This is a genomic window from Paenirhizobium daejeonense, assembly GCF_014280875.1.
GTDB classification, from domain to species: domain Bacteria; phylum Pseudomonadota; class Alphaproteobacteria; order Rhizobiales; family Rhizobiaceae; genus Allorhizobium; species Allorhizobium daejeonense.
In genome coordinates this window covers 1-42,138 of sequence record NZ_JACLAL010000008.1, presented here as the reverse complement: position 1 = coordinate 42,138, position 42,138 = coordinate 1, and the positions used below count along the sequence as shown (strand labels likewise).

34 protein-coding genes are annotated in these 42,138 nt (G+C 58.7%); 23 read left to right on the top strand and 11 right to left on the bottom strand.

What is annotated here, in order from left to right:
* The 4 genes from H4I99_RS24365 to H4I99_RS18810 all read left to right on the top strand — a co-directional run.
* Positions 1 to 203 (top strand): hypothetical protein (locus H4I99_RS24365; RefSeq protein WP_206683980.1); only part of this gene is annotated, 203 nt, incomplete at its 5' end.
* Between the two features lie 134 nt (positions 204 to 337).
* The gene (locus tag H4I99_RS18820) at positions 338 to 1,006 is read left to right on the top strand and encodes a phosphoribosyltransferase (RefSeq protein ID WP_163898198.1); all 669 of its coding nucleotides are present in this window, start codon (positions 338 to 340) and stop codon (positions 1,004 to 1,006) included.
* Positions 993 to 1,811, top strand: coding sequence for a bifunctional DNA primase/polymerase (locus tag H4I99_RS18815; RefSeq protein ID WP_163898201.1), 819 nt, complete (start codon positions 993 to 995; stop codon positions 1,809 to 1,811). Before H4I99_RS18820 ends, H4I99_RS18815 begins: the two co-directional genes overlap by 14 nt.
* Before the next feature lie 15 nt (positions 1,812 to 1,826).
* Positions 1,827 to 2,300, top strand: coding sequence for a YbhB/YbcL family Raf kinase inhibitor-like protein (locus tag H4I99_RS18810; RefSeq protein WP_163898203.1), 474 nt, complete (start codon positions 1,827 to 1,829; stop codon positions 2,298 to 2,300).
* An 82-nt stretch (positions 2,301 to 2,382) separates the two neighbouring features.
* Here H4I99_RS18810 and groL read toward each other — a convergent pair whose 3' ends face one another.
* Entirely contained in the window at positions 2,383 to 4,005 is a 1,623-nt protein-coding gene (groL, locus tag H4I99_RS18805; protein WP_163898206.1) for a chaperonin GroEL, read from the bottom strand.
* Between the two features lie 72 nt (positions 4,006 to 4,077).
* Between groL and H4I99_RS18800 the strand changes: the two genes are divergently transcribed.
* Positions 4,078 to 4,623, top strand: a complete 546-nt coding sequence (locus tag H4I99_RS18800; protein ID WP_244625190.1) for an Hsp20/alpha crystallin family protein — start codon at positions 4,078 to 4,080, stop codon at positions 4,621 to 4,623.
* A gap of 218 nt (positions 4,624 to 4,841) precedes the next feature.
* On the opposite strand, the gene H4I99_RS18795 is transcribed toward H4I99_RS18800, so the two are convergent.
* Both H4I99_RS18795 and H4I99_RS18790 read right to left on the bottom strand, forming a co-directional pair.
* Positions 4,842 to 5,681 carry a Crp/Fnr family transcriptional regulator gene (locus H4I99_RS18795; RefSeq protein ID WP_163898209.1) on the bottom strand — a complete coding sequence of 280 codons (840 nt, stop codon included), beginning with the start codon at positions 5,679 to 5,681 and terminating at the stop codon, positions 4,842 to 4,844.
* Positions 5,682 to 5,884: 203 nt separating this feature from the next.
* Positions 5,885 to 7,354: a ribose-phosphate diphosphokinase gene (locus H4I99_RS18790; protein WP_206110923.1), complete on the bottom strand. Its 1,470-nt coding sequence runs from the start codon at positions 7,352 to 7,354 to the stop codon at positions 5,885 to 5,887.
* Between the two features lie 131 nt (positions 7,355 to 7,485).
* Between H4I99_RS18790 and H4I99_RS18785 the strand changes: the two genes are divergently transcribed.
* A complete protein-coding gene (locus tag H4I99_RS18785; RefSeq protein WP_244625179.1) occupies positions 7,486 to 8,529 on the top strand; it encodes a hypothetical protein in 1,044 nt (347 codons plus the stop codon).
* 146 nt (positions 8,530 to 8,675) lie between these two features.
* Here the strand turns inward: H4I99_RS18785 and H4I99_RS18780 are convergent, their stop codons facing one another.
* Genes H4I99_RS18780 through H4I99_RS18770 form a run of 3 tightly spaced genes read right to left on the bottom strand, consistent with a single transcriptional unit; the run spans position 8,676 to position 12,622 of the window.
* Positions 8,676 to 9,986, bottom strand: coding sequence for an HlyD family type I secretion periplasmic adaptor subunit (locus H4I99_RS18780; protein WP_163898212.1), 1,311 nt, complete (start codon positions 9,984 to 9,986; stop codon positions 8,676 to 8,678).
* A complete protein-coding gene (locus H4I99_RS18775; RefSeq protein WP_163898215.1) occupies positions 9,983 to 11,695 on the bottom strand; it encodes a type I secretion system permease/ATPase in 1,713 nt (570 codons plus the stop codon). The genes H4I99_RS18780 and H4I99_RS18775 overlap by 4 nt, the downstream gene beginning before the upstream one ends.
* A gap of 45 nt (positions 11,696 to 11,740) precedes the next feature.
* Positions 11,741 to 12,622, bottom strand: a complete 882-nt coding sequence (locus H4I99_RS18770; RefSeq protein WP_163898218.1) for a LysR family transcriptional regulator — start codon at positions 12,620 to 12,622, stop codon at positions 11,741 to 11,743.
* A gap of 286 nt (positions 12,623 to 12,908) precedes the next feature.
* Between H4I99_RS18770 and H4I99_RS24725 the strand changes: the two genes are divergently transcribed.
* A complete protein-coding gene (locus tag H4I99_RS24725; protein ID WP_163898220.1) occupies positions 12,909 to 19,001 on the top strand; it encodes a cadherin-like domain-containing protein in 6,093 nt (2,030 codons plus the stop codon).
* 353 nt (positions 19,002 to 19,354) lie between these two features.
* On the opposite strand, the gene H4I99_RS18760 is transcribed toward H4I99_RS24725, so the two are convergent.
* Positions 19,355 to 20,332, bottom strand: a complete 978-nt coding sequence (locus H4I99_RS18760) for a GlxA family transcriptional regulator (protein WP_163898223.1) — start codon at positions 20,330 to 20,332, stop codon at positions 19,355 to 19,357.
* Between the two features lie 133 nt (positions 20,333 to 20,465).
* On the opposite strand from H4I99_RS18760, the gene H4I99_RS18755 reads away from it, so the two are divergent.
* The 9 genes from H4I99_RS18755 (at position 20,466) to repC (ending at position 30,494) form a co-directional block, all read left to right on the top strand.
* The gene (locus tag H4I99_RS18755; RefSeq protein WP_163898226.1) at positions 20,466 to 21,293 is read left to right on the top strand and encodes an alpha/beta fold hydrolase; all 828 of its coding nucleotides are present in this window, start codon (positions 20,466 to 20,468) and stop codon (positions 21,291 to 21,293) included.
* A gap of 72 nt (positions 21,294 to 21,365) precedes the next feature.
* Entirely contained in the window at positions 21,366 to 22,157 is a 792-nt protein-coding gene (locus H4I99_RS18750; protein WP_163898229.1) for an SDR family NAD(P)-dependent oxidoreductase, read from the top strand.
* An 11-nt stretch (positions 22,158 to 22,168) separates the two neighbouring features.
* The gene (locus tag H4I99_RS18745) at positions 22,169 to 22,651 is read left to right on the top strand and encodes a hypothetical protein (protein ID WP_163898232.1); all 483 of its coding nucleotides are present in this window, start codon (positions 22,169 to 22,171) and stop codon (positions 22,649 to 22,651) included.
* A 355-nt stretch (positions 22,652 to 23,006) separates the two neighbouring features.
* On the top strand, positions 23,007 to 24,095 hold the full coding sequence (locus tag H4I99_RS18740) for a PspA/IM30 family protein (RefSeq protein ID WP_163898235.1): 1,089 nt from the start codon (positions 23,007 to 23,009) through the stop codon (positions 24,093 to 24,095).
* The gene (locus tag H4I99_RS18735) at positions 24,095 to 24,751 is read left to right on the top strand and encodes an OB-fold-containig protein (RefSeq protein WP_163898238.1); all 657 of its coding nucleotides are present in this window, start codon (positions 24,095 to 24,097) and stop codon (positions 24,749 to 24,751) included. Before H4I99_RS18740 ends, H4I99_RS18735 begins: the two co-directional genes overlap by 1 nt.
* Positions 24,752 to 24,757: 6 nt before the next feature.
* Complete coding sequence (locus H4I99_RS18730; protein ID WP_163898241.1) at positions 24,758 to 26,482, top strand: flotillin family protein; 1,725 nt, start codon at positions 24,758 to 24,760, stop codon at positions 26,480 to 26,482.
* 389 nt (positions 26,483 to 26,871) lie between these two features.
* A complete protein-coding gene (repA, locus tag H4I99_RS18725; RefSeq protein ID WP_163898244.1) occupies positions 26,872 to 28,086 on the top strand; it encodes a plasmid partitioning protein RepA in 1,215 nt (404 codons plus the stop codon).
* On the top strand, positions 28,083 to 29,084 hold the full coding sequence (repB, locus tag H4I99_RS18720; RefSeq protein ID WP_163898247.1) for a plasmid partitioning protein RepB: 1,002 nt from the start codon (positions 28,083 to 28,085) through the stop codon (positions 29,082 to 29,084). Before repA ends, repB begins: the two co-directional genes overlap by 4 nt.
* A 195-nt stretch (positions 29,085 to 29,279) precedes the next feature.
* Positions 29,280 to 30,494 carry a plasmid replication protein RepC gene (gene repC, locus H4I99_RS18715; protein ID WP_164490842.1) on the top strand — a complete coding sequence of 405 codons (1,215 nt, stop codon included), beginning with the start codon at positions 29,280 to 29,282 and terminating at the stop codon, positions 30,492 to 30,494.
* Positions 30,495 to 30,659: 165 nt separating this feature from the next.
* Here repC and H4I99_RS24770 read toward each other — a convergent pair whose 3' ends face one another.
* Entirely contained in the window at positions 30,660 to 30,914 is a 255-nt protein-coding gene (locus tag H4I99_RS24770) for a hypothetical protein (RefSeq protein ID WP_342345168.1), read from the bottom strand.
* A 276-nt stretch (positions 30,915 to 31,190) separates the two neighbouring features.
* On the opposite strand from H4I99_RS24770, the gene H4I99_RS24765 reads away from it, so the two are divergent.
* Entirely contained in the window at positions 31,191 to 31,346 is a 156-nt protein-coding gene (locus H4I99_RS24765) for a hypothetical protein (RefSeq protein ID WP_342345167.1), read from the top strand.
* 225 nt (positions 31,347 to 31,571) lie between these two features.
* Here the strand turns inward: H4I99_RS24765 and H4I99_RS18705 are convergent, their stop codons facing one another.
* From H4I99_RS18705 to H4I99_RS18695, 3 genes are read right to left on the bottom strand one after another with little or no spacing between them, the layout of a single operon-like run.
* A complete protein-coding gene (locus H4I99_RS18705; RefSeq protein ID WP_163897536.1) occupies positions 31,572 to 32,492 on the bottom strand; it encodes an N-carbamoyl-D-amino-acid hydrolase in 921 nt (306 codons plus the stop codon).
* Positions 32,492 to 33,742, bottom strand: coding sequence for a Zn-dependent hydrolase (locus H4I99_RS18700; RefSeq protein WP_163897539.1), 1,251 nt, complete (start codon positions 33,740 to 33,742; stop codon positions 32,492 to 32,494). The genes H4I99_RS18705 and H4I99_RS18700 overlap by 1 nt, the downstream gene beginning before the upstream one ends.
* Positions 33,739 to 34,959, bottom strand: coding sequence for a diaminopropionate ammonia-lyase (locus tag H4I99_RS18695; RefSeq protein WP_163897542.1), 1,221 nt, complete (start codon positions 34,957 to 34,959; stop codon positions 33,739 to 33,741). Before H4I99_RS18695 ends, H4I99_RS18700 begins: the two co-directional genes overlap by 4 nt.
* Before the next feature lie 118 nt (positions 34,960 to 35,077).
* Here H4I99_RS18695 and H4I99_RS18690 point away from each other — a divergent pair, with 118 nt between their 5' ends.
* The 6 genes from H4I99_RS18690 (at position 35,078) to hydA (ending at position 41,388) form a co-directional block, all read left to right on the top strand.
* Complete coding sequence (locus H4I99_RS18690) at positions 35,078 to 35,971, top strand: MurR/RpiR family transcriptional regulator (protein WP_163897544.1); 894 nt, start codon at positions 35,078 to 35,080, stop codon at positions 35,969 to 35,971.
* 136 nt (positions 35,972 to 36,107) lie between these two features.
* The gene (locus H4I99_RS18685) at positions 36,108 to 37,187 is read left to right on the top strand and encodes an extracellular solute-binding protein (RefSeq protein WP_194362162.1); all 1,080 of its coding nucleotides are present in this window, start codon (positions 36,108 to 36,110) and stop codon (positions 37,185 to 37,187) included.
* 2 nt (positions 37,188 to 37,189) lie between these two features.
* Complete coding sequence (locus H4I99_RS18680) at positions 37,190 to 38,293, top strand: ABC transporter ATP-binding protein (RefSeq protein WP_163897546.1); 1,104 nt, start codon at positions 37,190 to 37,192, stop codon at positions 38,291 to 38,293.
* Between the two features lie 4 nt (positions 38,294 to 38,297).
* Positions 38,298 to 39,167, top strand: coding sequence for an ABC transporter permease (locus H4I99_RS18675; protein WP_163897549.1), 870 nt, complete (start codon positions 38,298 to 38,300; stop codon positions 39,165 to 39,167).
* A complete protein-coding gene (locus H4I99_RS18670; protein ID WP_163897552.1) occupies positions 39,164 to 39,943 on the top strand; it encodes an ABC transporter permease in 780 nt (259 codons plus the stop codon). The genes H4I99_RS18675 and H4I99_RS18670 overlap by 4 nt, the downstream gene beginning before the upstream one ends.
* An 11-nt stretch (positions 39,944 to 39,954) precedes the next feature.
* On the top strand, positions 39,955 to 41,388 hold the full coding sequence (gene hydA, locus H4I99_RS18665) for a dihydropyrimidinase (RefSeq protein ID WP_163897555.1): 1,434 nt from the start codon (positions 39,955 to 39,957) through the stop codon (positions 41,386 to 41,388).
* The last annotated feature ends 750 nt before the right edge of the window (positions 41,389 to 42,138 follow it).

The following is a 42,138-nucleotide window of genomic DNA, read 5'->3' as shown; positions in this document are numbered from 1 at the left end:
GAACGCCTTCTGGGCGTCCGAAAACTTCGATGCCTTCATCGCTTCCGCTCCTGTTCCCAGCCGGGAATTTAACGCGGAAAACTCCAGTTATGAACGATCCAGTTTTTGGGGATCAGAGCACAAAACCGCCGGAGCAAACTCAAAACTGGATAAAACTCGGGGGCAAGGTCAAAAACGTCGAGGCGCTAATCGCAGCCGGATGAAACTTCAGTTGCAGGGTCACGATCTCGCCCGACGCGATGCGCGCCTGGTTGGCAATGTATTGAGCGCCATCAATGCAACGGACAGGTATGAAGTATCTTCTGGGGAACGTCGGAGAAAACGCCGGAGGTATTCCATGCCGTTTCTCAATCGTAGCGAGGCGGGAAGAAGGCTCGCGGAGGCATTGCGGGACTATGCCGGTCTTCCCGTGGTCGTCTTTGCCCTGCCCCGTGGCGGATTGCCGGTTGCCCTGGAGGTCGCCAAGGTTCTCAGGGTGCCGCTGGAACTGGCGCTGGTGCGCAAGGTCGGGCTTCCCTTTTACCCTGAACTGGCAATGGGAGCCGTCATCGACGGAAAGACGCCTGCTGTCATCCGCAACGAGGGCGTGATTGCCACCAACGGGATCTCGGAGGACGATTTCCTGGCCTGCTGCGAGCGGGAACTGGAGGAGATCAAACGGCGGCGTCACCTTTATCTCGGCGACCGGCCGGACAAAGACATCAAGGGCAATATAGCGATTATCATAGACGATGGCCTTGCAACCGGCGCCACCATGCGCGCGGCGATCAAGGGTCTGCGACTGCGTCATCCGGACAGAATCGTGGTTGCCGTTCCCGTTTCCGCTGTCGACGTTCTCGACGTCGTGCGTCGGGAGGTTGATGACATCGTCTGCCTTGAAACACCCGCCGGCTTTCAGGCGGTCGGGCTTCACTACCGCGACTTCCCTCAACTTACAGACCAGGACGTGCTCGATGCCCTGACTGAGGCGAAGGCAATAGCGGGAGGCGATCATGGCGAGCGATAGTCCGAATCGGCCTGCGGCGCTGACCGCTGCGCTGGAATACATGGAGCTTGGCTGGGTTCCTCTGCCGGTCGCGCCGCGCGCCAAGCAACCGCTGATATCCTGGGCCGATCTGCAGCAACGCCAGCCGGAAAAGGATGAGGTGCGAGGTTGGTACGAGAAGTGGCCGCATGCCGGCGTCGCCGTCGTGACCGGCATTGTATCGGGGCTGGTGGTTCTCGACGTCGATCCCGCGCATGGCGGAAACGAGGCGCTTGCTGAGCTTGAACGGCTGCACGGCAAGCTGGCCGAGACGGTCGAATCCGTGACCGGTGGAGGCGGGCGCCATCTCTATTTCGCCCATCCCGGCGGCAATATCCGCAACCGGACGGGACTTGCGCCCGGCATCGACCTGCGCGCCGACGGCGGGATGATCGTCGCTCCCCCGTCCATCCACCCGAGCGGCAACCCCTATCGCTGGCGGGAAGGGCATTCGCCGCAGGAGATCGCCCTTGCCCGCCTGCCCGTCTGGCTTCGCGACCGCCAGGAGCCGCAGGCGCATGGGCTCGGACACCCTATGTCTTACTGGCGGGGACTGGCGCGGGAGGGCGTGGAGGCGGGCCGCAGGAATACGACGATTGCATCCTTCAGCGGTCATCTCCTGTGGCACGGCATCGATCCGGAGGTCGTCACGGAGCTGGTGCTTGCCTGGAATCGTTTCCGTTGCCGCCCTCCTCTTTCCGACGACGAGGTCGTCCGCACGATCCGCTCGATCGAGGAAACGCAACGCCGCCACAGAGGGGATGCGAATGTCGCCGACGACACATGATAAAGGGAGCACAAGATGGTATTAACACTGACATCGCCCGTATTTGCCGACAATGGAGAGATCCCGATCCTTTATACCTGCGAGGGAGAGGATATCCCGCCGCCGCTCCGCTGGACGGGCGTGCCCCCGGAAGCGAAGAGCCTGGTCCTGATTGTCGACGACCCGGACGCGCCGGACCCTGCCCATCCGAAAATGACCTGGCTCCACTGGGTTCTCTACAATCTGCCGGCCGAGCTCACCGGCCTTGCCGAAGGCATTTCGCGATTGCCCGGGACAAGCGTGACCGGCGTCAACAGCTGGAACCGCCACAACTACGGCGGACCCTGCCCGCCGATCGGCAGACATCGCTATTTCTTCAAGCTCTATGCCCTTGACCGTCTTCTCGACCGTCTCGTGCCCGGCTCCGGGGAACAGGTCGAGGCGGCGATGCGTGGTCACGTCCTTTCCAGCACACAGATCATGGGCACCTACCAGAAGACAAGGAAATAACGGCGAAAAACGAACGCTGCTCTGGTGAGCGCCCCTGAGACGGAACGTCTCGCCCCCCGCGGTCACTCATCATTTGCCGGCTTCAGGCGGACAAGCCTTCTCCGCCTCGCTCAATTTTCTCCTCTTCGGGAAGCTCGGTCATCGTCGCTTCCGTGAGCAGCAGGATGCTCGCTACGGAAACAGCATTTTCGAGCGCGACCCTGACAACTTTCGTTGGATCGATGATCCCGGCTTCGAAAAGGTCCACATAACGGTTCTGCGCTGCGTCAAAACCTGTATTGCCGGTTCCCTCAAGCATCTTGGCGACCACGACACCGCCGTCAACGGCGGAGTTTTCCGCGATCTGCCGCGCCGGAGCACTTAAGGCACGGCGAAGGATTTCAAGCCCGGTCTTTTCGTCGCCGTGATTGGCGGCTTCCTCTTTTTCGATCGCAACGGTACAGCGCAGCAGTGCCAGCCCGCCGCCAGGAACGATCCCTTCAGCCACGGCAGCCTTGGTCGCGTTGATCGCGTCGTCCAGAGCCTCCTTCCTGCTCTTGAGCTCCGCTTCGGAGGGCGCCCCGACGCGAATGACGGCGACCCCACCGGAAAGTTTTGCAGCTCGTTCCTCCAGTTTCTCCCGGTCATAGTCGCTTTTTGTTTTTTCGATCTGCGAGCGAATCTGCCGGATGCGTGCCTCGATTGCATCCCTTTGTCCGCCGCCGCCGATGATCGTGGTCGTCTCCCGGTCGCTGACAACGCGCTTGGCATGGCCGAGATGGTCAATCTCAACCAATTCCAGCTTGGTGCCGAGGTCTTCCGAAACCAGTTGTCCGCCAGTTAGCGTGGCGACGTCTTCCAGCATCGCACGGCGCCTGTCGCCGAACCCTGGGGCCTTCACTGCGACGGCATGGAAGACGCCGCGAAGCCGGTTGACGACGAGCGTTGCCAGAGCCTCTCCATCGACATCCTCCGCAATGACGAGAAGCGGCCTTCCGAGCTTGGCAATCTGCTCCAACAGCGGAACGATATCCTTGATGTTGCTGATCTTCCGGTCACATACGAGAACAAGGGCATCCTCGACGACAGCCTCCATCTTATCGGGATTGGTGATGAAATAAGGAGAGATGAAACCTCGGTCGAACTGCATCCCCTCGACGATTTCGAGCACGGTATCCGTGGAATTGGATTCCTCCACCGTAATCACGCCCTGATCGCCGACCTTTTCCATCGCGTCGGCAACCAGATCGCCGATGGTAGGATCGTTGTGCGCGGAGATCGAAGCGACCTGCGACTTCTCCTTCCGCGTATGGACCGGTCTGGACATCGAACGCAGCGTCTCGACACAAATCTTCAGGCCGCGGTCGATCCCGCGCTTGAGGTCTATGCCGCTCGCGCCGGCCGTGACATTGCGCGTACCTTCGGAGAAGATCGCATGGGCGAGAATGGTCGCCGTGCTCGTGCCATCGCCGACGGCGTCTCCCGTCTTCTCGGCGGCCTGTCGTAGCATCTGCGCGCCGAGATTTTCCTCGGGGTCCGCCAGATCGACTTCCTTTGCTATAGTGATGCCGTCATTGCAGACGATGGGCGTACCCCATTTTTTCTGGATCAGGACGGATTTCGATTTGGGCCCAAGCGTGATGCGGACCGCATCCGCGAGGGCGCCGGTCCCGCGCAGGATTTTCTCCCGCGCCGCGGAGTGAAAGAGAATGTTCTTGTGCGCCATGATGGTTCACTTCTTCGGTTCGACAGCGACTGACTGTGGGATTTTTACCCCTTTCTCCGGCGGCCCCGCTTGATGGCCGTCAATGCGCCGCGCAGGCCGGGCTGGAAACCTGCCCTTTGCCACGAAATCAATGGAGATAGGACCATGGCATATCGTAGCTGGCTGCCCTCCCTGTGGGGCGAAAAAGAAAGTGTAGAAAGCTCGTTCGGTGATCTTCGCAAGCGCATCGACAGCCTCTTTGACGACTTTGACCGAGGTTTTCCGGCGCTTGCGGGGAGTTTCGCCGTTCGATCAAATGTCAGCGAGACCGACAAGGAAATCTGCATCACCGCCGAATTGCCCGGCGTGGAACAGAAAGACATCGATGTTTCGATCAGCGGCAACCGCATCTTCATCAAGGGTGAGAAGATGTCGGAAAAAGATGAAAAGAAGGAGGACAAAGGTCGGGAGTTTCATCGGATCGAGCGCTCGTCCGGCTCCTTCCAACGGGCTATGACCCTGCCCTTCGAGATCGATGCCGGAAGCGTCAAGGCCGACTTCAAGAACGGTGTACTGACCGTCACGATCCCGAAACCGGCCGAGGCTGTAAAAGAAACGCGGAAGATAGAGGTGAAATGAAACCCACGGTGGGTGGCGTCACGGGTGTTTCGGTACCTTGCAATAATGTGCCGGATCCGAGGGCTACCTCCATGTTCACCTCGAGCTCAGACAACAGGCACGAGGGGATCATCACACCTTTCCCAATCCAGTTGGACCGTAACGATTAATACCGTCCAACTGGCATGCCGTCTGGTCGCCCTGCCCCGGATACTTAAAACAGTACCTCACTCACGGGGTCAGTTGGCAATGACTTCGCCAATGTGCTGGAGACCTGTCGACAAAATGAACTCGGGTGCCACGGGCTGGTGGTGGACCCGTCCGCCAGCCTTCGACACGCGTGCGTCTTTTCTGAGTGACTCTTTCCAGTGTAATTTGGATAGTGTCTGAAGACGTACAAGATTGAGAATCTCGAAATGCGAATTGTCGACGATGCTAATTATCCCCTGGCGAGCAAGCATTTGTATATGCCTGCTTATCGTTTCCACCGTCGTGCCAAGATAGCCGGCAATGTCGCGACGCCCTATGGGGAATTCGATGATACGTTCATCACTGGCCAGCCCCGCCATTTTCATTCGCTTGCGGATATGCAGCATGAAGCTGACGACGCGTTCAAGTGTGTTCTGGCAACCGAGAACCATCATCCATTCCCGGCTCACCTCAAGGTCGCGCAGCAGCTCCATCATGATCATGTGCTCAACTTCATGATTTCTCGCCATCGTCGCCTCAACGGCGCTCTGGGCGTACACGCGAGCTGTTAGGTCGGTCGCGGCCTCGTAAAGAAAAGCGTTGTAGTTCTGAAACAAACACCCGAAGAATTCACCCTTCAGGGCAAGGCCGACCACTTGTTGCCGGCCATCATCGAGCGCTTGGGTTATGCGCACCACCCCTGAAATTACCTGTCCGACAATCATGGAGCCATCGCCATCGGCGATCAGGACTTTCCCGGCCTTGTAATTTCTCGTGCTGCCCGTGCGACCTATGCTCCGCGGCAAGCCATCTCGGTAGTTAAGATCTGTTATGCTTCCTATTTCTATGGGCGTTGCAAGCGCACTCGTTCTAACTGAACTGCCCGGCATGCTTCCCTCCTCAAAGAAGTGCCCAATTTAGCGTACGTTATTTCTGAATGAATGTGTTCAATCTTGAGGCGCAGCATTCACTCATGTCAACCACGCTATGTGCTCGAGTCATAACACTATATAGGATTAATCATATCGGATGATAGGCAACCTGCCCGGCTTCGGCCCCGGAGAGAGTTGAGGCCCTCGCAGACTGGCCCGGGTCAGAATTTCAGAGGCGCGCATGTGTGAATTGCACGGGCAAAGGCCGCGGACACATCGACAATCTCCAGGCGGGAGATCTGTTTTTCGCTCGCGGCAGTATTTGCCACGCAGACAGCGCATATAAAGGGATCGGACAGTGTGTCCGCAGCGCCGGCATTGAACAACCCATGTGTTGCTACCAGATGAGCATCGATGGCACCGCGCCACCGACAGGCTTCTGCTGCGCGCATCATGGTCGTTCCCGAACTGATCATATCATCAAAGACGACGACCCTGCGACCGGCAACGTTACCTGCAAACAGATCTCCGGTGACCACGCCCATGGAGCGTTGTTTTTCCATGAAGGCTTTCTCAACCGGTCTACCCAGTTGGCTTTCAAGGGCCGTTCGAAACGCTTCTGCCCGCTTTGCTGCCCCCATATCTGGTGCTACCACCGTGACGTCGCTGCCTCGAAGCCGCGGCACGAGGTGGTGAGCAAAGGCATCATGGCTTTCGAGGTGGATCAACTGACACCGGAAACCGTTCTGCAATGCGGCGATATTATGCGCCTCCATCGTGATTACCTGATCGACACCAACCGCTTCGAGGATCTGCGCGACATACCGCGAGGTCAGCGGATCGTATGGCTTCGTCTGCCTATCCTTGCGCTGGTAACAAAGATACGGGATCACTGCCACGATGCGAGCTGCCCCGTTGGTCCTGAGTGTGCCGATGAAGAATAGCAATCGGCAAAGTCGGTCATTGACGGATTGTCTTTCATCGCCATGGAGACTGGCGATGATAAAGGCATCCTGTCCTGCTACATCGATCAGGGGACGAGCCTTATGCTCCCCGTCTTCAAATTCGCGCTCCTCGACAGGTGCAAGTTCCAGCCGGAGGGAGCGCGCGACCGCCTGCGCGAAGGACGCGTCCCGTGCAAACGCAAAGAGCCTCGGTACGCGAGGGGTCTTCTGACGTGCGTTGTATGTCGGTACTGCTCGCACCGCCGATTTCCACGAAACGCCAACGGCAACGGCCTCAGGCGCATCTCCATGTTCGCATAATGGAAGGGCAAGCAACTCGTAGGACAGGATGGCACGCCGGTTCCCTTGTATCGTCGCAAATTCCACCAGCAAAGGTTCCCCGGTTTGGATAACCCTGTCGAACACGCGACGGCAACGGGCGGCATTGCGCCGGTAAGGGGCCTGCGACAAACGCGCGCCGTCAGGCAATCCGCCTAACAACCTCGTGATGAGTTGCTCGCCCATGCGAAGTCGATAGTCCCGCCGTTCCTTCTCCCTAACGAAAATCACGAAGGCGCCGGGCATTATCCCTTCAAGGTCTGAAGGGCTAGGAGCGATCCGATTTCCCTTCACTCTGGACCAACCCTCAAGCAGCAGCAGCGTATCACGCGCGTGAGGATGCGGCGCCCGATCAATACGCGAGAACAGCCGGTCGAACGCCGGAGCCGTCAATGCCATCATCGTCATCGAACTCTCCCTAATGCCGATGAAGGTTGCAGCATTAGCGGAACCGCGCGTTGATACCCATCAATGGCCAGGCCCGAAGATGATGTCTTGAATGACGTCAGGGCCGTGGAACGGCGGCTAAGATACCCCCTATGCGAAAGAACACGCCGATGGTTCCCTCGGATTGCGCTATCAAGGACAAGGTCCAATTCTTGACGCAGCCAGCCTCCTACCCCGCCATTCCGATCAAGGTAGACGTCATTGAGACCCATATGTCGTGGGTTTTCCTGGCCGGGGACCATGTCTACAAGTTGAAAAAACCCGTCGTTTTTCCGTTTCTGGATTTCACGAAAGCGACGGCGAGACGGACCAACTGCGAGGCGGAGGTGAGGCTGAACAGGCGGTTGGCCCCGGATATCTATCTCGGCATCGAGACGCTGACGCGGGAGAAGGATGGATCGCTTCGGCTGGGAGGCGCAGGCGTCCCGGTGGACTGGCTGGTCCATATGAAACGATTGCCGCAGGATTTGATGCTGGATGTCATGATACTGGAGAAACGGCTCGCACCATACCACCTTGACGCACTGGCGAATACGCTCGACCACTTCTACAGGTCAGCCAACCGACCGGCCATTGATCCTGAGGCCCATCTCGCAAATCTCGCACAGCAGCAGAGATGGAACCGGGAAACACTGGGAAATGGCGCGTTTCCGCTCGATCATACCTTCGTCGAGCAGCATCTCTTCGACATGGATGCAGCCAGGCATCAGGTAGCCTCTCTGATACGGGATCGCATCCGGAGGAAGTGCTATGTCGATGGTCACGGCGACTTGCGACCGCAGCATGTCTGCTTCAGCGATCCGATCGCCATATTCGATTGTCTTGAATTCGATGACCGGCTTCGTTTTGTCGATCCGTTTGACGAACTCGCCTTTCTTTCCCTCGAATGCGATTTCCTGGGCGCTGGATGGGTAGAACGTGAGATTCTGGATCGCTTGCGCATCCGTTTGTCTGACGAAGCGCCACCCTTGCTGATTGATTTCTACACCGCCTTTCGTGCCACGTTGCGTGCCCGCATGGCCTTGAGCCATCTCGCAGGGGGCGCCGTTCCTTCCTCCACGCAATGGGTTGCCAAGGCAGAGCGCTATCTGGATCTGGCGCATGCGGCGCTCGTGCGTACTCGCCAGGACGGCTAGGGCGCTCCCGAGCCAATGAACCGCACCTGCTGAACGGCCATAATTTCGGGCGTGGTGGACTACACCGGGAGCCCGAAACTCCAGATTATTTCAGCTTGCCTTAGGTTCCAGATCAAGATGATCGTTCGACATAGGGGTCGGGTAAATTACCGCTCGCGGAATGCCTTCAAGAAATAGTCGGCGATCGGTCGAACCAGGTATTCTAGCGGAGAGCGCTCGGAGGTTTGGATGAAGGTGGCGACAGGCATTCCGGGAATGACCTGATTCTGGCCAAGTTTGCGAAATTCTTCCGGATCGGGTTTGATTTCTGCCTTGTAATATGTCGCGCCGGTTCGCTGGTCCGTCAGAATGTCGGCGGCGACCTTACTGACATGTCCGAAGATTTCAGGTGTCGAACGTTTGTCGAAATTAGCAAACCGCAAATGGGCTTTCTGGCCAGGGAAGACCTGATCGATTTCGGACGGGGGTATCTGCGTTGCAATCACCAGATCGCTGTTTTGCGGGATAATGTATAGTAGGGGATCGGCGGGCCGGATGACGGATCTGAGTGTGTGGACCTGCAAATCAAGCACTATGCCGGAAAGCGGCGCAGTGATTTCCATGCGGCTCAGGGTTTCGCGTTTTGCATTACGCTTCTCACGTAGTTCCGCGATCTTCGCCTCGATCTCGCGCAGTTCGGTCGTGGCTTGCTCTCGTACTTGCGAGTGGACGTTGAGGATGGCCAGTTCCATTTCCGCCATCTTGCCCGCATTTTCGGCGATGGAGGATTGCGTCTGGCTGATGGCGCCGCGGGTTTCGGCTTCGTCACTTTGAAGTTCCAGCACCCGGCTGGAAATCGTCAGCCCCTTTTCACGCAGTCTGCTCTGGGTCGCTAGTTCCTCGATGGTCAACTTCAACTGGGTGTCGAGCGCTTTGATACGGCTCGCCAGACCCTCGTTCTGTTTCGAAATCTGGGACTTGCGCTCGTTGAGCTGGCCGATCTGCTTTTCGCGGGTTTCCGCCCTCACCTGCAACAGTCGGATTTGTCCGTCCCTGATTTCAGCCACTTCGGCTCGTGTCTTCGCCGTTTCCAGGAACTCGGGGTCGAAAACGATCTCGGTCTTTTCGTCCTGTTCGGCCTTCAAGCGCGCCGCGGTGCCAAGCAGACTGAACAACTGTCCTTCGATGACTGCCAACTCCGAGCGGTCGAAGGTGTCGTCGAGGCGCATGAGAACGTCGCCGGCCTGAACGGCACTGCCTTCCTTGACGAGTATCTCCCCGACCACTCCGCCGGTCAGATGCTGGACCACCTGTCGATTGCTTGCGACCTCAACGACGCCGGAGGCAACTACCGCTCCATTGAGCTGCGTCAGGGCTGCCCAAGCTCCGACGCCACCGAGCAGTACGAAAATCGTGGAATACCCGACAAGCGCGTAAGCCCCGCTGTTCCATTTATTGTTCATTGATTTCGCGTTCATTTTGCGCCTCCCACCACCTGAGCATGATTTCGCAGATGGGCACGCAGCACTTCGTCGCGCGGACCGAAGGCAGCGCGCTGGCCGTTTTCCAAAATAAGGATCAGATCGCATTCCTCGATCGCGGCGGGACGATGCGCCATTATGATGACCGACTTGCCGTCGGCTTTCAGGCCGCGGATGGCCATGTTGAGTGCCATGGAACCATCGGCGTCGAGATTGGAGTTCGGTTCATCCAGAACGACCAGAACCGGATCGCCGTAGAGTGCACGGGCAAGCGCAATACGTTGCTTCTGACCGCCGGAGAGTTTACTGCCGACGGCTGGGAGACGCGTATCATAGCCATCCGGAAGGCGCAGGATCAGTTCATGGGCGCCGGCCTTCTTAGCTGCTTCCACGACCTTTGCCGGGTCGGGTTTCGTTTCCATCCGGGCGATGTTTTCGGCAATCGTTCCCTCGAACAGGACGACATCTTGCGGCAGGTAGCCGATGTGCTCGCCGAGGCCGTCGCTGCCATATTGCTCGAGCGATGCGCCGTCCAGACGCACCTTGCCACCGGCCGGCAGCCAGATACCGGTCAGGAGACGCGCGAGCGTCGATTTACCAGAGGCGCTTTGCCCGATGACGCCGAGAGCCTGACCGGGCTGCAACGAGAAGCTCAGCAGGCGGAGGGTCGCAACCTTTTCACCCGGAGGAGTGACGGTGACCTGTTCGACATCGAGAACGGCACGCGGTTTCGGCAGCGTCGTGCGAATTTCCTCGGCAGGCATGCGTGCCAGAAGCTCGGACAGTTGACGCCAGCCTTTGACGGCGCGTTGCAGGAGCGCCCAATGGCCGATCGCTCCCTCGATGGGCGCGAGTGCCCGGCCAATGATGATGGAACTCGCCAGCATTGCGCCGGAGGTGATCTCGTTGCTCAGAACCAGCCACGCGCCGAGCGCAAGGATACCGGACTGGAAGAACGTCCTGAAGGTCTTGGACGCGACTGAGTAGAAGCCGTTCTTGTCGGAATAGCCGATGTTGGCGTCGAGCGCGCGCATACGCAGGTTTTCCCAACGGTCCGCAACGGCTCCGCGCATTCCAAGGGCGCGCACAGTTTCGTTTTCCTTCTGGAGCGTCTGGGTCATCTCCTCGCTCATTCGCCCGGCGACCATGGCCCTGTCCTGCTGCTCCTTGGTGCCGTTCTGGTTGAGCCAGGTCAGCGCGACCAGAACGAGGCCGCCAGCGAGGCCGAGCACGCCCATCCAGGGGTGAAAGGAGAAGATCACCAGCACGAAGAGCGGCGTCCAGGGAATGTCGAAGAAGGTGAAGACGGCCGGCGACGACAGCATCTTCTGTATCGCATCGAGGTCGCGCATGCCGCTCGTCCCGGAGACGCCGCGGGCTTCTAGCGTGTTGCGATCGAGAACGGCGTTGAATACGCGCTTATCGAAAGTCGCTTGAAAGCGGGCGCCGATGCGGGCTGCAACACGAGCGCGCACGTGATCGAGAACGCCCATGACGAAGTAAAGACCCGCAATCAGCCCCGTCAGCGCAACCAGCGTTGCCTCGGAACGGGACGAGAGCACCCGGTCATAGACCTGCATCATATAAAGCGGGCCGGTAAAGACGAGCAGGTTTGCAAAAAAGCTGAAAATACCGATGGCTAGGAAGCCCGTGGCGCTTTTTCTCAAGGCCTTTCTGAGTTCGCTGACGCCGGGTGTGGAACGCATGATGAAAATCTCACAAGTTTGATGATCTGTAGCGCGTCATGCGCTTCAGGTGGTCTGTGTCGAGGAGCCGAACATTTCGGTGGCGCAGGTGATGAAGTCGGCGATCATCGGCTGTCGCCGCCGCTCTTCCAGACAGATGAGGTGTTCCTTGATCATGATTGCCGCATCGCGGATCGGCAAATAATGCAGCCGGCTATCGTAACCGAATTCGGTATCGACGATCACACCCACTCCGAAGCCGTTGGCCACGGCTTCACGTACGCCTTCGCGACTTGTGACTTCAAGGACAGGACCAAGACGGATGTTGTGTTCCGCGAGGTTTTCCTCGAAGACCGCCCTGGTGCGCGATCCCTGCTCCCGTAAAACGAAGGGGCAGTTCATCAAGTCGGCCATGTCTATATGCTGGCGTTCGGCCCAGGGATGGGTCTTGGGAACGAAGGCGCCGATCCGCAGATTGATGAGCGGCCTGACGTAAAGGCGCTCGTCGCGCAGCGGGTTGGCGCTGATCCCGACATCGGCCTGCTGCTGCAGGAGGTGTTCTACGACGCGGTCGGAATTCTGGATGACGAGCTGGAAATTCAGCTCCGGCCGCCGTTCGCGCAGTCTCGCCAGGATAGGCAGCGCGTGGGTGACGCCGTCGGCACAGACGCGCAACCGTCCGGCGCCGCTGCGTTGTGATTTCAGAAGATTCGTTGCCTGTCCAAGCGCGGCAAACAGGCGCGAGGTGATGTTATAGAGCGCGCGGCCGTCGGGCGTCAGGATAACGCCACGAGGAGTGCGTTCGAACAGCGAAAGGCCCGAGGAAGCCTCGAGTTGACGCACCTGTGCGGACAGCGTCGACTGGCTGATGGATATCTCCCTTGCCGCTTGCGAGTATCCGCCTGCCATGGCGACATAATGGAAAGCGCGCAGCTGTGTAACGGACAATGGAACTCTTCTCTTTTACTTCACGGCAGAGGGCTTCCCCCAAAATGATGGGCGATCTATAGGCGTTGTATTTTTCATGTTTGTGACGTTTCGAACGCGCCGAGCGATTGAAATTCTCAATACCGGGCGTTGGCATTTTCAATAGTTAAGAAAAGGTATTTTTCACACGTTTGTCACGCAGCCTACCTAGTCCGTCAGTCCGGAAAGCGAGGGAAATTACGTGGCCTTGAGGCGCGCAATATTCCCTTTCCATAGCTTTTATCGGTTCTTGCGAAGAGGAATCCCCATGACTGCGATCACGAACAAAATTCTTGATTACATTGCGAAAAAAGGTGCGGAAGATCGGGTTATCGATCTCGGTACCGTTTTTTCCGGCAGTGGCCTGACCTATACCGTTTCCAGCAGCGATCCGAGCATCGCCGATGTCTCGATTGAGGACGGTCAGCTTACAATCGACTATAGCGACGCGCTCGGTTACACCGATCTTAAGATCACCGCGACGGACAGCAACGGTCAGAGCGTGACCGACAGCGTGCGCGTTCGTGTTGCCGGCGAGAACTCCTACACGATCGCAGTTCTCCCCGACACTCAGGACTATTCCTATGAGACTGGCGCTCCGACCCTTGCCAAAATGACCCAATGGCTGGTCGAGAACAAGGACAGTCTCAGCATTCAGTTCGTGACCCACGTGGGCGACGTAACCGCCAATGCTACCGACCAACAGTGGCAGAACGTCACGCAGGCCTTGTCCATCCTGAACGGAAAGATCCCCTATTCGTTGACGGCGGGCAACCATGACCAAGGCGTCGGTGGCTCGGCTGGTACGCACACCACGACGGGCATGGACTATTACTATTCGCCGGAACATCAGGCGGAAATCAGCGATACCTTCGGCGGTGTCTATGACATGGAGCCCGACCGCGCGCCCAACAACTACCACACCTTCACCGCGCCGGATGGCACGAAGTGGCTCGCGCTGAGCATTGAGTTCGGGCCTTCGGACGACGTTCTCCGCTGGGCCAAGGAAGTCATCGAGGGCCATCTCGACCACCGCGTCATGCTGACGACCCATGCCTACATGAATTGGGCTGGCCGTCATGACTCCACCGGCGGCCCGCTTTACGGCGAAGGCGCAGGCTACGATTACGGTCTTGGCAAGCTGCCCGAAGGCGCCAATGATGGGGAAACGATTTATCGCGAACTGGTACAGCCCTACTCGAACGTGAGCTTCACCTTCTCTGGCCACATCTTCGGTGACGGCGCAGAAACGCTCGTCTCCTACGACGAATTCGGCAACCCTGTTTACCAGATGCTGGTGAACTACCAGAACGGCGTTGCCAATGAGATCCAGGACGGAAACGGTGGCTCGGGCGCCATCCGCCTGCTGACGATCGATCCGGACAATGGACAGGTCTACACCTCGACCTACTTCGCGCTTCAGGACAAATACCTGACCAACGATCGTGGCGAAGATCTGGATCGTGATACGCTGAGCGGCCCCTACCGCGGCCAGGAAGAAATCCTGCAGATCGATACCTCGGCTCCCGAACTCCATGCCATCGCTAAGGCCGGCAATGACCTCTACGTGACCGTTGAAGGTAATGGCGGCGGGGCTGTCACACTGGAAGGCCGTGCGGCCAATCCGGCCAATGATGCAGACCTGACCTATGTCTGGACGGATGCAGACGGCAACGTCGTCGCCACCGGTGCCACTCCGTCGGTCGATCTCTCCGCTGGCCGTCACCACCTGACGCTTACGGTCACCGATTCCACCGGTGCGAAGTCCAGCGACGACGTTATGATCATCGTGCGTAACGATGAGACGCTGCTGGTCGATAATTTCAACGACGGCAATGCAGATGGCTGGACGACCGGCAACAACAGCGGTGCAGTCAACATCACTCACGGTTCGACGACGGATTTCGGCATTGCGCCGTTCCCGGGCGAAACGGTTCCGACCGACCCGACGACGCCTGAGGAACCGGAAGAACCCACGACCCCTACCGATCCGGCAGATGCAATGGATGCGGTTCTCGTTTCGGCAACGACCGGTACGGAAGGCCTGCTGTTGAAAGCCGGTTTCGGTGATGCAGAGGGTGCGTTGACGAAATCCTACAGCCTTGCCTTCGACATGATGATCCCGTCCGGCACGGCGAAGAGCTATATCTCCCTGATCCAGAGCGGCATCGAAAACACCACCGACGCCGACATGTTCTTCAAGGTTTCGGGCAATTCCGCTTCGCTTGGAACGATGAGCGTCTATCAGGGCAATATCTCGCTCAACCAGTGGCACCGCATCATTCTGACCTATGAGGTCAAGGATGGTAACGTCACGATCGTCAAGTATGTCGATGGCGTCGAGATCGGCCGCCAGTCCCGCGTTGCCGACGATCGCTATTCGCTCGATACGGACAATGGCATCCTGTTGTTTGCCGATGAAGACGGCGAAACCGCTCCGGTTGTCGTGTCTGCCGTAACGGTTGCCGACAAGGTATTGACAGCTGACGACGTCGCATCGCTCGGCGGCGTCTCCAAGGGCGGGATTGCTCTGCCCGAGGGCACGACCGGCACGCAGATTATTGCCGATGAAAGCGGCTTCACCACCGTTGACGGCGAAGGCAGCCTTGCACCGCATGGCGGCGTTACCGTGACGCCGACAACCGATGTCAAGGTGGGCGTTCCGCTCGAAGGCCCCGAGACCGGTGGCGGCACGACGACCCCGACGGAGCCTCAGCCTTCCGAAGGCGAAGCTGCCAACGTCACCAAGCTCGGCGCTCTCAGCCCGACCCAGATGTTCAAGGTGGAAGTGAACCAGCCCGTGCCTGAAGGCACGATCGTGAAGGAATACACGCTGGTTTACGACCTTCTCATCCCCGGCGGTCCGGGTGGGTGGCTGTCCTTGCTCCAGTCCGACACCAAGAACCAGTCCGATGGCGAACTGTTCGTCAACGGCAATGGTGGGATCGGTATTGCCAGCGATTACGAAGGCAGCGTCACTTACAATGCATGGCATCGCATCGCCTTCACGATCCAGCGCCAGGGTGAGAATGTCCTGATTTCGAAGTACATCGATGGCAATCTGGTTGGAACGACGACGCAGTCTTCCGGCAATGCCGACCGCTACGATATCGATCTGTCCAAGGGCCTTCTGCTGTTTACGGATGAAGACGGCGAAACCCGCGACGTCTATGTCTCCAGCGTCCTGTTCACCGACAAGGTGATGTCCGGCACAGAGATCGCCGACCTCGGGGGCGTGAAGGCGGGTGGCATCGTGGACGAAGCGCCGTCCGATATCAGCTTCCAGCTTGATTTCTCCGGCGAGAATGTCACAGACGACTTCGGCAACGTGAAGACGACGGTTGGTGCGACGTCAAGCCTGACCGGCAACTACATGGTCAAGGGCAGCTATGCCCAGCGCGTCGATGGCGCTGAAGTCGAGGCCGATCCCGAAGGCCGCGTCTATGAAGGCTCGAATTCCGGTGAAAATATCCTGGTCTGGTCCGGCGAGGGATCTCAGAACTGGCAGAACTATCGGTATGAGGTCACGATGAAATCCACCGATCAGGATACGATCGGTGCCGTCTTCTACTATAAGGATGCGGGCAACTTCTATCGTGTGACCTTCAACTCGGCGAACAACACCCGCGAACTCGTCCGCGTCAAGGACGGGGTTGCAACGGTTCTCGCAACGACCAATGCTGGCAGCCCGTGGGCGCGTGACGCCGGCCTGGAAATCGCTGTCAAGGATGGCGAGATCCGCGTCTATCTCGATGGACAGTCGGTGTTTGGCACGGTCGTCGACAGCAACCCGCTTTCCGGCGGCTCCATCGGCTTCTACTCCGCCAACCAGAAGTCCTCGCAGTTCGATGATGTCTTCGTCGGTGCGCTCGACCTGAAGGCCCATGCCGGCCGTGATGTCGAGGCTCTGGATCGGGATCATGACGGTCAGGTCACGGTTCATCTGAACGCCGGTGACAGCTATGGACAGAACGATATCGTCTCCTGGCGCTGGCTCGACAGTAACGGCAACGAACTTGCCACCGGCGCAACGGCCGACATTACCCTTTCGGCTTCCGGCGATCAGGTTGTGACGCTCGAAATCACCGATAGCGCTGGCAAGGTTTCCCGCGATACGGTCACGGTCGATGCCGTTTCCAAGGAACGCATTCTCTTCAGCGATGACTTCTCGGATGCGAATTTCGCCAGCCGCTGGACCATAGTCGATGAGGGCGAGAAAAACGGTGTTGGTGAAGGTGGAAAGTACGGGGACTGGAAGGTTGTCGATGGCAAGCTGGTTCAGCTTTCCGATGTCAGCAGCAAGGAGCTGAAGTGGACTTCCGCTGATGCAAGTGATGACTGGCAGAAGGGCTGGTCGCCGCTTGGCGATGGCACAAACGTGCTGCGCAAGGGAACCTACGCGCTGATTTCCGATGAGGCGGCCAAGGAATGGACCAACTACGCCGTGGAAACCACGGTGAAGACCCCCGACAACGGCGCCGTCGGCATTCTCGTCCACTATCAGGATGCCAAGAACTACTACAAGATCGAGCTTGACGCCCAGAATGGCACCAGCCTGTTCCAGCTGATCGAGGTGAAGGACGGGGTCGAAAAGTACCTCACCCAGATCCCGGCCCGCTACACCAGCAACAAGGAATTCCAGTTCCGCGTCGAGGTGAAGGACGGCAAAATCCAGACATGGATCGACGGCAACCAGATCTTCTCCTACGCCATCGAAAGCCATGCGGTTCAAAAGGGCACTGTCGGTCTGTTCTCCTGGGGCAATGCCGGTCTGTCATTCGACAACGTGACCGTCGTCAGCCTGGACAACGTTCCGTCTGAGCCGAATACCGCGCCGGTTGCCGGCGATGACGAAGGCTTCCGTACCGGTTTCGGTGCCGCGCTTCTGATCGCCGCTGCGGCCCTGCTGGCAAACGACAGTGATGCCAATGCCGATGCCCTCGTCATCAGCTCGGTTGAAGCCATTACCGGCGGTACCGTTGAGCTAGACAGTAACGGCAACATCGTCTTCAAGCCGGCTCTCGGTTTCCACGGTGTCGCGCAGTTCAGCTACACCGTTTCTGACGGCAAGGGCGGAACCGATGTCGCAACGGTCAGCCTCGTCGTCGATGCCGACAAGGCGCCGATTGGCACGATCGAAGGCACTCCGGGCGCGGATGTGCTAAAGGGCACTGACGGTGACGAGCGCATCTTCGGTCGCGGCGGCAACGACAAGATCTACGGTAATGCCGGTGATGATTTGTTGTATGGTGACGACGGTGATGATCACCTCGATGGCGGAGCCGGTAACGACGAACTCTATGGCGAAGCGGGTGACGACAAGCTCTATGGTGGAGCTGGTAATGACAAGCTTTATGGTGGAGCGGGCGATGACCTTCTCTACGGCGGAGCCGGTAACGATGAGCTCTATGGTGGGGTCGGTAGCGACAAGCTTTACGGCGGTGACGGTGACGACAAGCTCTATGGTGGTGACGACAGCGACACCCTGCATGGTGGCGATGGCGACGATCTGCTGATGGGGGACGAAGGTAATGACCTGCTCATGGGCGAGGCCGGCAACGACAAGCTCTACGGTGGCGACGGTGACGACAAGCTCTATGGCGGCGACGGCGACGACCTGCTGATGGGTGATGAAGGCAACGACATCCTCAACGGCGGTGCCGGTAACGACAAGCTCTACGGTGGCGACGGCGACGACCGGCTCTATGGTGGAGATGGCGACGACCTGCTGATGGGCGACGAAGGCAATGACCACCTCGATGGCGGTGCCGGTAACGACAAGCTCTATGGTGGAGCCGGCGACGACACCCTGTACGGCGGCGACGGCGATGACTACCTTGCCGGTGAGGATGGCAATGATCTTCTCAACGGTGGCGCCGGCAACGACGAGCTTTATGGTGGAGCCGGCGACGACAAGCTCTATGGTGGTGATGGCGATGACTATCTCAACGCGGGTGCCGGTGACGACGCACTCGTGGGTGGCACCGGCAACGACATCCTGTATGGCGCAGCCGGTATTGACCGTCTGTATGGTGGAGCTGGTCAGGACGTCTTCGTCTTCAAGTCAGTCAGCGACATGTCGATCGACAAGTCGGCAACGGACACCATCTTCGACTTCTCGCAAGCCGAAGGTGATTTGATCGACTTCTCTTTCATCGACGCGAATGCGGGAGCAGCTGGCAACCAGAGCTTCAGCTTCATCGGAGCGGAGGGCTTCACCCAAAAGGCCGGAGAACTCCGGTATGAGACCACACGGTCGGAAACCTATGTCTATGGTGATACCGATGGTGACGGAAACGCAGACTTCGTGCTGCATCTGCGTGGTACACTTGATCTGAGTAAGGACGACTTCCTGCTCTAATCTTTGATGCTAAGCGTCCCCGGCTCTTTCAACCTACCGGGGACGCCTCTCTCACTTGTGAAATCCTGTGCAGTCGAGAAGACCTGGTCTTTACCGCAATGCGTTGCCGGGGAGCGGCGCAATTGACGCTCATGTACGCGTTCTCGCAGAGGTCCTTCAGCACGAGTTTCTGGTTCATCGTAACGTCAGCCCGGGCCGTCACCCTCGAGGGGTCAATCGCCGGTGCAACTTTGACGAGAAGTTCCTTTGGGGGCAGGCCGAGTGCAATGCTTGAAGCATCACGAGCAATGCCAGGGCCTACGTTCCGTAGGGATCCTGTCTGTAAAGCTGATGTTCCGCTCTTTCGGCTTCGCTCAGGCTGCAACGTTTGCCGCGAAACGGTTGCGATATTCTCCCGGAGAAAGGCCTACGATCCGATTGAACACCCGCCTGAACGAAGCTGCGTCCTCGTAACCGACAGTCCAGGCGACCTGGTCGATTGGGCGCTTGGTGAACTCAAGTAATTCCCGTGCCTTGCCGATGCGTAGATGTTGCACATATTCTGTCGGCTTCATCCCGGTCGCGGTCTTGAAGCGACGCAGGAAGGTGCGTTCCTCCAGGCGAGCCTGATCCGCCATATCCGTGATGCTTGTCGGTCGACCGGCACGTTCCTGCAGCCAATGCTGAACCTTCAGAATTGCCTCGTCGCCATGGGTTAGCCGTGGGGCGAAAGAGCTATAATGCTTTTGTTCGCGGCCCGACGGATCGATGAGCAGGAACTTGCCGGTCTCGATCGTAACGGCAGGACCCAGCAACCGGTCGACAATGCGCATTCCGAGATCGGTCCATGCCATGAGGCCGCCGGCAGTAACGATATCGCCGTCATCGATTACCATTCTATCTGGATCCATGCGCACGTCAGGAAACCGGCTACGGAAATCTTCAGCGAACTGCCAGTGTGTTGTGGCTGCGCGGCCGGCGAGAAGTCCTGTTGCTGCCAGGATAAAGGAACCACCGCAACTCGCAGCGAGCGTTACGCCGTGTGCATGCCGGTCGAGCAGCCATCGCGCATAGGGCCTGGCTTCCTCAATCCCGGCCGGGCCTGTGAGCCTGCCTGGCACAACAAGGACGTCCGGGCGGCCAGGCTTGCCGGGATCTGTGTCGAAGGTGCGGTGAAAGTCGCCGCATTCGTTCATTTGCCAATGGCTTACGCGCAACGCGGGCCCGCCATGCTCTCGGGAAAAGAACGTCGCGATGGCGAAAAGGTCGGTGATCCCGTGCACCATTGCCGTCTGGCAATCGCGATAAAGAACAAGCCCAACTTCAAGCGTGCGTGCGGCACCAGCCGTCATATCCTTACTCCCGTGCTCTTTGTCAGTTTCGGCCCGGCTTCTGTCAGAAACGCCAATCCTCTCCTCCGCCCCATCAGAGTAGCTCTAATCCCACGGGACGCAAGAAGGCGCCCGCCATCAGGAGGAAAGAGAAATGGCCACGATCATCACCAAAGACGGAACGCATATTTTCTACAAGGACTGGGGTCCAAAGGACGGTCAGCCGATCATTTTTTCCCATGGCTGGCCGCTCAGCGCCGATGCATGGGATGCCCAGATGGTCTTCTTCGCCGATCACGGCTTTCGCACGATTGCTCACGATCGTCGCAGCCATGGCCGTTCGGATCAAGTCTGGTACGGCAATACCATGGACCAATATGCCGATGATTTGGCCGAACTTATCGAACAGCTTGATCTTCGTGATATTGTGCTGGTCGGTCATTCCACCGGTGGCGGAGAAGTCACCCGATATGTTGGCCGCCACGGCACGGACCGGGTCGCCAAGATCGCTCTGATCGGCGCTGTCCCTCCCCTGATGCTGAAAACGGAAGCCAATCCGGGGGGATTGTCCATCGATGCCTTCGATGGCATTCGCAAGGGTACGTATGACAATCGCAGCCAGTTCTTCAGGGACCTGACCCTTCCCTTCTACGGTTACAACCGTACCGGCTCGACGATCTCCGAAGGCATTCGTGAGGAGTTCTGGCGGCAGGGCATGATGGGTGGACTGAAGGGGCAGCTCGACAGTATTCGCGCCTTTTCCGAAAGCGATTTTCATCAGGACCTGAAGGCTTTCGACAAGCCGACGCTGGTGCTGCATGGCGATGACGACCAGATCGTGCCGATCGGCGCGGCAGCGCTCTCCACCGTCAAGATCGTCCGTCACGCCGTGCTGCGGATTTATGAGGGGGCCGATCATGGCCTGACCCAGACCCATCAGGACCGGTTCAATGCCGATCTCTTCGATTTCATCATCGCCTGACTGACTAGCTTCGGCACGGGAGTGGCGTCGGTGCGCGCCTCCCCTGCCCCAATCTTCACAAGGATAAAGACAATGACCAGGAGCAAATTTCTTATCACTGGCGCATCCGACGGTATCGGCGCCGTCTACGCGGAACGCCTCGCCGGTCGAGGTAATGATCTGGTGCTAGTCGCAAGACGGGCCGATAGGCTGGCCGCCCTTGCCGATAGGTTGATCAAGGATCACGGCATTTCCGTTGAAATGTTCGTTGTCGACCTTTCGCAGCCAGAGGGGCTGACCAGGGTGGAGGCGCGGCTGCGTGAGGATGCGACCATTACCGGCCTCCTCAATAATGCCGGCATCGCCGGCGACGGCTCGATCACGGCGCTCGATCCCACTCACGTAACGGCGATGATCAATCTCAATGTTCTCGCCGTGACAAGGCTTGCTGCCGCTATTGCCCCGCGTCTTGCTGCGTCCGGCGAAGGTACCATCATCAACATCACTTCGGTAACCGCGTTGATGCCTGATGCCTTCTCTGCGGTCTACCCCGCCACCAAGGCGTTCGTACTCGCCTTCACCGAAGCGCTGCATGCGCAGCTTTCCCCGGCAGGTGTACGGGTTCAGGGAGTGCTGCCGGGCATCACAAGGACTGCCATATGGGAGGAGGAAAAGCTGGAAACGATTCCCGCGGCGATGGTGATGGATGTCAACGAGATGGTCGATGCAGCGCTGTCAGGTCTTGATCTCGGGGAGGTGCTGACCGTCCCTTCCCTGCCAGAGAACACGGATCTCGATACTTTCCTCGCAGCTCGCTCGGCGCTTCGGCCCAACCTTTCGCGCGCTCATGCCGCTGCCCGTTACGGGCTGGCAAAGAGCGAATGAGGGAGGCGACGATGATCCTCGGCCTCACCATCTCGCAGTTCACGACGCTGCATGTTTTCATCAGCTTCGTCGGCATCATCTCCGGTCTGATCGCCCTGCCCGCTTATGCGGCTGGGCGGTGGATGCCCCGCATGACGGCGCTGTTTCTCGCCACGACGGCCGCGACGACACTGACCGGTTTTCTGTTTCCGATTACCGTTCTGACGCCGGCGCTCATCTTCGGCATCATTTCCACCGTGGTGCTGACGACCGCACTGGCAGCACTCTACGGTTTTCGCCTGAAGGGCCGCGCCAGGTCCGTCTATGCCATCACCGCAACGCTTGGCCTCTATCTCAACATGTTCGTACTGATCGTGCAGTCCTTCCTAAAGGTGCCGACCCTCAACGAACTGGCTCCGGAGGGCAACGAATCTCCCTTCCTCATTGCCCAGACCGTACTTCTGGTCGCAGCGCTCATTTTAGGCTGGAGGGCTACCCGGGTTCGGGTAGCCTGACCGGTGGATACGAGGGGAAGCTCGGGTTCAAGCACCCGTCGCGGCCCCTTTTCTTTGCGAGACGAGACGGAGTTCCCCTCCCCTCCCCCCGGCCCATGTTGACGAAAGGGGAGATCAGGTATCGCCTACAAGCGGCGAACAGTCGTTGCTAGTGGTTCCAAGAGTTATCATCGGGGCAAGTCCGGGCCGGCTTCGTGTATTCGGGCCAGCCGTTTTAGCTCCTTCGCTTGGCCGTGGGCAGAGGCGGCTTAAAACCCTAAATTCCCAGGGGTTGCAGAAAATTCGCAATGGCAACCTTGAAAGCACCAAAGTGGTGCTTTATATATTTGGCATGGCAAGAAAGTTCACATCCGGCTTGAGACTCGACCTCCAACCTACCCCGGAAATGCGCAAGGCATTGTCCGATACGCTCGTCGCATATCAGCGAGCGATGGACATTCTCGACCAGACCGACAAGGGGGCAAATGTCGTCGCGCTGCATCAGGCGGCATACGAGGAAATCAGAACGGTGACGGGTATCCCCTCCCGCCTGGCCACTCTCGCGCTGCGGGACCATGGACGTCGCAGACCAGGGGAAGTCGTTCGGGATATCCCGCTCGATTCCAAGCTTTTTGCCGTGAAGGGTCCCGATAGCGTGAGCATTGCGACGCTAAGTGGCCGGATCGTGATGCCTTATACAGCAGGCCACTATCGCGAGGGGTGGGCGGATTTTGCCGAAGCACGATTGGTTTTCGAGGGTTCGTCCATCTGTCTCTACGCCGGCATCCAGGCTGACGTTCATCAAACAAGGGAGGCCACCATGTCCAATGAAGGAATTCTTGCCCGCCTCGGGCGCGTGATTGCAGGGGTCGTCAACAACGCAGTTGATTCCGCTGAGGTATCCAATCCGGTTGCTGTGGCGCAGCAGGCCATTCGGGAAATCGGCATGATCGCCGACGAGGCGCGTGCAGCACTCGGTGTTGCCATGGCCGCGGGTCACAGGTTGAGAGCCAAGAGCGATGATCTCGACGCCGAAATTCGCGATCTCGACGAGAAGATCAAGGTCGGTTTAGAGAGTGGCCGTGAGGATCTTGCTCGTGTCGCGACCGGCGTACAGATCGACCTTGAGGCTCAAAGGGAAGCGCTCGCGAAGGCTATCCTCGAGAACACGCGGGAGATTGTCGATGCCGAGGCGACGCTCAGCAGCATCGCGTCGGCCCGGGCCGATGCGATGAAGCGGCTGGAGGACGCCAGACGGGCTGAGCGCGCAGTGCCGTCGGTTGCTACGCCATCCCAGCGGAACGATCAGCGGCTTGCCGACGCGCTTCAGGCTGTCGAGCGCGTGACCGGCGTTCCGGCAAGGCCGGCTATGGAAGGCAACGCTGAAGTCGAGGAACTCGGACGCTTACAGAGGCAGAAAGCCATCGAGGCTCGTCTCAACGCTTTCAAACAGGGTGAACGCTAATGGATTACATCGTCCAGACGGGCACGGCTCCATTCTGGATTGCGCTTGCGACTGTCGCAGGTCTCGGCATTGTCGAACTCGTTTCGGTTCTGCTCGGGGTTTCGGCCTCCGGGCTGCTGGATGAGGGCTTCGATTTCAACGGGCCGGGCGATGCGGAATCCGGACTGCTCGGCGGCTGGATGTCCTGGCTCAACGCCGGCGGCGTGCCCATCCTCGTACTTGCCGTCATCCTGCTTTCGGCCTTTGCTGCCGGCGGCTTCGCGATCCAGTCGATCATCTCGCAGTTTCGAGATCCGCTGCCGCTTTACGCAGCCATGACCGGCGCGCTCGCAGCTGCCATCCCGGTAACGCGCTGGTCGAGCCGCGGGCTCGCCCACATCATTCCGCGCGATGAAACCAGTGTGCAGCAGCAAGCGGATTTCATCGGCCGGGTCGGCACAGTGACGCTCGGTCCCCTCGATCAGGGCAACCCTGGTGCCGTGCGCATCAAGGACAAGTACGACAATATTCACAGTCTGCGCGCCAACGCCGCGCCGGGGCACATCATCGAAACGGGTGAGACGGTCCTGATCGTGGATGGGAAGAACGGCCTCTTTCAGGCCATCCCTGCCCCGGCCGCGCTTGGCGGCGATCATCATTCACACAACGGAGGCTGAAGAAGCATGACTTTCCTCTCTGTCGGACTCATAGCCGGTGTCATCGTGACGGCTATCGTCGTCATCGGCATCATCATGACCTCGCTCTACACCCGCGCAACCCGCGACAAGGCTTATGTGCGCACGGGCCTTGGCGGCAAGAAGGTTGTGCTCGATGGCGGCTCTGTTATCCTGCCGATCTTCCATTCCTATTCCTGGGTGTCGCTGAGCACGCTTCGCCTTGAGGTCAAGCGTGCGGAAAACGAATCCCTGATCACCAAGGACCGGATGCGTGCGGATATCACCGCCGAATTCTATGTCCGAGTGAAACCGGACGCGGAAAACATCGCTCTCGCAGCCCAGACGCTGGGCGACCGCACGAATGACGCCGATGCGCTTAAGGCGCTTGTCGAGGCGAAATTCGTCGATGGTCTTCGCTCGGTGGCGGCCACCATGTCGCTGCGTGACCTGCAGGAGCAGCGCGCCGAGTTCGTGAAGTCGGTGCAGGCGGCTGTTGCTCACGACCTGCAGTCCAACGGCCTCGAACTCGAATCCGTTTCGCTGACACGCCTCGACCAGACGGACATCAAGCATTTCAATCCGAACAACACCTTCGACGCCGAGGGACTGACGGCGCTCACCAAGATTACCGAAGAGCGCAAGCGCGAGCGTAACCAGATCGTCCGCGACAACGAGGTTGAGATCGCGACCAAGGACCGCGAAGCATCTTTGCGTCGCCTGACTATCGAGCGTGAACAGCGAGATGCTGAATTGACGCAGGAACGCGACATCGCCAACAAGACGGCCGAGACGCGGGCGGAGGCGGCACGGGCCGAGCAACTGGCGCGCCTCAGCGAGGAGACCGCCCGGCTGGATACCGAGAAGGGTATTGCCGAACGCGACTCCCAGGCGCGGCAGGCGAGGGAGACGGCCCGCATTGATGCCGAACGCGGCATTGCTGAACGCGAGGCCGAAGCGCGGCGCGTGACCGAGACCGCCCGTATCGATGCTGCGATCGCGGTTGCCGAGAAGATCGAGCAGGAACAGGCCGCGCGCACCAAGGCCGATGAAGCCAAGGCAGCAGCTATTACGGCAGAGGAGCAGGTGACGACGGCCCGAGAGGTCGAAATCGCCGAGCGTGCCAAGCGCATTGCCGTTATCGATGCTCGAAAGGCAGCCGAGCAGGCGGCAACGGCGATCACGGTGAAGGCGGAAGCTGAACGTCAGGCCGCCGAGAATCTGGCCGCGGCTACCAAGATCCAGGCCGATGCCGATGCTTCCGCCGCGAAAATCAAGGCGACAGGCGTCATCGAACTCGGTGAGGCAGAGGCGCAGGCTGAACGGGCACTTAACGAAGCGCGCAACGCCCTCTCCGCCAGCATCATCGATTATGAACTGGCGCGGGCAAGGGTTGCGATCATTCCTCAGGCGCTGGAACAGGCGATGAAGCCGATCGAGAAGATTTCCGACATCCGCATCTTCAGCGCCGGCGGCCTCGCTGCAGCGCTGAGGGGCAATGGCGGCGATAACTCTGGGGATCCCGTTGGCGACCTCAGCAGCCAGCTCCTGAGCTTCACGGCGCAGAAGCCAATACTTGACGAGATCCTTGTTCAGGCAGGCTTTTCCGGAGCAGACCCGATGCAGGCCCTGCTTGGGGCGTCTCTTGGAAAAGTCAATTCTGGAGCGAGAAGTGGATCTGACCGACTGGAGCAGGTTGGCGCCCCTGAAGATGGTGGCGGCAAGAGGGCATGATCGCCAGTTCGAGACACTGAACGTTCAAGGCCCGCGGGGATCAGTCTCTTGCGGGCCTTATTTTATTAACTGATATTAATCGGCACTTTCGCTCAAGAGAAAGAATGGCCACGCATTATTTTATTGCCTCGCTGAGGGAAAAGGATGGTCCTGTATTTCGTGTCTGGCTTGGCGAGTATCGTTCCTATAGGCAAGTGGATAAGGGAATTAGAGGTGCGATGATTCTCCACTCGCGCCAATCCTGCAGGACTTTACAACTGTAAAGTTTGCATCAAGTGCGAATGAAGTTAACTTTTGAATAACCAAAAACGCCTTGAAGAATCGGAGACTCTCTGTCATCCCTGACGGTAATAAGCTCATAACGCAGTAATAACCGTCAAGAGGATTGAATGGCTAGCGCAGCCTCTCAGAACGTCAGAGATACCGCGTCAAAGATAGGAGTGTACACCTCCAAGCTTTCGGCGGAGCTCCACGACATGCGGGAAGCCGTCTACCCCCCGACGGCGAAGAAGAATTTTGCGCGGACGTTTTCAACCCTCGATCTGGTCCGGCTTCTCAAAGTTCCGGAGAGCACGCTTCGGCAGATGACGATCGAAGGAAAAGGCCCTCAACCGGAAAGAGCTGAAAATAATCGCCGGACCTATACGGTAGAGCAAGTGCGAGAACTGCGTTCATTCCTCGCCCAGCTTCGTCCGGATGAGGCCGGAGAACTTCTGCCTTATCGCAGGCAGGGCGAAAAACTGCAGATCATCGCGACGGCCAATTTTAAAGGGGGCAGTTCGAAGACAACAACGTCCATGCATCTGGCCCATTTCCTTGGCCTTCAAGGGTATCGTGTTCTGTGCGTGGATTTGGATCCTCAGGCATCCATGACCTCGTTGTTTGGCATCCAGCCGGAATTTGATCTGGGGGACAATGAGACCGCATATGCGGCGATGCGTTATGACAATGAGCGCAGGCCGTTGGCGGATGTGATACGATCCACTTATTTCCCTGGCATCGATCTCGTGCCGGGAAATCTCGAGCTGATGGATTTCGAATTCGACACCCCGTCCTACCTTACGTCTCGGAACCGGGACGATCTCGGTCTTTTCTTTGAACGGCTTAGCAACGCTTTGTCGCGAGTTGAGGATCGCTACGATATCGTTATCCTCGATACACCTCCCTCGCTGGGCTATTCTACACTTGCAGCTCTTTACGCTGCCACGTCCCTGGTCGTTACGGTCCACCCGGCAATGCTGGATGTGGCCTCATGCAACCAGTTCCTCATCATGATCTCAGATCTTTCCGAGGTTTTGGGGCAGTTCGGAGCTCGTTTCGAACACGACTTCTTCCGTTTCTTGCTCACGCGCGTAAACCCGAACGACGGTCCACAGAAATACATGTCGGGCGTCATGCGGCGCCTATTTGGCGAGGATGTACTCGTAGCGGAAGCTCTGGAATCGACGGCCATAGCCGGCGCGGCAGTTGCAAAGAAAACCCTTTACGAGCTCGAAGTCGGGGAGGTTGGCCGGGAGGCGCTTAAGCGTGCCATCGAAAGCGCCGATAGGGTCAATTTTGAAATCCTCGGCCTGATTCACAAAGTCTGGGGGCGCAACACATGAAAAAAAGCATCCTTCAAAGAATGGCTGATGCTGAAAATCGTGGCGATGCCGGTTCTACACCTGATGGAATGGAGAAGGCCGTACTTTCTCGCCGTCATTCATCTCCCGTCATTTCAAATGTGGGAAGAGTGCTTACGCAGTTGACGGAAGACAGCATTATTTCGCTGGATCCCTCCAAGGTGGAGCGTTCACCATTCAAGGATCGTTTCGACAATGACGAGGAGGCCGAGAGAGAACTTGAAGCTTTGAAGATCTCAATTGCCAGCGAGGGTCAGAAAATACCTGTTCTGGTCCGCCCGCATCCTACCAAAGACGATTATTACCAACTTGCCTACGGATATCGTCGCTGGGCTGCTATCAAAGCCATTATGGCAGAGGGTGAGGGCTCAGAAAGCATCAAGATCAAGGCTTACGTTCGTGACCTGACGGACCGCCAACTGATCGAGGAACAATCACTCGAGAATGGTGTCCGGGAAAACCTGACGTGGATCGAACAGGCGATGTGGGCCGTGCAGCTAAAAAGCGCTGGTCTGTCTCACCGTGCCATATGCCCGATCCTCGGGTTATCCGAGGCTGCGGTATCGCATCTTTTTCGGGTGACGACGGTTGTTCCGGAAGATCTAGTTTTCGCGATAGGCAGGGCAAAAGGCGTGGGCCGTCCAAAATGGACTGCATTTGCCGAACTCCTGAGGGATGAGATGCGGATAGATGCTGTCCGGAAGATCGTTCAATCCGCGGAGTTTCTCAAATCTGACGGCGCGGTACGGATTGCCTTAGCAATCAAAGCTGCAAGCGGGGATCTCGCCAAACCTCAGGAGGTGGCCCAGGATGAGACTGTCGAATTTGTGTTCGGCAAAAGAGTTTTCGGCCGGATGAAAACGACGTCCGCCGGAACGACGGTGACTATTCCTAAAAATGAAACAGCATTTGCGCACTGGTTGGCAGAACGAATGCCAGAATTGATGCGTGAATACGATCATTCTGCCGAGCGGTCCTGATAGGACTGCGCCCCGAAAACATTAAGGGTCAAGAAGGAGAGACCAGCAAAAGAAAAAGGCCCCCAAACGTTGCCGTTGTGGAAGCCCTTCCCTGATTTGGACACTCAGAGAATCGCACTTCCCCGAATCACAGTCAAGAGTCTTTGGCATCTTTTGGTGAGTTGATTTCTTTTGCCTTTTGAAAGGTGATTGAAAATGCAAACGGGAAATGTGACGACGCCTTTTGGGCGGCGGTCGGTTAAGTTTGCCCTGGTGAAAAGTCAGCTCGACATGAAAGAGGGCAGGGCGCATCAGGCAATTCCAAAATGGAAGGTGTTTCGCGATATTTGCGAAGCACGAGGAATACTGGGCCTTCATGATCGGGCGCTGGCGGTGCTCGACGCGTTGTTGAGTTTCTATCCCGAGGCTGAGCTGTCAAATGAACGGAGCCTGGTGGTTTTTCCCTCCAACGCTCAATTATCATTACGTGCGCATGGTATTTCCGGGACCACGCTTCGCCGTCATCTGGCCGCTCTGATCGATGCGGGTGTCATTCATCGGCACGATAGCCCCAATGGAAAGCGTTACGCCCATCGCGGCAAGACGGGGGAGATCGAGAAAGCCTTTGGTTTCAGTCTCGCACCGCTGGTCTTTCGGGCAGGGGAATTCGCCCATTTGGCGCAGAGTGTTGCCGAGGAGCGTCGACTTTACAAACGAACGAAGGAGGCCCTCACCATTTGTAGGCGCGATGTCAGGAAATTGATCTCTGCAGCTGTAGAGGAAGGGATAGACGGCGATTGGGAGGGGATTGAAGGGCAGTACATAGGACTTTTGGTCCGCCTCGGACGTTCGCCGGCCCATCAGGTGATGGCTGCCGTTTTGGAAGATCTGGAAATGCTGCGCGAAGAAATCGTCAATCTATTGGAAATTCATCTAAAAACAGAAAAAATAAACGGCAATGACATCCAAAATGGATGTCACAAACAGAATTCAAATACCGAATCCATCCATGAACTTGAACCTAGCTCCGAAAACGAGCAGGACGAGACCTCGACTCATGAACCGAAACGGATGGTCGAACCGACAAAGGCATTTCCTCTGGGAATGGTGCTAAAGGCTTGTCCGCAAATAGTGGATTATGCATCGGGCGGTGCGGTTTCAAACTGGCGGGAAATGATGTCAGCGGCGGTCGTCGTTAGATCGATGCTTGGAGTTAGTCCGTCAGCCTATCAGGAAGCGAGCGACACTTTGGGGCCCGAGAATGCAGCGACTGCAATCGCCTGCATTCTCGAGAGGGCGGGGCATATCAACTCGGCAGGCGGATACCTGCGGGATCTCACGCGAAAAGCGGCAAGAGGCGAATTTTCGCTTGGACCAATGCTCATGGCACTCATGCGAGCCAATACCGTGTCGGCTAGAAAGTCCGCTTGAGGTCACCAATGGGCGAATCGCAAAATGGTTTTGTTCGAGGCTGTTGTGGGCAAGTGTATCGTGCTGAAACAGCGAGAGTTCATCGGTTTAGGCAGATAGACAGGTGCCGGGCGTTGCCGTTTGGTGAGAATATGTCGCCTTGGCATGCTGCTGTGCCCAGCGAAATTAAGACAGGGCGTAGCTATCTTCTGCCGCGGCTTGCTGAATCTCGGCGTAGATTGTCTCTATCCGTGCGGCTTCCGAGTCGCTGAGCGCTGAAAACTCCTTCTCGCGAGCTCGCTTTGATAGTTGGCCTTCATTCTGCCGCAAGAAACGGAACAGGAGATCAAGCAAGCGGTCGGGCATATCGATCCGCTGCTGCACTTTGATCTTGAAGGCGTCGTAGAGGCGGAGGAATCCCGTCTCGGCCGGCAAATCCATATCGATCGTCCGGGCACGCACTCAAACAGGAATTCGGCATGCGGCGTTGCGTCGAAGTAGCGATAGAAGTCGGCGGTTTGATTCAGCACCGTGACATTGCCACGGTCTGTTGATTGCCAATGAATAAAGGGCAAGAGGCGGCGTGAATAGCTTTCCAATACAGTTCGATAGGCATCGATGCGATCCAGGATGCCGGGCGCTGACATGTTCTGGTATCGGCGCTCCCGTCAGGCGATCGGGCTCGCCGATAAAACCACCCTCGACGCGTAGGCCAAGGTGGACGAAGCGCGCATCGCCTATGACAATGCGCTGCAATCTTTCCAGTTGGGTGCGATCTATAGGCCGCTGACCAGCCTCGCCGATTACCTGTCCCCAGCGCTGCATGCGATGCTGCGGCGGGTCTTCTCCCTCAATCTGGAAGCTCGAGCGTGAATCCTTGAGCAGCAGAAATGTAGCGGTGCGTGCCAGCAGATCCGCTGGCAGTGCGGCGATTAACTGCCTCGCTTCGTTGCCAAGCCCGCGTGTAATGTACGTTTCGAGCACTTCGCGGCCTTAAGGGGATATATTGCCGAGATCCACGATCTTGGTAGATGAATTCCCCATCCTCTAGGGATGGGGAAGGGGTAGAATGGGGCTGCTGGCCATATTGCGCTTGCATCATATCTCGGCTGAGGTCAGTGCGGTGTAGATTTCCGGGCGGCGATGAAGCCTGAAATTGAAGATGTTGGCGCGGATTTCGGTGCAGCGGTCTAGATCGCAATCATGAACGACCAGTTCGTCGCCAAGTGTGCTGGCCATTGCGACGATCTCGCCTGTTGGAGCGATGATGCAACTCTGGCCGATAAGGTCACAATTCTCCTCCTTGCCGGCCTTTGCGACACCGACCACCCACATGCCGTTCTGATAGGCTCCCGCTTGCATGCATAGATGGTTGTGGAAACATTGGAGATGATCATGCTCCGGGGCAAGGGGATAATGAACCGGCGTGTTGTACCCGATCAGCGCCATCTCGGCGCCGCGCAGCGCCAGTTCGCGATAGGTCTCCGGCCAGCGCCGGTCGTTGCAGATCGCCTGGCCGATCTTGCCATCGAAGACGTCAGCCGCCGAGAAGGGTTCCATGCCAGGCTCGAAGTAGCGCTTTTCCAGATGCTGAAAGGCGCGCCACGGCTCGTTTTCCTTGTGGCCCGGCAGATGGATCTTGCGATAGCGGTGCACGATCTCGCCGGCTTTGTCGACGATAACCGACGTATTGTAGTGCCGTGTCCGGCCGTCCTCTTCCGTCAACTCCGCATATCCGAAGGAAAAGCCGATGCTGAGTGCTTTTGCCTTCGCGAAGAGCGGGGCAACGGCTTCATTCGGCATGGAGCGCTCGAAGAAGAAATCGATGTCCGCTTGCTCTTCCATGAACCAGCGCGGGAAGAAGGTAGTCAGCGCCAGTTCGGGATAAACGACCAGATCGCACCCGCGTGCGGCTGCCTTCTCCATCAGCGCGATCATGCGGGCGACTACGCTCTCGCGGCTTTCCGAACGGGCGATCGGCCCGAGCTGGGCCGCCCCGGTGACAACTATTCTAGCCATCAGGCTTCTTCTCCATTTGTGGGCAGGGCCTGCTTCAGAGTGACCTGAAGCAGCACGTTCGCGCCGTTGGCGAGGTCTGCCGGTTCTGTGTATTCGGTAATGTTATGGCTGATGCCTTTGACGCTCGGCACAAAGATCATCGCGGCTGGTGCGATCCGGGCGAGCATCTGTGCGTCATGGCCGGCTCCTGAAAAGAGCCGGCGAGTGGAAAAGCCGAGCACCCTTGCGGTACCGTCGATGGTCTCGATCAGGGCAGGGGCGAAGTCGACGGGCTCGAAGCGGGCGAGGCTGCGCCGCTCGATTGTCACTTCTTCCTCACCGGCGATTTGTTCGATCAGCGCGGTAAGCTTTGCTTCGGCGACCTGCAGCAAGCCTTCGTCGGGGTTACGCAGGTCGACCGTCATCACGGCCGTCTCGGCGACGACGTTGACGAGGTTGGGTGTGAGCGTGCTCGCGCCGACAGTGCCGACCTGATCACCGCCCATGGATCGAACGAAGGCTCCGACACCCGCTGCAATCCGTGCGGCCGCGAGACCGGCATCACGTCGCAGGCGGATCGGTGTCGTTCCTGCATGGGCGGAACGCCCGCGGATCGTCAGTTCGGTCCAGGAGATGCCCTGAACACCGAGCACCGCGCCGATCTCGACCTTCTCGTCTTCAAGCACTGGACCCTGTTCGATATGCAACTCGAAATAGGCTGCGACTTCCTCCGGGCCCTGATCGGTGCCGGCATAGCCGATGGCCTCGAGTTCTTCGCCCAGTCTTTTGCCATCGATGGAGACGATGTCTAGAGCCTCCGCAAGCGACAGCCCGCCGACGAAGACGAGGCTACCTAGCATGTCGGGCGCGAAGCGCGCGCCTTCCTCATTGGTGAATGCGGCGACGACGACCGGCAGATCGGTCTCGATGTTCCCCTCATTCAGCGTGGCGATGACTTCCAGTCCAGCCAGAACACCGAGTGCCCCGTCATAAAGGCCACCGGTTGCGACAGTGTCGATATGTGAGCCGAGCATGACGGCGGGGCCTTCGCGACGGCCCTTGCGTGCGCCGAAGATATTGCCGATCGGATCGATTGCAACGTCGAGCCCCAGCGCCTTCATTTCGGCGACCAGATGATCCCGTCCGAGTTTTTCCGAAGGGGTGAGGGCAAGACGGCAGACGCCGCCGCCTTCCAGTGCGCCGATCTTGCCGAGCCGTTCGACGCGGGAGATCAGCCGCGTCGGATTGATGCGAAGTTCCTGGAATATCATTTGCCTGCCTCCACGGCCTTGCCGCTCTTGCCGACGATGGACTGGTAAAGCTCAGGATCCGTATCGCCCTCGCTGCCGAAGAAGAGAACGACCGAGTTTTCGTTGAGCCCCAGTTCCTCGCGCCATTCGGGCTTGGCGGACGCAACGAGATAGCCGGCAAGGCCCGCCACGCCGCTTTCCCCGCCGACGAGCCGCGCTCCGGCTTCACCGGAGGCAAGCAGGCGCATCGTGTCCGCCACCGCACCGTCAGGGATTGCCATGAAGGCGCTGGCGCCACCTTCGAGGATCGGCCAGGCGATGATCGAGGGTTCGCCGCAGGCGAGGCCGGCCATAATGGTTTCGAGATCTCCGCCGACGGCTGTCGGCTTGCCGGCCACCGCGCTTTCAAGAAGGCATGCCGCCGTTTCCGGTTCGACAACCGTGACAACTGGTGCGTCTACCCCGAGAACCTCCCAGAAATGGGCGGTGACAGCCGCGGCAAGGCCGCCGACGCCGCCCTGTATGAATATGTGCGTAGGCCGGAGGTCGCCAAGCTGGCGTTCTGCCTCGTCGGCCATCACGCTGTAGCCCTGCATGACGTTGCGAGGCACGTCGGTATAGCCGGGATAGGACGTGTCGGACACGACGTGCCAGCCGTTTTCAGCCGCCATACGCGCGGCCTCGCGCACACTGTCGTCGTAGTTGCCAGCGGTGCGGATGACCTTCGCCCCATAGGAGGCAATGGCCTGTTCTCGCGCTTCCGAAACGGTGGCGTGAATGAAGATCACGGCCTTGCAGCCGAACATGCGGGCACCCCAGGCGACGGAGCGCCCGTGGTTGCCATCCGTTGCGCAGGTAACGGTCACGCCGGAGACGATGCCGGCGTAACGTCCGTCGAGAATGTCCTGCGGCGCCGGTTTCGTGCCGGTCTCTTTCTCGATAAGGGCTGCCAGCAGCCGATAGACGGCATAGGCGCCGCCGAGCGCCTTGAAGGAGCCAAGGCCGAAACGGCCGGCCTCCTGCTTGTAGAAGATGCGGGAAACGCCGGTTGCCTTCGCGAGCGCATCGAGGCTGACGAGCGGTGTTTCGGCATAACCGCGCCATGCAGAAATGGTCGACAGCGCCTCCTTCCCGGCGTCGCGCGACAGGACCGGCTTGAAGGTGTCGGGATAAGGGCCTTTCGGCGCGGGATGTCCTGCCTCGAAACGGGCTTTGACAGAAGCGAAATCGGAGACCATCGTTGGGAGATTCCAAAACCGGGAAAACTATGCGAAAGGATAGCCGGGGATTGCAGTCAGTCAACACAAAATGAAAAAGATTTTTCGTTATTGTTGATTTTTGAAAATGGAGCCGGGAATGAACGAGCACGAAGACAGTCGTCCGATCGACGTCAGGATCATGGGAATCTACGACGAATTGACGGCGAGCGAGAGGCGTCTGGCGGCGGTCGTCATGGAAGCGCAAACCAATCTCGCGAGCTTCACGGCAGGCGAACTGGCGGCGAAGGCGGATATTTCGAACGCCACTGCCGCCCGCTTTTTCAAGCGTCTCGGCTATGCCAGCTACAACGATGCCCGAATGCATGCCCGGCAGGCGGAGGACTGGGGATCGCCGCTCTACGAACTGACCGGTACGGGGCGAAAGCGCCTGGCTCCCGGCGATTTCGGGCTGCATATCGCGCAGGATCTGCAGAACCTTACGCGCACGGCCGAGATGCTGAGCGAGGCCGATCTGGATCAGGCGGTCCGCATCATTGCGGAGGCATCGCGGGTCTTTGTCGTGGGCTTCCGCAACTCCATGGCGCTGGCCAATTATGCCCGCGGCCTGCTGACCAACATCAAGCCTGATGTGCATCTTCTGCCGCTTGCGGGTGTTTCCATGGGCGAGGAGCTGGCTGGCATTGGCGAGCGGGATGCTTTCCTGGTGCTTGGTTTTCGCCGCCGCCCGGCGCTTTTGCGGGAAATCATGGCGGTAGTGAAGGAATCCAATTCTCCCTCGGTGCTGATTGCCGACATGACGGCGGCGCGAACCGCACAGCTCGCGACGGTGACGCTGCGCTGCCATAACCGGGGACACTCGATGTTCGACAGCTATGCCGCGCCGATGAGCGTTATCAACTACGTCTGCTCTTCGGTCAGCCAGCAGCTCGGCGACTCGGCGGTCGAGCGTCTGGCCGAGATAGAACGCCTTCATGAGCGGCTGGATCAACTGGCTGGCCCTGTGCAGGGCAGAAAAATGCTCAAGGATTAGTCATTTGCCGAAAAATGAAACGTGATTTTCATATTGCATAAATTCTGAAAATGTTTTTTTATTTTGCTCGGACCGGAGAAAAGACCGGCCGCCTGTTTAACGGTCTCTCAGAGGGGACCCCATAAGGACCGAGCCCATGGAATTTCGCATCAACCGTCGTGGACTTCTGAAAACCGCAGCCGGCGCCGCAGCGCTTGGCGCGCTGCAGCCTTTCAACCGGGCGTTCGCAGCCACCGATATCGTCTGGATGACCTGGGAAAACCTTGCGAAGGACGATTACCTCGCCGCTTTCCTAAAGGATGGCGACGTTTCCATCACCAAGAACTTCATCGGTACCGATGACGAGCAGTTCGCCAAGCTGCGTGCTGGCGGCGCTTCCTCGGTCGATCTGATCACGCCCGGTCTCGACAAGGTGGAATACTATGTCGCTTCCGATCTGCTGCAGCCGATCGATTTCGCCAAGGTTCCGAACGCCTCCCTGCTGTACGACACCTTCAAGAAGACCGATCTTGGCAAGAAGGACGGCAAGACCTACGGCATTCCGTTCTACTGGGGCATCAACCCGATCGTCTATCGCGCCGACCTTATGGATGCAGAGCCGGATTGGTCCGTCTTCTTCGAGGGCGACAAATATGCCGGCAAGCTCGCGATGCGCGACTACGCGCTGGAAGGCATCATGATCGCGGCTCTCTACCTCGGCATCCCCAAGGACAAGATGTTCGATCTTGACGACAAGGAACTGGCCGAGGTCAAGAAGGCACTGATGGCGCAGAAGAAGCTGCTGCGCACCTACTGGAACTCCATCGGCGACCTGACCAACCTCTTCGCATCCGGCGAAGTCGTCTGCGCCTTCTCCTGGGTTCCGCCCTACTACGATCTTTCGGCCCGCGGTCTGAAGATGGGCATGGCGAAGCCCAAGGCCGGTGTTATCGGCTGGTGCGATACCATTGCCGTTCCGGCTGCCGTCGAAGGTGAAAAGCTCGACAAGGTGTTCAGCTTCATCAACTATCTGCTCGGCCCGGAATACGGCGAAAAGCTCGCCTTCGGCGGCCCCTACGCACAGGGCACTTCCGCGGCCCTCGACAGGCTGCCCGACGACCAGAAGGACAAGATCTTCGTCAAGGATCTCTCCATCATGGACAGCTTCGTGTGGAAGAAGAACCCGGCCCGTTATAATGACTGGGTCGCCCTCTGGAACGAAGTGAAGGCCAGCTGATCATGAATGCCGCAGACCGGGTAGAGGATGAGGCTGAAGAGCGACAGGGCCGTCCCCTTCTGCGCGGCATCGCCGTGCACAAGGAATATGGCGGTGTTCACGCCGTCCGTGGAGTGGATTTCCGCATCGCCCCCAACAGCTATGTGACCCTTCTCGGTCCATCCGGCTGCGGCAAGACTTCCCTTCTGAGAATGATCGGTGGGTTCGAGGAAATCTCCTCGGGGATCATCGAACTGGACGGTCGGTCGCTGGCGGGCATTTCGGCCAGCCGCCGGCCCGTCAACACCGTGTTCCAGAACTACGCGCTCTTTCCGCATCTTTCCGTCGAGGAAAATGTCGGCTTCGGCCTTGCCTATCGCAGGCTTTCGAAGCCGGAGATCGCGGCCAAGGTTGAGGCGGCGCTTGCCATGGTGCAGATGACACCGATGGCGAAGCGGCGTCCGCGCCAGCTTTCCGGTGGCCAGCAACAGCGCGTGGCGCTCGCCCGCGCCATTATCAACGAGCCGCGGCTTCTGCTTCTAGACGAGCCGCTTTCGGCGCTTGACCGGCGGATGCGCAAGGACATGCAGATCGAGCTGAAGGATCTTCAGCGGCGGCTCGGCATGACCTTCCTTCATGTCACCCACGATCAGGAGGAAGCCTTCGCCCTGTCCGACGAGATCATCGTCATGAACAATGGTCGGATCGAACAGCAGAGCACGCCGGCCGAAATCTATCGTCGCCCGGCAAGCGCCTATGTGGCGGATTTCATCGGCGGCGCCAATCTGGTGCCGGGCAAGATCCGCAGCGTTTCCGATGGCGCAACCGCAATCGAGACGCCGCTTGGCATCTTTGCAAGCCCCGCTGTCCCAGGCCTGCGCATGGGCTCCCCGGCCGTCCTTTGCCTGCGGCCGGAACTCTTGCGGCTGGGTACGGACGAGGGCTTCGAGGCAACCGTCACGCACACGGTTTTCCGGGGGGCGGAATGGCTGGTGGAAGCACGCGCCCTTGGCGGTCTCACCCTTTCTCTCATCGTCCATGATGCGGAGCCGCCCGCGATCGGCAGCACGGTCAGTCTCTCTTTCGACCCCGCGCGCGCCTGGATCGCCGCCGCCGACAGGAACTGAGCCGATGGAAACCTCCCGCACCGGTTTCTGGCTTTCGTTTCCGGTTTATGCCGCGGTTACCGCCCTTTGCATTGCGCCGCTGCTGATCCTGCTCGTCTATTCCTTCTTTCAGGTGAGTTTCGTCGCGATCCTCAAGGAGCCGACGCTGAAGAATTATGTCCGTATCGCCGGTTCAGACACCTATCGCTGGCTGATCCTTAAGGCGTTTGGCTCCGGTCTCGGCATTGCCGCGATTACTGCCGTTATCGGTTATCCCATTGCGTGGTTCATCGCCAAGCGCGTGAAGGTGATGAAATCCGCGATGCTGACGCTGCTGCTCGTGCCGCTTTACACCGGTGATCTCGTCAGGATCTTCGCATGGCGGATGCTGCTCGGCGCCGAAGGCGTGCTCAATACCTTCCTGATGTGGACTGGCGTGATCCGGGAGCCGATCGGGGCGCTGCTCTTCTCGTCGCTCGCCACCCATATTGTGCTCACCTATAATTACCTGCCTTTCATGGTGCTCGGCCTTTGGCTCGCTTTCGAGGCGCTGGACGACCGGCTGCTGGAGGCTGCGTCCGATCTTGGCGCCGGCACGCTCTCCGCCTTTCGCCGGGTGACGCTGCCGCTCACCGTGCCCGGTCTCATTGCCGGCGGCATGATGGTTTTCGTGATGGTGGCCGGTGACTATCTCACACCGCAACTCGTCGGCGGTGCCTCCGGTGTCACCATTATCAGTGCCATCAACGACCTGTTCGGCACGGCATTCGACTGGCCGCTCGGCTCGGCCATTGCCTGGACCATGCTGGCCATCCTTATGCTTCTCTTTGCGGCCGCTGCGATCACCGTCAGCCGCTCGACGCTCGGCAAGGCGCTGGCGGGAGGTGAGGCATGACGGTGCGGCGTAGTCTTCCCCTGCTGTGGGTCTGGCTGGTCTATGGCTTCATGTACCTGCCGATCGCGGTCATTGCGCTTTTCTCCTTCAATGCGTCGGAGATCATCGCCTTTCCGCTTCAGGGCTTCACCCTGCACTGGTTCGGTCAGGTACTGGCTGACAAGCGCCTGACCGGCGGCCTCGGTCTCTCATTTCTGGTTTCGGTACCAGTGGCGGCCCTTGCGACGCTTCTCGGCGGCATGGCGGCTCTTGCGCTCACACGTTACCGGTTGCGCTATCGCGGGTTGCTGTTCGCCATCATTCTTCTGCCCTTCCTTATTCCGAAGGTCATTCTTGCGGTGGCGCAGCTCATCCTGTTGTCGGAACTCGGGATCGGACGCAGCCTGCTGACGATCATTGCGGGGCAGGCGATCATCATCCTGCCGTTCACGACGCTGGTCATCGCCTCGGTTCTGATGCGCATCGACAGGCGGCTGGAAGAGGCGGCCGCCGATCTCGGCGCAAGCGCCTGGAGCGCCTTCCGCCGGGTAACCTTGCCGCTGATGAAGAATGGGCTTCTGGCGGCGTGGTTCATCGCCTTTGTGCTCTCGTCTTCCGAATATGTGCTGACCTCGTTTCTCAGCGGTCGCAGCCAGCCGCTTTCGATTCTTGTCGCTTCGGACTTCCGTTTCAACATTTCGCCGGCATTGAACGCGCTGGCGCTGATGATCGTGGTTGCCAATCTCGTGCTGATCGCCATTGGCGAATTCGCCCGGCTGCGGTCGAAAGAGCAGTAAAGGAAATTGTCATGGCCGATTTCGACCTTCTCATCCGCGGCGGCACTTGTGTCACCGCCGCCGATACCTTTCGCGCCGATGTGGCGATCAGGGGAGGGCGGATCGTCGCTACCGGAGAAAATCTCGGAAGCGCCGACAAGGTGATTGATGCGTCCGGCATGCTGGTGATGCCGGGCGGCATCGACAGCCATGTGCATCTCGCCCAGCATTCCGCGCCGGGCACGCCGCAGATGGCGGACGGTTTCGAGTCCGGCACGCGTTCGGCAATCGCCGGCGGCACGACGACGGTGCTCTCGTTTGCGGTGCAGCCGCGCGGTGCCGGACTTCGCGAGAGCGTCATGGCCTATCACGGGAAGGCCGAGGGCCAGTCATTCTGCGATTACGGCTTCCATCTCATCATCACGGACCCTAGCCCGAATGTGCTCGGCCAGGAGTTGCCGTCGCTGGTGGGCGATGGTTACACGTCCTTCAAGGTCTTCATGACCTATGACGACATGGTTCTGAACGACCGCCAGCTTCTCGACGTTTTCGACTGTGCCCGCGGCTGCGGCGCGCTCGTCATGGTTCATTGCGAGGGTTACGACGCCATTCGCTACATGACGGAGAAGCTGGAGCGCGCCGGCAAGACCGCTCCTTATTATCATGGAGAGTCGCGCCCGCAGGTGGTCGAGCGCGAAGCGGCGCACCGGGCGATCAGCCATGCCGAACTGGTCGATGTACCGATCATGATCGTGCATGTTTCCGGTCGCGAAGCGATGGAACAGATCCGCTGGGCGCAGCAGAAAGGCCTGAAGGTCTACGGCGAAACCTGCACGCAATATATCGCGCTGACCGCCGAGGACATGAAGGGCTTCAACATGGACGAGACGGGCGGCAAATATGTCTGCTCGCCACCGCCGCGCGACCGTGCAAGCTGGGACGCCATCTGGGAAGGCATCCGCGGCGGTGTGTTCCAGACATTCTCTTCCGATCATTGCCCCTTTTTCTGGGAAGGGACGGAGGGCAAGCAGAACCCGAAGGCGAAGACCTCCTTCCGCTGGGTGCCGAACGGCATTCCGGGAGTGGAGAACCGCATGCAGGTCTTCTTCTCCAAGGGGGTCAGTGAAGGCCGCATTTCGCTCAACGAATTCGTGGCGCTTACGTCCACCAATCACGCGAAGATGTACGGGCTCTATCCGCGCAAGGGCTCCATTGCTCCGGGCTTCGATGCGGATATCGTCCTGTGGGACGCGAACCGTGAGGAAACGATCAGCCAGTCGCTGATGCATCACGCTGCGGATTACACGCCTTACGAAGGGCTGCGAGTCAAGGGATGGCCGGTGATGACACTTCTCGGCGGCAAAGTGGTTTGTGATGACGGCCGCATCCTCGGTCGGCCTGGCGACGGGCATTTCTTGCCACGCGCTCTATCCCCTTTTGCCGGGCCTTCTGCGAGGCAACGTTGAAACGGATGGCCGTAAAGCTTAGGCCTAAATCATGCGGCGCCCAACGTCGACCATGCAGACAGCCAGCCCCATCCCGGAAAACTCTGTCTTGAGTCACAGCAGCGATGAGACCACTCCATCCATTCAGGAGCATTCCGTCGCCCTGCAGCTTTTGTGAAATTTACCCGGAAGCGAATCGCGTTATAGTTGATACCATCGTGTCATTTCAGTGAATGATTGTATGGAAGCGCTGGGTATAGTTCCAGGGCAATGACGAGTGACGACGTTCGGAATTAGCCTTCAAGCCGCATCCAACGCGCGAGGACCCTCAAGTCTGCCGATGCTGGAAAAGGGGCTAGGTTGGAGTGGCGGCTCCGGGCGGAGAAACATTTGCAATTCAAGGCATACGCCTCTCGGCGGAGCCGGCGGCTGCCACATAGCCGCAAGCCTGATCGGTAAGGTCGGCGCTATTTGCCGGCGGGTATTCCTCAGCGACAGGGAGGGGGAGGTGTGGCCTGACATCGCCAGCCTGCGCGCCCACCCTCCGATGCTCTGCTGAATGACGGCGCAGAACGCTCTTCCCGCGATTTTCGCTGTTTTGCTCGATGATTTGGCCGTTCCGCTATATAAAGAGAACTAAGACCGATAATGCAACATTATCAGCTATTTTTATTCTGCAACGGGACGTGCGCTTTTATGCGACATAATTAGACAAAGCCGCACATCTGTCGTAGGCTTACATATATGGATTCGCACGTTCTCACCCCCGCC

Coding starts and splice junctions, on each gene's coding strand:
- H4I99_RS18820 (WP_163898198.1), top strand. CDS start 338: ATGCCGTTTCTCAATCGTAGCGAGGCGGGAAGAAGGCTCGCGGAGGCA.
- H4I99_RS18815 (WP_163898201.1), top strand. CDS start 993: ATGGCGAGCGATAGTCCGAATCGGCCTGCGGCGCTGACCGCTGCGCTG.
- H4I99_RS18810 (WP_163898203.1), top strand. CDS start 1,827: ATGGTATTAACACTGACATCGCCCGTATTTGCCGACAATGGAGAGATC.
- groL (WP_163898206.1), bottom strand. CDS start 4,005: ATGGCGCACAAGAACATTCTCTTTCACTCCGCGGCGCGGGAGAAAATC.
- H4I99_RS18800 (WP_244625190.1), top strand. CDS start 4,078: ATGGCCGTCAATGCGCCGCGCAGGCCGGGCTGGAAACCTGCCCTTTGC.
- H4I99_RS18795 (WP_163898209.1), bottom strand. CDS start 5,681: ATGCCGGGCAGTTCAGTTAGAACGAGTGCGCTTGCAACGCCCATAGAA.
- H4I99_RS18790 (WP_206110923.1), bottom strand. CDS start 7,354: ATGACGATGATGGCATTGACGGCTCCGGCGTTCGACCGGCTGTTCTCG.
- H4I99_RS18785 (WP_244625179.1), top strand. CDS start 7,486: ATGCGAAAGAACACGCCGATGGTTCCCTCGGATTGCGCTATCAAGGAC.
- H4I99_RS18780 (WP_163898212.1), bottom strand. CDS start 9,986: ATGAACGCGAAATCAATGAACAATAAATGGAACAGCGGGGCTTACGCG.
- H4I99_RS18775 (WP_163898215.1), bottom strand. CDS start 11,695: ATGCGTTCCACACCCGGCGTCAGCGAACTCAGAAAGGCCTTGAGAAAA.
- H4I99_RS24725 (WP_163898220.1), top strand. CDS start 12,909: ATGACTGCGATCACGAACAAAATTCTTGATTACATTGCGAAAAAAGGT.
- H4I99_RS18760 (WP_163898223.1), bottom strand. CDS start 20,332: ATGACGGCTGGTGCCGCACGCACGCTTGAAGTTGGGCTTGTTCTTTAT.
- H4I99_RS18755 (WP_163898226.1), top strand. CDS start 20,466: ATGGCCACGATCATCACCAAAGACGGAACGCATATTTTCTACAAGGAC.
- H4I99_RS18750 (WP_163898229.1), top strand. CDS start 21,366: ATGACCAGGAGCAAATTTCTTATCACTGGCGCATCCGACGGTATCGGC.
- H4I99_RS18745 (WP_163898232.1), top strand. CDS start 22,169: ATGATCCTCGGCCTCACCATCTCGCAGTTCACGACGCTGCATGTTTTC.
- H4I99_RS18735 (WP_163898238.1), top strand. CDS start 24,095: ATGGATTACATCGTCCAGACGGGCACGGCTCCATTCTGGATTGCGCTT.
- H4I99_RS18730 (WP_163898241.1), top strand. CDS start 24,758: ATGACTTTCCTCTCTGTCGGACTCATAGCCGGTGTCATCGTGACGGCT.
- repA (WP_163898244.1), top strand. CDS start 26,872: ATGGCTAGCGCAGCCTCTCAGAACGTCAGAGATACCGCGTCAAAGATA.
- repB (WP_163898247.1), top strand. CDS start 28,083: ATGAAAAAAAGCATCCTTCAAAGAATGGCTGATGCTGAAAATCGTGGC.
- repC (WP_164490842.1), top strand. CDS start 29,280: ATGCAAACGGGAAATGTGACGACGCCTTTTGGGCGGCGGTCGGTTAAG.
- H4I99_RS24770 (WP_342345168.1), bottom strand. CDS start 30,914: ATGGATTTGCCGGCCGAGACGGGATTCCTCCGCCTCTACGACGCCTTC.
- H4I99_RS18705 (WP_163897536.1), bottom strand. CDS start 32,492: ATGGCTAGAATAGTTGTCACCGGGGCGGCCCAGCTCGGGCCGATCGCC.
- H4I99_RS18700 (WP_163897539.1), bottom strand. CDS start 33,742: ATGATATTCCAGGAACTTCGCATCAATCCGACGCGGCTGATCTCCCGC.
- H4I99_RS18695 (WP_163897542.1), bottom strand. CDS start 34,959: ATGGTCTCCGATTTCGCTTCTGTCAAAGCCCGTTTCGAGGCAGGACAT.
- H4I99_RS18690 (WP_163897544.1), top strand. CDS start 35,078: ATGAACGAGCACGAAGACAGTCGTCCGATCGACGTCAGGATCATGGGA.
- H4I99_RS18685 (WP_194362162.1), top strand. CDS start 36,108: ATGGAATTTCGCATCAACCGTCGTGGACTTCTGAAAACCGCAGCCGGC.
- H4I99_RS18680 (WP_163897546.1), top strand. CDS start 37,190: ATGAATGCCGCAGACCGGGTAGAGGATGAGGCTGAAGAGCGACAGGGC.
- H4I99_RS18675 (WP_163897549.1), top strand. CDS start 38,298: ATGGAAACCTCCCGCACCGGTTTCTGGCTTTCGTTTCCGGTTTATGCC.
- H4I99_RS18670 (WP_163897552.1), top strand. CDS start 39,164: ATGACGGTGCGGCGTAGTCTTCCCCTGCTGTGGGTCTGGCTGGTCTAT.
- hydA (WP_163897555.1), top strand. CDS start 39,955: ATGGCCGATTTCGACCTTCTCATCCGCGGCGGCACTTGTGTCACCGCC.